Annotated in this window: 44 protein-coding genes and 1 pseudogene (1 of these 45 cut by a window edge); 10 read left to right on the plus strand and 35 right to left on the minus strand. The window is 36.5% G+C overall.

Annotation, left to right across the window (positions count from 1 at the left end; translation table 11 throughout):
- Positions 1-275: 275 nt before the first annotated feature.
- From C794_RS15250 to C794_RS15330, 17 genes are all read right to left on the minus strand, one after another.
- Complete coding sequence (locus tag C794_RS15250) at positions 276-1,400, minus strand: zinc-dependent alcohol dehydrogenase family protein (protein WP_017798024.1); 1,125 nt, start codon at positions 1,398-1,400, stop codon at positions 276-278.
- 40 nt (positions 1,401-1,440) lie between these two features.
- A complete protein-coding gene (locus C794_RS15255) occupies positions 1,441-2,886 on the minus strand; it encodes an aldehyde dehydrogenase family protein (protein ID WP_017798025.1) in 1,446 nt (481 codons plus the stop codon).
- 99 nt (positions 2,887-2,985) lie between these two features.
- Positions 2,986-3,819 (minus strand): AhlS family quorum-quenching N-acyl homoserine lactonase, encoded by an 834-nt coding sequence (ahlS, locus tag C794_RS15260; RefSeq protein ID WP_017798026.1) that lies wholly within the window; start codon positions 3,817-3,819, stop codon positions 2,986-2,988.
- Between the two features lie 593 nt (positions 3,820-4,412).
- Positions 4,413-5,069, minus strand: a complete 657-nt coding sequence (locus C794_RS15265) for a GntR family transcriptional regulator (RefSeq protein WP_017798027.1) — start codon at positions 5,067-5,069, stop codon at positions 4,413-4,415.
- A 256-nt stretch (positions 5,070-5,325) separates the two neighbouring features.
- A complete protein-coding gene (locus C794_RS15270; protein ID WP_017798028.1) occupies positions 5,326-6,762 on the minus strand; it encodes an SLC13 family permease in 1,437 nt (478 codons plus the stop codon).
- 60 nt (positions 6,763-6,822) lie between these two features.
- Positions 6,823-8,835, minus strand: a complete 2,013-nt coding sequence (locus C794_RS15275; RefSeq protein WP_017798029.1) for a TRAP transporter permease — start codon at positions 8,833-8,835, stop codon at positions 6,823-6,825.
- 122 nt (positions 8,836-8,957) lie between these two features.
- Positions 8,958-9,992, minus strand: a complete 1,035-nt coding sequence (locus C794_RS15280) for a TAXI family TRAP transporter solute-binding subunit (protein WP_017798030.1) — start codon at positions 9,990-9,992, stop codon at positions 8,958-8,960.
- An 18-nt stretch (positions 9,993-10,010) separates the two neighbouring features.
- Positions 10,011-11,012 (minus strand): DctP family TRAP transporter solute-binding subunit, encoded by a 1,002-nt coding sequence (locus C794_RS15285; RefSeq protein ID WP_230199302.1) that lies wholly within the window; start codon positions 11,010-11,012, stop codon positions 10,011-10,013.
- A gap of 230 nt (positions 11,013-11,242) precedes the next feature.
- A complete protein-coding gene (locus tag C794_RS15290; RefSeq protein ID WP_017798032.1) occupies positions 11,243-11,908 on the minus strand; it encodes a response regulator in 666 nt (221 codons plus the stop codon).
- On the minus strand, positions 11,901-13,496 hold the full coding sequence (locus C794_RS15295) for an ATP-binding protein (RefSeq protein ID WP_017798033.1): 1,596 nt from the start codon (positions 13,494-13,496) through the stop codon (positions 11,901-11,903). Before C794_RS15295 ends, C794_RS15290 begins: the two co-directional genes overlap by 8 nt.
- A gap of 74 nt (positions 13,497-13,570) precedes the next feature.
- Positions 13,571-14,140 (minus strand): Fe-S-containing hydro-lyase, encoded by a 570-nt coding sequence (locus C794_RS15300; protein WP_017798034.1) that lies wholly within the window; start codon positions 14,138-14,140, stop codon positions 13,571-13,573.
- Between the two features lie 238 nt (positions 14,141-14,378).
- Positions 14,379-15,221 (minus strand): fumarate hydratase, encoded by an 843-nt coding sequence (locus C794_RS15305; protein ID WP_026133822.1) that lies wholly within the window; start codon positions 15,219-15,221, stop codon positions 14,379-14,381.
- Positions 15,222-15,244: 23 nt separating this feature from the next.
- Entirely contained in the window at positions 15,245-15,763 is a 519-nt protein-coding gene (locus C794_RS15310) for a MaoC family dehydratase (RefSeq protein WP_017798036.1), read from the minus strand.
- A gap of 18 nt (positions 15,764-15,781) precedes the next feature.
- Positions 15,782-16,933, minus strand: a complete 1,152-nt coding sequence (locus C794_RS15315; RefSeq protein ID WP_017798037.1) for a CaiB/BaiF CoA transferase family protein — start codon at positions 16,931-16,933, stop codon at positions 15,782-15,784.
- Positions 16,934-16,949: 16 nt separating this feature from the next.
- Positions 16,950-17,816 (minus strand): HpcH/HpaI aldolase/citrate lyase family protein, encoded by an 867-nt coding sequence (locus C794_RS15320; protein WP_017798038.1) that lies wholly within the window; start codon positions 17,814-17,816, stop codon positions 16,950-16,952.
- A 258-nt stretch (positions 17,817-18,074) separates the two neighbouring features.
- Positions 18,075-19,436, minus strand: coding sequence for an MmgE/PrpD family protein (locus C794_RS15325; protein WP_017798039.1), 1,362 nt, complete (start codon positions 19,434-19,436; stop codon positions 18,075-18,077).
- A gap of 15 nt (positions 19,437-19,451) precedes the next feature.
- The gene (locus tag C794_RS15330; protein WP_017798040.1) at positions 19,452-20,612 is read right to left on the minus strand and encodes an acyl-CoA dehydrogenase family protein; all 1,161 of its coding nucleotides are present in this window, start codon (positions 20,610-20,612) and stop codon (positions 19,452-19,454) included.
- Positions 20,613-21,526: 914 nt separating this feature from the next.
- Between C794_RS15330 and C794_RS21070 the strand changes: the two are divergent.
- From C794_RS21070 to C794_RS15350, 4 genes and pseudogenes are all read left to right on the plus strand, one after another.
- Positions 21,527-21,658, plus strand: a pseudogene (locus C794_RS21070) (M24 family metallopeptidase); the annotation flags it as partial.
- A 201-nt stretch (positions 21,659-21,859) separates the two neighbouring features.
- Complete coding sequence (locus C794_RS15340; protein ID WP_017798042.1) at positions 21,860-22,996, plus strand: CdaR family transcriptional regulator; 1,137 nt, start codon at positions 21,860-21,862, stop codon at positions 22,994-22,996.
- Between the two features lie 73 nt (positions 22,997-23,069).
- Entirely contained in the window at positions 23,070-24,470 is a 1,401-nt protein-coding gene (gene glcD / locus C794_RS15345; protein WP_017798043.1) for a glycolate oxidase subunit GlcD, read from the plus strand.
- A gap of 3 nt (positions 24,471-24,473) precedes the next feature.
- Positions 24,474-25,805: a (Fe-S)-binding protein gene (locus C794_RS15350; protein ID WP_017798044.1), complete on the plus strand. Its 1,332-nt coding sequence runs from the start codon at positions 24,474-24,476 to the stop codon at positions 25,803-25,805.
- Between the two features lie 535 nt (positions 25,806-26,340).
- Here the strand turns inward: C794_RS15350 and C794_RS15355 are convergent.
- A complete protein-coding gene (locus C794_RS15355) occupies positions 26,341-27,192 on the minus strand; it encodes a glycerophosphodiester phosphodiesterase (protein ID WP_017798045.1) in 852 nt (283 codons plus the stop codon).
- 265 nt (positions 27,193-27,457) lie between these two features.
- On the opposite strand from C794_RS15355, the gene C794_RS15360 reads away from it, so the two are divergent.
- From C794_RS15360 to C794_RS15380, 5 genes are all read left to right on the plus strand, one after another.
- Positions 27,458-28,342 (plus strand): AraC family transcriptional regulator, encoded by an 885-nt coding sequence (locus C794_RS15360; protein WP_017798046.1) that lies wholly within the window; start codon positions 27,458-27,460, stop codon positions 28,340-28,342.
- 191 nt (positions 28,343-28,533) lie between these two features.
- The gene (gene melA / locus C794_RS15365) at positions 28,534-29,832 is read left to right on the plus strand and encodes an alpha-glucosidase/alpha-galactosidase (protein ID WP_017798047.1); all 1,299 of its coding nucleotides are present in this window, start codon (positions 28,534-28,536) and stop codon (positions 29,830-29,832) included.
- A 293-nt stretch (positions 29,833-30,125) separates the two neighbouring features.
- Complete coding sequence (locus tag C794_RS15370; RefSeq protein WP_017798048.1) at positions 30,126-31,412, plus strand: ABC transporter substrate-binding protein; 1,287 nt, start codon at positions 30,126-30,128, stop codon at positions 31,410-31,412.
- A gap of 48 nt (positions 31,413-31,460) precedes the next feature.
- Positions 31,461-32,357: a carbohydrate ABC transporter permease gene (locus C794_RS15375; protein ID WP_017798049.1), complete on the plus strand. Its 897-nt coding sequence runs from the start codon at positions 31,461-31,463 to the stop codon at positions 32,355-32,357.
- Entirely contained in the window at positions 32,357-33,187 is an 831-nt protein-coding gene (locus C794_RS15380; RefSeq protein WP_017798050.1) for a carbohydrate ABC transporter permease, read from the plus strand. The genes C794_RS15375 and C794_RS15380 overlap by 1 nt, the downstream gene beginning before the upstream one ends.
- Before the next feature lie 108 nt (positions 33,188-33,295).
- Here the strand turns inward: C794_RS15380 and C794_RS15385 are convergent, their stop codons facing one another.
- From C794_RS15385 to lacZ, 5 genes are all read right to left on the minus strand, one after another.
- Positions 33,296-34,909: a BCCT family transporter gene (locus tag C794_RS15385; RefSeq protein ID WP_039819669.1), complete on the minus strand. Its 1,614-nt coding sequence runs from the start codon at positions 34,907-34,909 to the stop codon at positions 33,296-33,298.
- Positions 34,910-35,672: 763 nt separating this feature from the next.
- A complete protein-coding gene (locus tag C794_RS15395; protein ID WP_017798053.1) occupies positions 35,673-36,497 on the minus strand; it encodes a carbohydrate ABC transporter permease in 825 nt (274 codons plus the stop codon).
- Positions 36,490-37,413 carry a carbohydrate ABC transporter permease gene (locus tag C794_RS15400; protein ID WP_017798054.1) on the minus strand — a complete coding sequence of 308 codons (924 nt, stop codon included), beginning with the start codon at positions 37,411-37,413 and terminating at the stop codon, positions 36,490-36,492. The genes C794_RS15395 and C794_RS15400 overlap by 8 nt, the downstream gene beginning before the upstream one ends.
- Positions 37,414-37,460: 47 nt before the next feature.
- Positions 37,461-38,741 (minus strand): ABC transporter substrate-binding protein, encoded by a 1,281-nt coding sequence (locus tag C794_RS15405; protein WP_017798055.1) that lies wholly within the window; start codon positions 38,739-38,741, stop codon positions 37,461-37,463.
- Between the two features lie 358 nt (positions 38,742-39,099).
- Complete coding sequence (gene lacZ / locus C794_RS15410) at positions 39,100-42,270, minus strand: beta-galactosidase, LacZ type (protein WP_017798056.1); 3,171 nt, start codon at positions 42,268-42,270, stop codon at positions 39,100-39,102.
- A 368-nt stretch (positions 42,271-42,638) separates the two neighbouring features.
- On the opposite strand from lacZ, the gene C794_RS15415 reads away from it, so the two are divergent.
- Positions 42,639-43,673, plus strand: a complete 1,035-nt coding sequence (locus C794_RS15415) for a hypothetical protein (protein WP_017798057.1) — start codon at positions 42,639-42,641, stop codon at positions 43,671-43,673.
- A 130-nt stretch (positions 43,674-43,803) separates the two neighbouring features.
- On the opposite strand, the gene C794_RS15420 is transcribed toward C794_RS15415, so the two are convergent.
- From C794_RS15420 to C794_RS15475, 12 genes are all read right to left on the minus strand, one after another.
- A complete protein-coding gene (locus tag C794_RS15420) occupies positions 43,804-45,120 on the minus strand; it encodes a hypothetical protein (RefSeq protein WP_017798058.1) in 1,317 nt (438 codons plus the stop codon).
- Between the two features lie 290 nt (positions 45,121-45,410).
- Entirely contained in the window at positions 45,411-46,775 is a 1,365-nt protein-coding gene (gene gudD / locus C794_RS15425) for a glucarate dehydratase (RefSeq protein WP_017798059.1), read from the minus strand.
- 105 nt (positions 46,776-46,880) lie between these two features.
- On the minus strand, positions 46,881-47,879 hold the full coding sequence (locus C794_RS15430) for a tripartite tricarboxylate transporter substrate binding protein (RefSeq protein WP_017798060.1): 999 nt from the start codon (positions 47,877-47,879) through the stop codon (positions 46,881-46,883).
- Between the two features lie 29 nt (positions 47,880-47,908).
- Entirely contained in the window at positions 47,909-49,426 is a 1,518-nt protein-coding gene (locus C794_RS15435) for a tripartite tricarboxylate transporter permease (RefSeq protein ID WP_017798061.1), read from the minus strand.
- 11 nt (positions 49,427-49,437) lie between these two features.
- Positions 49,438-49,935 (minus strand): tripartite tricarboxylate transporter TctB family protein, encoded by a 498-nt coding sequence (locus C794_RS15440; protein ID WP_017798062.1) that lies wholly within the window; start codon positions 49,933-49,935, stop codon positions 49,438-49,440.
- A 282-nt stretch (positions 49,936-50,217) separates the two neighbouring features.
- On the minus strand, positions 50,218-51,678 hold the full coding sequence (gene gucD, locus C794_RS15445; protein WP_017798063.1) for an alpha-ketoglutaric semialdehyde dehydrogenase GucD: 1,461 nt from the start codon (positions 51,676-51,678) through the stop codon (positions 50,218-50,220).
- Between the two features lie 28 nt (positions 51,679-51,706).
- Positions 51,707-52,633: a 5-dehydro-4-deoxyglucarate dehydratase gene (kdgD, locus tag C794_RS15450; RefSeq protein ID WP_017798064.1), complete on the minus strand. Its 927-nt coding sequence runs from the start codon at positions 52,631-52,633 to the stop codon at positions 51,707-51,709.
- Positions 52,634-52,645: 12 nt separating this feature from the next.
- On the minus strand, positions 52,646-53,350 hold the full coding sequence (locus tag C794_RS15455) for a FadR/GntR family transcriptional regulator (RefSeq protein WP_017798065.1): 705 nt from the start codon (positions 53,348-53,350) through the stop codon (positions 52,646-52,648).
- Positions 53,351-53,520: 170 nt separating this feature from the next.
- Complete coding sequence (locus C794_RS15460) at positions 53,521-54,696, minus strand: mandelate racemase/muconate lactonizing enzyme family protein (protein WP_026133825.1); 1,176 nt, start codon at positions 54,694-54,696, stop codon at positions 53,521-53,523.
- 27 nt (positions 54,697-54,723) lie between these two features.
- Positions 54,724-55,683 (minus strand): hydroxyacid dehydrogenase, encoded by a 960-nt coding sequence (locus C794_RS15465; protein ID WP_017798067.1) that lies wholly within the window; start codon positions 55,681-55,683, stop codon positions 54,724-54,726.
- Positions 55,684-55,689: 6 nt separating this feature from the next.
- The gene (locus C794_RS15470) at positions 55,690-56,604 is read right to left on the minus strand and encodes a dihydrodipicolinate synthase family protein (protein ID WP_017798068.1); all 915 of its coding nucleotides are present in this window, start codon (positions 56,602-56,604) and stop codon (positions 55,690-55,692) included.
- Between the two features lie 73 nt (positions 56,605-56,677).
- Positions 56,678-57,671, minus strand: partial view of an Ldh family oxidoreductase gene (locus tag C794_RS15475; protein WP_017798069.1) — the 3' portion only. Its footprint extends 77 nt past the window's final position; only the last 994 of its 1,071 coding nucleotides appear in the window; its start codon lies off the right edge, out of view; it ends in the stop codon at positions 56,678-56,680.

Here is a 57,671-nt window from a genome sequence, read left to right on the forward strand (position 1 = left end):
GGTTTATAGAACGCTTCTATTCACTACTTTTCTAGATTTCCATTGCTGTTTTGGTTTATAGAACGCTTCTATTCACTACTTTTTTGGATTTCCAAAGTTTTTGGGTTTTAGAGAACTGATGAAATTGTATCTCAAGGCTGCCCTGGTTTGGATTTATACCGTTCTACTAAAAAATGGATATGTTTTCTGGAACCCTTAACATGCACACCACACTAAAAAGAGCTCAGGCTTTTTAACCCGAGCTCCTTTACTTTGTCTATAACTCATATTATTATTTACATCTTAATTATAATCCTCGACGAATCTCCTTTAGCCAGTTTATCAAATCCTTCATTTATCTCATCTAATGATATAAAATCTGTCATCAATTTATCAACAGGCAGGCGATTTTGTTTAAATAAATTCATGTAACGAGGAATATCCCGATCTGGAACACAGCTTCCAACGTAAGAACCTTTTAACGTCTTCTCCTCAGCAGTTAATGTCACATATGGAAATGAAAATTGATGCTCTGGATGTGGCAAACCAGTAGTCACCGTAGTCCCACCACGTTTAGTTATGCCATAGGCGACTTCCATTGCTGGTACTGCTCCTGCCGTTTCAAATGCATAGTTTACGCCACCATTGGTTGATTCTTTTATTTGTTCTATTACGTTTTTATCTTTGGAATCAAACACATCGGTAGCTCCTAGTTCCTTCGCTTGTTTTAATTTAGCTTCATTAATATCGACTGCTATAATTCGGGAGGCTCCTGCTGCTACTGCTCCAAGCAACGCACTTAGTCCGATACCACCTAACCCAACAATTGCAACGGTACTACCAAGCTTTACATTAGCAGTATTAACAACGGCACCGACGCCAGTAATAACGGCACAACCAAATAATGCAAGTTTTTCAAAAGGAATATCCTTTTCAACTTTTATAATTGAATTCCTAGAAACCACTGCATATTCTGAAAAGGCTGATACACCAACATGATGATTAACAGCTTCACTATCAGCATGTAGTCTAATGCCTCCATTAATTAATGTTCCAGCTGTATTTGATTCAGCTCCTGGTTCACATAATGCAGGGCGTCCTTCCTTACACGGAAGACAATATCCACAACTTGGGACAAAGACACATACAATATGATCACCTGGTTCTAAATCTGTAATCCCTTCACCAACTTCTACAACAACACCTGCAGCCTCATGCCCAAGAGCCATAGGAAGTGGTCGTGGTCTACTTCCATTAATAACGGATAAATCTGAGTGACACAGACTTGCAGCTTTAATTTGAATAAGTACTTCTCCATGCTCTGGGGCATCTAATTCTAGCGTTTCAATCTTAATTGGTTTACTCTCTCTATATGGCAAATTAGCTCCTGAAGTTCGTAAAACTGCTGTTTTCACTTTCATTCGTACTCACTCCTCCATAATCTGGCTTTATTTGTTTTTGTTAATAAAGTTTGATTCCAATAAATTTTGTATCCATCATTTCTTCCATAGCATATTTAACCCCTTCTTTTCCAATACCGCTATTTTTCACACCACCATATGGAATATGATCATAGCGGCGTACAGACACTTCATTAATCCAAACACCACCAGTTTCGATTGCGTCTGCTACACGTATTGCTTGGTTAATATCCGAAGTAAAAACACCTGCATGCAGTCCAAAATCAGTAGCATTTGCATGTTCAATTACTTCCTTCTCTGTGGAAAATGACATAATGCTAACAATCGGTGCAAATACTTCTGCACAAACAACTTTCATTTCAGGTAGCACATTAGCTATTACAGTTGGTTCTAATAACGCTCCTTTACGTTTCCCACCGGTCACTAATGTTGCTCCTTGATCAATTGCTTCTTCAATCCATGATTGAGCACGTATTGCTGCTTCCTCGGTAATCATCGGCCCCATCTCTGTTGATTCTTCAAGCGGGTCTCCAATTTTTAAGGCCTCTACTTCTGTAGTAAACTTCTCTAAAAACGAATCATATATGCTTTCCTGAACATAGATACGTTGGGCAGAAACACATGCTTGGCCTGCATATGTATACCCTCCCATAATAATTGAACGAACAGCAATATCCATATCTCCAGCTTCGAAAATAATATTAGGAGCGTTTGATCCTAATTCAAGCGTTACCTTCTTCCGTTTAGCGATTTCGTTTATCTTCCATCCTACTGCACCACTTCCAGTAAAAGTAACTTTTTTTACGTATGGATGTGTTATAAGTGGTTCTACAAGGTCTTTCCCAGGCCCCATAACTATATTGAAAACACCATTTGGAAGTCCTGCTTCTTCAAATAATTGATATAGTAGTACAGAAGATAGTGGTGTTTTTTCTGCAGGTTTGAGAACAATGGTATTTCCTACTGCTATCGCTGGAGCAACTTTATGAAGTACAAGATTTAATGGAAAATTAAATGGTGTAATTGCCGCTACAACACCCACAGGAATTCGCTTCGTTATACCAATTTGATCCTCTCCACCTACTGCGCTATCCATAGGAATTTGTTCACCATAAATTGACTTTGCTCCTTCCGATGCAAACCTTAAAACTTGAACAGCGCGTTCTACTTCACCTCTACTTTCACGTATTGGTTTACCTGCCTCTAACGTTAACATTCTAGCAAATTTTTCAGACTGCTCTTCTAATAGTCCAGCAGTTTTCCGCAATATATTCGCTCTCTCATGGGCAGGCATCCTTCTCATCGTATTCTTAAAAGTATAGTGAGCAGTATCTACTGCATCATGAACATCTTCTTTTGTTGCACATGATATTTTTCCAATTACTTCATTATTATATGGATTAATTACATCTAAATTTTTTCTTTCACCTTTTCGCTCTTCTCCATTAATTACCGAACCAAAGTAATGACCGTTTACATCAATCATGTAGACCAAACCTCCGTTTAGTGAACTTACTTTATTATAGAAGAGTCTCATGACTATTCTAATGAAGATGTCATGAGACTAATCTGTTATCTTGAACTATTACTCATAAAACCCTTCAGTTGATTTGATAAACTTTCTGAATTGTTCCGAATCATGTCCAAACCAAACCTGAGAATCGGTGCGCTCTGCATACTTTTTAATCTTTTCCACTGCATTTAAATAGCCAATAGAATCATATATAATTCCAGGCATCTTTACCGGTGGACCATAGCTTTCTGATGTATATATAGCATCAGAAGCTAGTATAATCCCTCCCTCACCTGGCAATTCTATGTGTAATCCAAGTAACCCCCAAGCATGGCCAGGACCGAAGTTAAGAATCTTCACTCCTTGAGCAAGTTCTAATTCATCTTCATGCGGCATCACTGTTTTCCATTTCAAATCATTTGTTATCCATGCATTAACATCTGCCCAAATATAGGCCCCCATATCTTTTGTCATCGCATACTGCTTCATAGTATTAGAGAGCTCTGTATCATGAACAATAATAGTAGCGTTTGTAAATAATTCTAAACATCCAGCATGATCTAGATGTAAGTGAGAAGCAACAACATACTTAATATCTTCTGGTCTCGTATTTAGTTGTTCTAACCGATTAATCAAATAACAAGATTCATCTTGGAACGAAGGGAACATCTTTTGAGTTCCTTCTGGCCAACGACCGCCTTCACCCATTCCTTCTGGATTGCAACCAGTATCAAAAAGGATTTTCCCTTCAGGATGATCAATTAATACAGCATATACAGGAAATTCAACAAATTCTGCAGGCGGGTTAGGATTATCTATATTCGCTGGATTATGCATGGCAATCATATAGTTTTTATCCATCTTCATTGTTCCTGTGTCCAATACATACAACTTTGGTTTAATCATTTGTTTACCTCCATATTTATAATTTTATTTAGCTCATCTAAATCTAATCAATGCTAAAAAATGAAATACGTTATACATCTCTCATAACAATCGACCCCCTTGTTACTTCTCTTGCTGAGCTAATGATAGCTTTATTTCATCCAATGTAAACTCTGCACACACCCTTCATTAACATGGTGCTTCATTATTAATCAACCTTCCTTGTTTACATTTTATAAACGAAATATTCAAATTATTTAAATGATACTTTTTACTTTGTATTTATAACTTACGATTGATCCATATTCATTTAAATAAAGCGCTTACATTTTATTAATATAATTTCTGGATACTGTATAACTGGATACAATTTATTGTAATGTATATTCATTATTTTGTAAATATTTTTATTATTAAATTGAATTGAATAGACAAAATTTAAAAAGCCCTCAATCAATACAAAAAGAATACGACAAAATGAAAATAATTTAAAACACACACAGTTACAGTTGATATCCTTCCCCATAAGTAGTCAGGTTTTTACTTTTTAATCTTTCTACCTATATGGGAGCATGTCACAAAACTATGTGCGTTTTTATTTACAATAAATTTATTTACTTTTTTTCTAATGTCTGAAGTAATTCCACACCAGTTCGCTGGATATGCTGAGCAAGTAATTCTGAGGCTTTGTCAGCATCTCTTTCGACAATTGCTTCTAATATAACTCCATGTTCCTTATTCGATTTTTGAACTTGACCAGGAATGATTTGTGGAGTATCAAGAGCAAATCCATTTAAAACCGCTTCTATGAAACTTAATAAACGAGAGCTTTTACAACGACTAACTAGTATATCATGGAAATTTGCATTATATTCTACATACTTCTGATCTGACTCAGTTTGCAGCATTGTTTGATGAAGCGCCGATAACTCATCTATATCTGTCTGTTTAAATTGCTCCATACTTTTCTTCAATGCCATTGGTTCTAGAACCGAGCGAAGTTCATATATTTCTTGAATATCTTCCTTTTTTATTTCACGAACGACCGCTCCTTTATGTGGCTGCATTACGATAAGTCCCTCTAATTCTAGTGTTCGCAATGCCTCTCTTATTGGCATACGACTTACACCGATTTGATTAGCTAGCTCTGTTTGAACCAATCTTTCTCCAGGTTTAAAATCACCTTTCAATATAGCTTCTCTTAAAACGCTACAAACACGATTATGTAACATTTCTCTATCGCCAATTCTTAAATTCATCTCATCAGCCATAATATTTTCCCCATTCTAATAAATCTGGATATTTTATACAATAATTATAGCGAACGTACTGTTTAATTAAAAGGATTCACGATAAAAATATTACAATACATTATAAAACAAATTGTTAAATATATAATATTCGTTTCCCTCTAGGATTGAAGTAGACACCAAATATATTATGATTCTTAAAACAAGACATTGGAGTATTTTTCTTAATCAATCTGCTTAGTGAAATTCCAAACAAAACCTTATATTCCCTAACAAATTATGGCCAAAACCCCAACCACCTCCACCAAGTAAATGCAACAAACAAGGTTATAATGGTACTCGCAATAGTGGATAACAACCCAGGTAAATAGAAGTCGCGTTGATTTATCATTCCCGTTCCATGAACTACTACATTTGGCATAGTCTCTACGATTAATAGATATCCGAATAATATCGTTATTGCAGAAGTAAAACTTACTACCACTGGGTCAATACCAGCCTGTAGTGACAAACTAATTAGAACAGGAAGTAATGTCACTACTGCAGTAGAAACATTTGTAACCCCCAGATGGTAAATTTGCGATATTAAAATAACCATAAGTATTGCAAGCCATGGGTTAGCGAATATATTTATTAGATTTTCAGAGGTAATAAGTTCTTCTAGAAGTTCAATGGCACCTGACTCGATTAATGCAAATCCTAATGATAAAGTCGCACCAATTAATAAGACCAAATCGAAGTTAACACTAACGATTTTTTTCCATTTTACAAAACCAATTCTCGGCAACGCCATTAGTACGACAGCCATTAGAGCCGGAACAGTGGGATGGTACCCATGTATTGGTTGTGTCATCCATAATAAAACAGTAATCGATAGAATGATCATACATTTTAATTCTGAGTTACTTAACCCTCCCAAGTCTTCCTTTTTCTGTTTCATTTGTTTATGGAGAATGTGAAAAGAAAAATCTTCAGGAGGGAAACATTTCCATACAATATATGGGATTACCACAATTAATAATATCCAAACAGGAAAAGCATACACAAACCAATCTAGGTAAGATAAAGATTTTCCTACATATAATTGTAAAATCTCTATCGTTAATATGTTACCAATAGCTGCTGTTAAAATAGCTGTCCCGCTAATATTTCCCGCATATGCTGTTCCTACCAACATAAGTTTGCTAAAATTACTTCCTTTTTTTGCCCCTACTGATTGAAGTACAGATAGAACAACAGGTACTATCAACGAAGATCGCACAGCAGTTGCCGGAATAAAAAATGCCTGTAATTGCATAAGTAAAAACACCCCTATAAATATACCTTTTGCCGATGAACCCCATTTAGCAAAAAGCATATAGGTGATTCTATTCATTAATGGAGTCTCATTTACTCCTTTAGCAATCATCATTCCTGCTACTATCAGAAATACAGCTGGAGAACCAAAACCGCTTAATACCACATCAATAGGAACAGCATGCAAAAACAATAATAATATCATCATAAAAACAGAGGTCATGCCCAGAGGCAGCGATTCAAAAGCCCAAAGTAAAATACCATATATCATAATACTGATTGTGGCTTTTGCAGACCAAGGAATATCTTCAGGCAACCAGATTAATAATCCAACGAAAATAGCTGTAGAAATTAAAAACGTAATCATTTTTCCGGACAGCTTCATACGCTTGAATGAATGAATAAAATTAAATAACATAAGCAACCTTCTTTATCTAGTTTGTTTAACCTTCTCGAATAAGCTATAAAGTAAAACTTGCTAAAGCGGAGATTCTGTACTAGCGCTTTCTATCATAGATTGATTGGGCGGTTCAGATTTATTTAAAAACTTTTGAATTACTAATACTGCACCTACCATGACAACCCCAATAATATCTGTTTGAATACCAGAGAGCATAAACATAATTGCAGCTAGCAGAAAGATAATCCGGCTATACCAGCTAGCCATTTTCCCGAAAATCCATCCTTGTACGGACGCCGATAGCAAGTAAACTCCAATCAGTGCTGTGATTACTGCTAAAACAATTTCCGCTACTGTTCCACTTTCTAGTAATAATTCCGGACTGAAGAAAAACATAAACGGCACGATAAATGCCGCAAGACCAATTTTGAAGGCCTGCACACTAGTTTTCATTGGATTTGTTCCGGATATACCAGCTGCTGCAAAGGCAGCTAGTGCTACTGGTGGCGTAATTGCTGAAATAACCGCATAGTAAAAAACAAACATGTGCGCAATTATAGGATCAATTCCTATATTAACCAATCCAGGTGCAATAACAGAGGCTGCAACCGCATAAGCAGCAGTCGTTGGCATACCCATCCCAAGAATAATAGAAATTAACATTGCAAAAATTAGTGCAATGATTAAATTGTTATCCGCAATGGTAAGCAGCATTGAACTAAAACGCTGACCAATACCTGTTAATGCAATTACCCCAACAATAATCCCTGCTGTAGCAACAATGGCAATAAGCTGAATAGCATTTTTCATCCCCAATTCCAATGCCTCTAATACCTTATTTAAGCCCATTCGTGTCTCTTTATTAAACAAACTTAGTATAAAACAAGCAATGATCCCTGCTGTACCCGCAAAAATTACGGAAAACCCACTAACAAGCAAATAGATCAGCAAAACAACCGGTGCAAATAAGTAAAATTTCTTTAGCAATTTCTTCAAGTTTGGTAGACGGTCACGAGATAAACCAACCATACCACTCTTAATAGCTTGAAAATCAACCATAAAATAAACAGAAACAAAATATAAAACAGCCGGGATCGTTGCAGCTATAATAATTTCAGAGTAAGGGATACCAGTAATTTCCGCCATCAGGAATGCTCCCGCTCCCATAATTGGCGGTAGTAACTGTCCACCTGATGATGCTGTTGCTTCAGTTGCTGCAGCAAACATTGGTCGGTAACCTGTTTTTTTCATCAATGGAATCGTCAATGAACCGGTTGCAACAACATTACCTGCAGAGGTTCCGTTGATCATTCCCATTAGACCAGAGGAAACAACTGCAACTTTTGCCGGACCACCTCTTAAACCGCCGGCTATCCTGAAGGCAACATCAATAAAATATTGACCAACTCCGGACATTTGCAAGAATGCACCAAATATAATAAATAGGATAATATATTTGGAAGATACATCTGTAGTAACACCAAAAACACCGTCCAACCCATATACATAAGTGACAAATCGCTCTAGAGAATAACCATTATGATTTAAGATACCTGGTAAATACGGCCCCGCAAATGAATAAAGGATAAAAATAAACGCCAATATTGGCAAAATCCAACCACTTGACCGACGAGTTATTTCCAGAACCAACAATAAACCAAGAAAGGAAACAATAAAATCCATCGTCGTTGGTGCTACACCAAACCGAAAAACTAACTGTTCCAGATTTATATAAATATATAAAGCTATAAAAATAGCGATTGCAATAAGTACCCAATCTATAATGGTCACTCTATTTGATTTGGTCTTCCACCCTTTATAAAGCATTAAAGCAAGCACTGTACCAAATGCCAAATGGGTACTTCTAAATACCCACGGGTCAATTGGATTAAAGTTAAGAATATATAAGTGAAAAAGTGCTCCTATGACAGCTATAGCCATAAATATATAGCGGAAAGCACCCTTCAAATCTCTTATCTGAGGAGAAGATTCTAATTCATCCTCTGTAATTCTCGTATCTATTTTTTTATTTTCAATTTCATCCGTATGTTCCGTTTGCTCTCTTGCAACATTGTTTTTTTGTTGAGACATATGATTCCCCTCCCTGTTTACATGCTGAAAAATAACTACGATCCCCTGTCATTTCAACAGAGAATCAATAGTTTAAATAGAATTTTATTGTGTGAAATTTTAATTGGGTTGTCCAATCTCAATCAATTATTTTGTTCCCATTCAGGAGGATAGACTGCATCAGGAAGGTCAATTCCTATTTCCTCATAATAACGAATTGCTCCAGGATGCAACGGATACTCTTTATTTTCTAATATGGCAGCAGGATCCTCTGATTCCTGAGCGGATGCATGTGTTGAAATCATTTGATCAATATTTTCGTGATATGCTTTAACAAGATCGTATACAAACTCCTCATTTGCTTCTTTTTGCACAACACCAAAGTTAAACTGGGCTATAGTTTCCACGTCTCCATCAAGAGATTCATACGTGTCTTGAGGGATTACAAATTCAGTAAAATATGGTAATGCTTCCATTACTTTTTCACGTTCTTCACCATCTATACCGTAAATATTAATATCAGCCTGCGTTTCTACCTCTGTGACGGCAGCTATTGGTAACCCCGCAGAAAAACCAATATGATCTAACTGCCCATCTAACATTTGAGAAGCCATATCGCTTGCACCTGCTGCAACCTGGTCACCCGTTTCAATGCCAAGCGCTTCATAAATTAAGGGATTATACGTACCTGGTGTTCCGCCTGCAGGACCAATACCGACACGCTCTCCTTCATGTTCCATTATGCTGGTAACTCCTGAACTTGCTGTAGACCACCACTGAAATGGTGTGTTATACATTGGAAATATAACACGAATATCACTAAATTCTTTGCTTGCCCATTCCCCTTCACCATAGTATCCTTCATACAACGGTCCCATTGTCACCATACCAAGCTGAATATCATCAACATCCAAAAGTTGTATGTTATGCACAGGACCACCTGTTACCTCCACATTTGAAGTAATATCAAGATTTTGCTCCAATAATGTCGCAAGTCCTCCACCCCAAATATAATATGTACCGCCTTGAGAGGCTGTACCAATTGTTACTGTAGATGGATAATCTCTTTCTTCTACCTCTCCACTATCCTCACCTTCTGCTTCCTCACTGCTACATGCTGCAAGTAACATAATTATCAATATAAATGTGATTAAATAAAACTTTTTAATCCCTTTCATTTAAACCCTCCTAGTATTTTAATAATTCAGAAATCTTGGTAAATAATGAATATATTGCGACCCATACTTTTCAGTAAAACGCTCATACAGCGGATCTAATGTTTCTTCCCAGGTATTTTTTTCCTCATCACTTAACTCGTGAATATTAATGCATTGACATTCTTGAAGATATTCGTACTCCTGTACATTCAATTCTCGCGCTTTCTTAATTTCCCATTCCGTTACTTCCTCCATCACATCTATAATAATTACCTGAACTTCATCAGGAAGACTTTTCCAAAAATCATCATTAATTAATACCAAATATCCTAAGTAACCATGATTGCTAACTGTCAAGTGATCTTGTACTTTGTGGATATTTTTACTGACAATATTGGAATAAGTATTTTCCTGTGCATTTAAAACTCCCTGTTCCAATAAAGGGAATACCTGATCAAACGTCTCTACCTGAGCATGAGCCCCGAGTAATGAAAATTGTTCTTTTAGAATATCACTGCTCATAATTCTAAACTCCAATCCTTCAAAATCCTCCGGGTAGTGTAATGCGTTTCGATTGTTAGTTACTTGTTTAAAACCACTTTCCCAAAAGGCAAGAGGATAGAAGCCTTTTTGCACCAACTTATCTTCCAGTATTTTTCCAGCTGAACTATTTAAGTAATCATGAATCTCTTCCTCATTTTCAAAAGCGAATGGTATATCAATTACTTTCCATTCTGGGACCAATGCCGTTATCTTTGAAGTAGACGGAGCAAGCATTTGCACATCACCAGCTAACAAAGCCTCTATCTCTTCTCCATCTTTATAAAGAAAACTATTTGGAAAGACCTGTACTTCGACATACCCATCCGTTCTTTCTTCTACCAGCTCCGCAAACTTTCTAGAAGCAAGTCCTTTTGGAGTCTCTTCTCCAACAACATGAGAAAAACGGATAACAATTCGTTCTTCTTCACTCAGTTGTTCATGATCTTCCGGATAGGATTGCACTTGACATGCATTTAATAAGAATAAAAAAATTATCACTAAACTAGTTTTATACCACTGAAAAAGGACTTTTACTTTCGATAATGACACCACCTCTATTCAAAAGATAATAGACTTAAATAACCCTGATTGGCGAAAGCGATGACAGCGCAAGAATATAGGATAAAACCTTTCACAATCTATGTTACCCCAGATTATAAAGCGCTTTCATTATTATGACAATAAAATATTCATATTGATCTTTTTGGTCTTTGTGGTCTTAACATAGGTCAAACAGAATAGTTATGACTTGGCCTTCCTACCTTGCCATATTCTATCTGGACTGTTATTCTTTCTTGCTTTTCCAAATGTTCCAGATATCTACGTACAGTTACCCTTGCCATACCCATTTTTTCAGCTAACTCTTCGGCAGTAACTGGACGTTGTTGATCTAATAGAGCCATATAAATTTGCTTTAACGTAATTTCACTTAGCCCTTTTGGAGGTGAATCTGTTTTCATGTTGTTTTTTTGTTTATTCCAATCATCAATATCTTCTTGACTTAACGATTGGGACCACTGTAACTTCATCCACATCTTTTTATAATTTTCCAGAGCTTGCTGAAAACGATTGAAACGGAAAGGTTTCACTAAATAGTCAACAGCACCGAGTCGAAATACTTGCTGTATCGTTTTGGCATCTCGTGCAGCTGTAATTAGAATAACATCTGAAGGCAATTCTTTTTGGCGTATTTCTTGTAATACATCTAAACCGGAAATATCGGGTAAAAACATATCAAGCAAAATAAGGTCAGGGGGAGATTCCATGGCTTTATCCAACACTGTTTTTCCGCTTTCAGAACAAAATTGCAAATGAAAGCCCTCCATTTTCTCAAGGAAACTTTTGTTTACCTCCTGTACCATTGGATCATCCTCTACAATCATTACATTAACCATCATCACCCACTCCTATTTTTTGGCCTACAATTATTTCCATAATTGTCCCATTAGTTCCCTTTGAAGTAATGCTTATTTCACCCTGATTCGCCTCAACAATACTTTTTATAAGAGCAAGTCCAAATCCTCTTCCTTCCTTGGCCTTGGAACTATAACCTTCTTGAAAGACCAGTTCACTTTCCCCTGTGGGTATCCCTTTACCACTGTCCTCTACCATGATATATAAAGAATTGTTACCGCCTTGAATCAGACAGCTGACTTCTTTGAGAACAGCATCTTCACAAGATTCGATTGCATTATCAAGCAAATTTCCAATCAATGTAATCAAATCTCCAGAACTAAAACCTTCCACCACTCTGTTTAAATAGCTATCCTCATGAATCCATAAATGCACACCCATTTCTTTAGCACGTGCCCGTTTTCCTAATATAAGCCCCGATATTGGGTAGTGATCAATGCGATCCCTTAAAAACTGAATCATATTCTCTTCATCAGATGTTTCCTCAATAAGCAGTTCCAGAGCCTCATCAGTTCTATCAAGCTGGATAAGCCCAGCAATACTATGAAGCTTATTCATATACTCATGATTTTGTGCACGGAGCGCGCTTACTAAACTTTTAACACCGGTTAACTCTTCTCCAAGCTGATGAATTTCAGAGCGATTTTTCAAAATAATCAAAGATCCCATAAAATCTTTTTTTACAAAAATAGGATATATAGAGACCAAATACATCGTTTTATTAAAAGATACAGGTTTGTTAATAACCTTCTCACTTTCTAAAAGCTGCTCAGTTATCCATGATCGTGTAAACACTTCACTTATGTACATTTGACCGGAAAATGTATAGCCTGTATATTCTTCTGCAAGTTTATTCATGAAACTTATTTTCCCTTTATCATCTGTAACAATAATTCCTGTATCCAATGTCTGCATGATTGTTTGTCGCTCTTCAAACAGTCTTCCAATTTCATAAGGCTCCAATTGATAGGTTTGCTTCTTCACATTGGTTGCTAGGAACCAAGAACCACCTATCCCAATAAGTAATCCCCATACAAGTGAAACGAGCAAATCACTCTGATAATCTTTTACTAGAGACTGAAAGGTCGGTGACAGAATTCCAACAACTGCTACTCCAACTTGATGTGTTCCTGCTTCATCCATAATTGGAACAAAAGCACGTATGGCATATCCTAATTCTCCCAAAGCTTTGGATGTATATTCATGCTCAGAATATGCTGCTATCTCATCTCCTCCCTCAAAAACCTCACCTATTCTCGTTTCTGATGGATGTGAATAGCGAATGCGGTTCATATCTAATATGACAATATAGTCAACATTGGTAGATAGACGAATACGCTCTGCAATCGGTTGTATATACTCCTCTCCCCCTTCCTGTCCAACATTAATAATTATGTCATCCAGTTGTGTCAGTGTTCTGGCAATAGCGATAGCGCGCTCGCCTATCTCTTCCTCAAAAGAATCAGATATACTGATGAGCATCATCCAACCGCTTACCAATACAGAAGAACAAACTAAAATAGAAGAAAGAATCAATATTTTCGTACGTAATTTAATCCTTTTTTTCATGATTATCAAATTCCTGTATCAAGGATTGGCAACTCTTTATTTTAAATATTACAAAAAATTATTTTAATCCGCTACTATGTTTTGCTACTACTCTTTTTAAATGCTTCCTGGGATTCTTTATACCAATCCCTACCTTCTGAGTCATTGATAACCATGCACGGGAAATCTATCAATTCCAGCTTTCGAATAGCTTCAGTACCTAAATCCTCATATGCAATGACTTCAACTGATTTTATCCGTCTGGCTAATAGAGCTCCTGAACCGCCAATTGCTGCAAAATAAACAGCACAATTATTTACGATGGAATCAATGACTGTTTGACTGCGATACCCTTTTCCAATCATACCTTTTAACCCCTTCTCCAGCAATAGAGGTGTGTACTTATCCATACGACTGCTTGTTGTAGGTCCTGCTGATCCTATGATCTCTCCGGGCTTTGCCGGAGTGGGGCCTACATAATAGATAACCTGATTTTGTAACTCAATAGGGAGGTTTTCATTTCGTTTCAATTGTTCTTCCATTCGTTTATGTGCAGCATCTCTAGCTGTATAAATTGATCCACTGAGTAACACTCTATCTCCAGGACGAAGCGATTTTATCGTATCTATATCTTGAAATGGTACATCTATTTTTATTTGAGACATATTCACCCTCCAAAAAAGGACAATTTGTTTTAAAGTGAAACTTCATTCCGCGGGGGTTTCGTTTCTCTTCACCCACAGAATGTTAGTATCGCAAGGGCATGACCTAATTGCTCTAGAACAGAGTTATACATATACGGGCAGTTCATCTCCCACTTATCCACCTTAGCTAAGCCACATAGTCTTGAAGCAGAGGTATTACTTTCCGTTACGTGCGGGATAAAATCTAGTACGTAATTTACTATAATATAGCATGTTTATGCCTGCTCGCATGACAGTTTAAATTAACAGCTACCGGAAGTGCTGCAATATGGCAAGGTGCTATTTCGATTTTGACATCCAACGTTGTTGTGCTTCCACCCAATCCCTGAGGTCCAATTCCTAGTGCATTAATAGATTGAATTAATTGTTCTTCTAATTCAGCAAGTTCAGGGTCTAGGTGACGTTCTCCTACTGGTTTAAACAATGCCTTTTTAGCTAGATAGGCACAGGATTCAAAGTTACCACCGATACCCACACCTACTACTAATGGAGGGCATGCATTCGGCCCAGCCTCTTTAACTGTATCCAATATGAATTGTTTTACACCTTCAATTCCATCACTGGGGGTCAGCATCATAAGTTTGCTCATATTTTCTGCACCCCCACCTTTTGCGGACATTTGAATTTCCAGTTGATTACCTTGAACTAATTCGATATGGATTACAGAAGGAGTATTATCGCCGGTATTCTTCCTATTTATAGGATTATCTACAATTGAATACCTTAAATAACCTTCTTCATATCCTTTTCTTACCCCTTCATTAATTGCGTCATAAAGACTTCCTCCAGTTATATGACAATCCTGCCCAAGCTTCACGATAAATACAGAAACGCCAGTATCCTGACACATGGGAACACGGTTTTCGGTCGCAATATTAGCATTTTCAATTAACTGATTTAGCACGTCTTTCCCAATCTCTGACGATTCAGTCTGAACTGCCTGCTGAAATGCGGACACTACATCTTGGCCTAAATCATAATTAGCTTCCTTACAAAGCACTGCAACTTTATTGACTATTTCTTCATAATGAAATTCTCTCACCTTTTCACCCCTTGCCATTAACTCTATTCCTGCGATTCCAATACTTTATTTAATAGTATATTTTCTTTTTTTGGAGCATGCTCTTTTTTATAAATCATAAATGTGCGTTTAAAAGTAATGACAATTTCTCCACGTTGATTGTAACCACTAGTTTTCACATTAACAATTCCTACATTTGGTCGTGAATTCGATTCTCTTTTATCTAATACTTCAGAGTAAGAATAAATCGTATCTCCTTCAAAAACAGGTTTAGGAAGTCGAATTTCATCCCATCCTAAGTTCGCCATGGCATTTTGAGAAAGGTCAGTTACCGACTGACCTGTTACAAGAGCAACCGTAAATGTGGAGTCGATCAAAGGTTTACCAAATTCCGTTTGCTCGGAATAATAGTCATCAAAATGAATCGGATTTGTATTTTGTGTTAATAAAGTCATATAAATATTATCTGTTTTCGTTACCGTTCTTCCCAGTGGATGCGGGTATATATCACCTTCTTCAAAGTCCTCATAAAATCTTCCATTCCAGCCATCTTTTACAGTCATAAAACTTCCTCCTTATGGTTACTTAACCTGTGAGTGCATTCCTATTTCCTTTAAAATCGATTCAGTATGTTCCCCTAAGGCGGGAATAGGATTCATTACAGATTGAACATTTTTCATGGTGACTGGCGGTTTAAGTGCAGCAATTTCTCCAACAGGTGTTTGAACTTGTTGCCAGCGATTTCGTGCAGTTAGTTGCGGGTGTTCAAAAAAGTCTTTCATGCTATTTAAGCGTGCATTGGCAATTTTAGCTTCTTCCACCTTTTCAATTACTTCTTCAGATGTTTTTGATTTAAAGTTTCTTTCGATGATGCTCTTTAATTCATCCCGATTTTCAGCTCGTTTGTAGTTACTTTCAAATTTCGGGTTATCTGTTAGCTGTGGCTGTTCTAAAATACGAAGGCAAAAGCTCTCCCATTCCCTCTCATTTTGTAAACCAATAAACACGGTCTTTCCATCTCCACAGGTGAACGGCCCATAGGGATAAATAGTAGCATGACTGGCGCCTGCACGCCTTGGTTCTTCACCGCCGTATGCTGAATAATATTTAGGATAACCCATCCATTCACCAAGAGCTTCTAACATAGATATTTCCATTACAGTACCTTTTCCAGTTTTTGAACGGTTTAATAGCGCTGTCAAAATACCTGTATATGCATACATTCCTGCAGCAATATCAGCTATCGAAATACCTGCTTTCGAAGGGATTTCTTCGCTTCCCGTAATGGAAACAAGACCCGCTTCACACTGAACAAGTAAATCATAAGCTTTTTTAGTTTCATAAGGTCCGCCTTTTCCGTATCCTGATAAGCTACACACAATTAGTTCAGGATGTTTTTCCGTTAATTCATCTGGAATAAAACCCATTCTTTCTATTGCTCCTGGTGCTAGATTTTGCACAAAAACATCTGATTTTCCAATTAAACGACGAAGGGCTTCTTTTCCTTCTTCTGTTTTTAAATCCAACTCGATAGATTCTTTAGACCGATTACACCAAACAAAGTGACTGGAAAGACCATTAACAGTAGTATCATAGTTTCTTGCAAAATCTCCTACCTCAGGTCGTTCTATTTTTATTACTCTTGCACCCATATCTGCAAGCTGCCTAGTAGCAAAAGGAGCTGCAATTGCCTGTTCCAAAGTGACTACAGTTATACCTTCTAAAGGCAACATTTTATTCACCTTCTCTTTATATATTGTTTTTGTATCGTTCTCCAGTTTCAAGAATCATTTTTGCTCTTTCAGCGATTGGAGCATCTATCATTTTTCCATTTACTTGAACAGCTCCTGAACCATTTAATATAGCATCATTGTATGCGTCTATTATCCTCTCAGCTTCTGCTATTTGTTTAGCAGAAGGGGAAAAAACCTCATTCACTATTGGTATTTGTCCTGGATGAATGACAAGTTTACCTTGAAAACCAAGTTTCTTCCCTTCCTTAGCTGTTTTTTTCAATCCTTCATCGTTATGAATGTCTGTATAAACCGAATCAATAGGTGGATCTAATCCTACTGCCTTTGAATCTATCACCAACTTTGAACGTGCATAGAGTAACTGAATCTGTTCTTCATCAGGTGATATATTTGTATTAAGTATAAAATCTTCTGAGCCAAATGCCAGACATGAAACTCTTTGGCTTGCTGAACCAATAGTGTATGCGTTATGAAGACCAGAAGCTGTTTCAATTATCGGAATGATTGACACAGAACCACTCTTTAAATTATTTCTCTTTTCCATTTGTCCAAGAAAATAATCCGCAATTACAATTTTTTCCCTATCATCGGTCATTGGGAGTACAATTCCATCCAGATTTGCGTGTACTATTTCCTGTATATCTTCTAAAAAATAATCAGTATCCACGGCATTCACACGAACGAATGTAGTTATATGCTCCGTATTTTCTATGAATCTTTTTACTCTCTGTCTTGCACTTTTTTTATTTTCCTCTGCAACGGCATCTTCCAAATCAAAGATGAAAGCATCTGCTGAAAGTGCCCTTACTTTTTCCAGACGCCTATCCTTGTCTCCTGGAATAAACATACAAGTTCTCAGCATGGTTGACTCTCCTTTACTTACTGAAAAAAGTTCTTTTAAAGTGAAGCCGTTAATCGATAAGTTATTCCCGTAAACTGTTCTGATCAATAGACTTGTATATTACTTGTTTTCCAATGATTATCTAAAATATGTTCTGAGATTATTTATAGTGTATCTTGAGCAAAACCACGTGAAATTGTTTCAATGAACCCTATTACAATAGTTAAACAACCAGTAATGTAATTTACATTTATTTAATGAAAAAAGTTGCACTAAACCTCAATCTAGAATTCCTCGTACCTTTGTAAATTCAAATAAATCATCTATTGTATCTAAATTCTCCAAATTGAGTAGCTTATCGGATAATATATTTTGTGATTCGATAGACAAATCTCTTGTTAAAGTTCTAAATTTATTCAAAAGATCTTCAGAAGTAACAGCATTTTCAGGATCTCCTTTAGGAAAATCAGTTTCTTTTCTTATCCAGTCTTCTGATGTCAATTTAATTTCTACAATAGCTCCCCATTTATCTGGATAATTACTATTTATTTCTGGATCAACTTCTACATTTACCCGCTTCATTAATTTACGTATATTTTCATTCCATAAGCTTTCTTCATTAAATGCATCGACCCCACCATTACCAGTTAACAAACCTAAAGCAGTGCAGAACTGCAAACTAAATTTAGATGCATATTGAGTGTCCGGGTTTTTATTATCAGTAATGTCGATTGCTACCTGATATGTTTTTACATTGATTTGTTCAATATCATGAAGTCGGATGTTTTTTTCTTCTGCAAGTTCAATCATTAAATCCATAGCATGATGTGTATGCCGGCATGATGCATGAACTTTAAATGAATTTTCCATGATTTTGAACTGCTCGCCTAAATCTATAGTTACTTTTGAAACATCATATTCTGTACTCATTGCTTCAAAAAAACCTCGTTTACCTTCTAATATTTTCTTTGCAGCAGTAAAGCCTTTCTCTGCTAACAAAGCACTAATTACTCCATTCATAGCTGCTTTACCAGGATGCAATTGCTTAGACATTGCACCATCTTCTATAAACTCCCAAAGTCCTGCCGCTTGAGTTCCGGCACTGCCTAACGCATGAATAATTTGTTCATGGGTAAGGTGAAGCAATTTTGCAACTGCGGCAGTTGCTCCAAACGTTCCGCAAGTGGCCGTATTATGCCAATAATAATAATGAGAGGGAGTTACAGCCTCACCTATTCGATAGCAAACTTCATACCCTATTACAACTGCCGTAATCAAGTCTTTACCAGATAGTCGCTTCCATTCTGAAATAGCCAAAGCTGCAGGAATCACTACTGTAGCTGCATGGATAATAGAACCTTTATGAATATCATCCTGTTCTACAATATGACTTGCTGCTCCATTTAAGAGTGCAGCTTGTGTAACTGAGGTCTTTCCGCCTGTAACTAAAGCTGCTTGTGGTTCCCCTCCCAGTTCCTTGACTAAATCATCAACTTTTTGAATCGCTTCCTGGTTGGAACCAGCTATAGCTGAGGAAAAGTAATCCAATATACATAATTTAGTGAATTCCACCACATCGGTAGGTAAGTCTTCATAATTTGTATCTAAAATATAATTAGCAAGTTTCTCACTTAAACTCATCTTATCTCCCCTTTATTAAAAGGATCTTGGTAGACCAAGCACATGCTGACCAACATATGATATAACAAGGTTATTAGTCACTGGAGCAACAATAAATAATCTGGCTTCCCTAAATTTACGTTCAATATTGTACTCTGTAGCAAAACCATAACCTCCAAAAGTTGTCATAGCAGCATTAGCAGCTTTCCAAGTCGCCTCTGTTGAAAGATATTTAGCCATATTTGCTTCCGGTCCACAATTTTCACCGGCATCAAACAGATTAGCTGCCTTATCACGCATTAAAGCCGCTGCTTCAATATCCATATATGCCTGAGAAATTGGAAATTGCACACCTTGATTTTTACCAATAGGACGATTGAAAACTTCTCTTTCATTCGCATATTGAACAGCCTTATCAATAAAGTATTTACCATCACCAATACTCTCAGCAGCTATTAAAATACGCTCAGCATTCATTCCACTTAAAACTTGTTTAAATCCTTTTCCTTCCTCTCCAATCAAATTTTCTTCGGGAATCTCTGTATTTTCAAAAAATACTTCTGTTGTCGCATGGTTTATCATCGTATCAATGGGGCGAATCGTAATATTATTTTTTTGGTCTTGCATGTCAAGAATAAATAAACTTAATCCATCCGTTTTCTTCTTCACCTGATCTTTCGGGGTAGTTCTTGCTAACAATAGCATTAAATCCGAATGTTCGGTGCGAGAAATCCAAATTTTTTGACCATTAACGATATATTTATCTCCTCGCTTTTCTGCTGTTGTTTCAATACTTGTTGTATCACTTCCTGCAGTGGGCTCTGTTATACCGAATGCCTGGAGACGTAATTCTCCACTGGCGATCTTTGGCAAGTAACGCTGTTTCTGATATTCATTCCCATGTCGCAATATTGCTCCCATCGTATACATTTGAGCATGGCCTGCGCCAGCGTTACCTCCTGATCGATTAATTTCCTCTAAAATAACTCCAGCCTCATACATTCCTAATCCAGCCCCGCCGTATTTCTCAGGAATTAAGACCGAAAGCCATCCTTCTTTAGTAAGTGTTTGAATGAATTTTTCAGGATACTCTTTCTTTTCATCTGTCTGTCTCCAGTATGATTCGGGGAACTTTTCACAAAGTGAACGGACACTCTGACGAATTAAATCCACTTCTTCTACTGTACTAACTGTCATTTTAACTCCTCCTTATACATTATAATGAATGCGTTTACAATTATAAGATAATTTATATTAATCTAATATCTAGTTTAACAGTATACTGTATCCAATATCCAAAGTCTAGAGATTTTTTACTTATTTTTTATTTAAGAACCTTAATTCGCTTTTAAATGGTGCTGTAAATAGTGGAGGAATTTTAAGCCTAATTCAAATAGAAAGCCAGTTTTACTGAGAAGCATAAAATCAATCAGTGGAGTTCATGAAGTAATGCATTGAACATGAGGACTTGTCTAATAAGATGCGGGAAGTACATATATTTCGAAATTATTGACTGAGTATGAGTGACGAGATTGAGAAATGTTATTTAAGCCAGCTTGGGTTTTAGACCGTGTCTATTCACTACTTTTCTAGATTTCCATTGCTGTTTTGGTTTATAGACCGGGTCTATGCACTACTTTTTTCTTTTCTCATGCTTTTTTGGACTTTAGATACAACGGGGTTTTACAATTTTGGGGAGGACTACCAATAAAAACACATCGTAAAGGAATCGGCCTGATTGAAGCACTAATCAAAAAAGCAGAATTATTAGGTATCGAATTCAAATACAATACAAGAGCTATATCAACTATTGACAACAGATGAAAAAGTAAGTGGTATCAAAGTGATTGAAGGTGAAGTTGAAAATCAAATCATTGTTAAAGGATTGATTCTCGTTTAGTTCAAATTCTACTCCTTGTTTTATCATCCACTGAATAGTTTCGTACGACTTATTAACGAGTTGTCGAGCTAAATTGGGGGCGCTCTTTCCTTTCGTTACTTTCATAATGTCATTATAATAATCTTCCGTATCATATTCAGGCATATTTATATGTTTTATTTCTTTGGTAGATACTTGAGATAAAATCGGCTGTAACGCATGTTTATCCTTAATTGAACCAGGAATATATATTCCTGGTGTTGGAGGATTCCGACACTCTGATACGGTAGTCCTTACTAATGCCGGAACAGAAATAATCACAGAATATCCTAGAGAAATAGAGAATTTAATTTTTAATAGATGAATTAAATTAAATAACAGCAATAGCCTTAGGTGGCTACTGCTGTTTTTCATTTTAGTTTCTTTAATATTTTCTACTTTGGGTGTATATAAATATGATAATCAAAGTTTGTCTCATTGATATTGCATCTGACATAATTACGTTATAATTAACTATAATTAATGCTGCTTTAATATAATTTTATGTTGTAAAGGAGCCAATTCAATGAACATCTACCACATAGCAGACAAAATTATTAACGTCATCAGAGATATGATAGATGAACAAATTATTATATGTGATACAAAAGGAATTATCATTGCTAGTACGAATCAAGAACGTGTAGGAGATTATCACGAAGGATCCGTATTGGTTATCAAAAATAAGGAACCACTTATGATTACCGATTCATTAACGATCAATTTAAAAGGAGTTAAAACTGGCATTAACCTCCCCCTCTTTTTTAATAAATCCGTTATTGGTGTTATCGGTATCACTGGAGAAATCGAAAAGATAAAGCCGTTTGGGGAAATTGTTCGAAAGATGACCGAGCTGTTGATTCATGAGAATAATTACTATGAACAAATTGAGTTTGAACATAGATCTGTAGAAAATGTTATATTTGATTTACTTCGAAGTAAAAAAGTAGACCGTCCTTTATTGGATAGAGCAGAAACACTAGGTATGACACTAGATGGTACGAAACAGGTAATTATTTTAGTAATAAACAAAATTAATTCCACTCTCCAAAACCAGGTGTGGCAGTACCTAAATAATCTTATACCAGAGAAAGATATACTTGTTCGTTGGGGGAACAATCGCTTGTTCTGGATGCATACACTTTCATCAAAAAAAATAAAGCCTGACTTTTTGAAAACATTGCAAAAAGCTTGTGAAAATAACTTTCCCATTGAATTACATATCGGGGTAGGAGATACGGCAATTGCTGGTGACCTATATCGTTCCTACGAAGAGGCACTCATTGCGATTAATTATTTTCCTGTCAATACCCGGATATCTTTTCATACAGATTTACAGTTGGAACTTTGTTTGCAAGATATTTCTGATGATACAAAAAAGGAATATATTCATAGAACAATCGGTACGTTAATCGACCATAAACAATTACTACATACATTGCATGTATTCATAGAGAATGAATCATCCTTGCAAAAAACAGCAGAAGCATTATTCATTCACATCAATACACTGCATTATCGATTGTCTAAAATTCACCAGTTTACCGGACTTGATCCTAAACGCTTTAAAGATTTAACGAATCTATATCTAGCAATTACATTTTTAGATGAACATACAATTAATTCAAATAATACATCATCATTTCCGTATAAAAACACATAGAATTTTCTATGTGTTTTTATTTATACTGTATAAATTGTAAAAATAATTAAAGGCCTACAGGAGGTTACTAATTATGTTAGATAAGTCAATTATTGAACAGTTTAAAGAAATTGTTGGAGAAAAAAATGTAGAAACATCCAACATGTCGCTTCATTCTTACAGCTATGATGCCACTCCTGGTTTTCGAAAAACACCAGATGTCGTTGTGGCACCAAATAACACAGAAGAAATAGCTGAAATCGTAAAAATTTGTAATGACCATAAAATCCCACTGACTCCTCGAGGATCAGGAACGAATTTAAGTGCTGGAACTACACCCCTCAAAGGTGGGGTTGTATTACTTTTTAAACATATGAATAACATCCTAGAGGTTGATGAGCAGAACCTGACTATTACTGTACAGCCAGGAGTAGTTACGAAAAAATTAATAGATAAAGTAGAAGCAAAGGGATTACTTTATCCCCCAGATCCTAGTTCAATAAACATCTCTACAATTGGTGGAAATATCAATGAAAATTCTGGTGGTTTGCGTGGGCTTAAATACGGCGTAACGAGAGATTATGTTCTTGGATTGAAAATTGTTCTTCCCAATGGCGACATTATTGAAACGGGTGGAAAGCTTGCCAAAGATGTAGCCGGATATGATTTAACTCGCTTATTTGTTGGATCAGAAGGTACTCTTGGAATTATCACAGAAGCTATTCTGAAATTGGTACCGATGCCAGAATATAAGAAAACAATGCTCGCAACTTATGCAGATATCGATGACGCAGCAAGAACGGTATCTGCAATTATCGAAAACCGAATCATCCCTGCTACTCTCGAATTTCTAGATCAGCCAACCGTTGAAGTCGTTGAAGAATACAATCAAATTGGCCTACCTACCGATGCAAAAGCGATTTTATTAATTGAACAAGATGGTCCAGAATCAGTCGTAAATAAGGATATAGAAAAAATTGCAGAAATATGTAAGGAGTTAAAAGCGGTAACTGTAAGCGTTGCTAAAAATGAGCAAGAAGCAACTGCACTGACGACCGCACGTAGATCAGCACTGTCTACGATCGCTCGTTTACGACCAACTACCTTTTTAGAAGATGCCACCGTTCCAAGATCACAAGTAGCACCAATGGTAAAAGAGATTAATAGAATCGCAGAAAAATATAATGTAAAAATATGTACATTTGGTCATGCCGGAGATGGAAATCTTCACCCAACCGTTCCAACAGATGTGAGAAATAAAGAAGAATATCATCGTGTTGAGCAAGCTTTTGCTGAGATATTTGAAAAAGCGGTTGAGCTCGGTGGAACAATAACTGGAGAACATGGTGTTGGTGCAATGAAAGCACCATTTCTAAAACTTAAATTAGGCGAAGAAGGAATTCGAGCATTAAAGAGCGTCAAGCAAAGCTTTGATCCAAATAATATCATGAACCCTGGAAAAATGTTTTTTGAAGAAGAGGAGAAAGGAGAATAGAACGTGGATACTTTAGTAAAAGAGCGGATTCAAGTAGACTTTCAGAATCGTATGGACAGAGATGAATTGGAAAATTGTATGCGCTGTGGATTCTGTCTCCCTGTTTGCCCGACATATATCCAATCAGGGTATGACGAAACACAATCTCCTAGAGGACGGATCGCATTAATGAAAGGCATTGTTGATGGAGAAATCGAACCAGATGAAGATATTGAACAGACATTGAATGAATGTCTTGGCTGCAGAGCGTGTGAACCAGCTTGCCCTGCGGGAGTTAATTATGGTCAGCTTTTAGAGGAAGCAAGAGATATTTTCAATCAAAATAAGCAACATTCTCTCCCAGAAAAAGTAATTAGAAAAACTGTCTTTGAAGGATTATTTCCCCATCAAAACAGAATGGAAAACATGACCTCTCTTCTCACCTTTTATCAGCGTTCTGGCCTGCAAAAGATAGCTAGAAATATTGGATTTATGAAGCTATTTCCAGAAACTCTGGCTACTATGGAAAAGGTACTGCCATCTACTCCAACACGAAAAGAAATGCGGTCTCAAGCTTCCTACTATGTACATAAAAGTCAGCCAAAAGCGAGAGTAGCATTTTTCAAAGGCTGTTTAATGGATACAATGTTTCGAGAAGTGAATAAAGCAACGATTGAACTATTACAAAAAGTCGGATGTGACATCGCCGTTCCAGACACACAAAATTGTTGTGGTGCATTACACGGACACTCTGGAGAAAAAGAAAAAGCGAAAGAACTAGCTAAGAAAAACATTGCTGCATTTGAAGAAGTCGGTGCTGATTATATTATTACAAATGCTGGTGGATGCGGAGCTTTCCTCCATGATTATGGTCATCTGCTACACGATGATCCCGAATGGTCAGAGAGAGCAGCAAACTTTGCTTCAAAAATTAAAGATATTACCGCAATTCTTATCGACCTTGATTTTCATCTGACGCCTCTGCAAATGCCAGAACAGGTCGTTACTTACCAAGACTCGTGCCATCTACGAAATGTACAAAAGACATTCGATGAGCCTAGACTTCTATTACAATCGATTGATGGTCTTCATTATGAAGAAATGAACGATGCAGCAAGATGTTGCGGTTCAGCCGGAATATATAACATCGTTCATTCCGAACTTTCTATGAAACATTTGGATTACAAAATGGAACAAGTAAAAGATACCGCAGCAACAACTATCGTGACTACCAATCCGGGATGCCTCTTGCAAATGAAATTAGGTATCGAACGAGAAGGATTGTCTGATAAAATGCGTGCTGTGCACATTGTTGAGTTGTTGATTGAGGCCGTGGATCGAAGAACAAGTGTATAAGTTTACACATTTGAAACCCAAACTGTTTAATTAATTCTACCAGTTTGGGATTTCGTTCTTTTTACAACTTTTTTATATTTGTTACGCTATTTTGGTTCTTAGAACTGCTTTATTCACTACTTTCTTCGATTTCTCATGCTATTTTGGTTTATAGAACCGCTCTATTCACTACTTTCTTCGATTTCTCACGCTGTTTTGGTTTATAGAACTGCTCTATTCACTACTTTCTTTGATTTCTCATGCTATTTTGGTTTATAGAACCGCTCTATCACTACTTTCTTCGATTTCTCACGCTATTTTGGTTTATAGAACTGCTTTATTCACTACTTTCTTCGATTTCTCATGCTATTTTGGTTTATAAAACCGCTCTATTCACTACTTCTTTGGATTTTTTAAGCTTTTTTCGTTTATAGGACCGTTCTATCCACCATTTTCGCGATTTCTCAAGTTGTGTTTGGGTATTAGACCATCCACTAAATTTAAAAGGAGCTAGTAAGATACTAGCCCCCTGAATTATTATAACTTCACTACTCCTCTACCACTTCCCCGGGTGCCTATGTACATATTCAGGGAAATCAGTAATTATCCCATCTACTCTTAGATCAAGTAAGCGATCTGCCTGTTCTTGTGTTCTTACTGTATAAGCCCACATTTTCATGTCTTTATCATGAACACGATCAACTAAGTCTTCTGTAACAATATTCATATTCGGATTAAAGTAGTCGGCATATGTAGCAAATTCTTCTAGTTCTTCATCCGTTACACCTGCCCATGTTAGGCCTGCCAACACACCGTGTGGAATTCGAGGTAATAGCTCCTTTGATAATCGTACGGATTCATGGTTAAATGACTGAATGATAATTTTACCGTTTCTTGGTTTATGCATATTACGATCTCTCAAAGCTTCAGCAACTTTTTCTTCCATTCCTGGATACAGTTCAGGAGACTTTAATTCTATTAAAATACCAATTTTCCCACGGTATTTATCAAGAATTTCTTCAAATGTCGGAATAGGCTCCCCCGCGAACTCTTCACCAAACCAGCTTCCAGCATCTAATTGTTGAATCTCTTCTAGAGTATAATTACTAACATTCCCACTTCCATCTGTCGTCCTGTTCACTGTTGTATCATGAATTGCAATCAATTCACCGTCTGCTGTCATTTGTACATCGATTTCGATAAAATCCGACTTCATTTGTAATGCCTTATCAAATGCTGCGATGGTGTTTTCTGGAGCATGACCGGATGCGCCTCGATGAGCTACGTTAACCACTTTTTTGTGATGCGGATTTGCTTTTGTTTCTGCATTGGATGCAAAGGCGGGTGAAGTGAACACCGACATAAAAATAATTGCTACTAATACCATAAAAATGAGTTTACTAGACATTGAATCTCTCCCTTTTCCTTTATTTGGTTTTCATTATAATCAATGACTATTAAGGGAAAGTGAATTGTATGATAAGTATTTGTAAGGATTTTCCAAAGAAAAAGAACTGATTACTAATCGCATTGATCTACAATTTCGATTTTTTACAGGTTGACATCCCTGGTAATTAAAATGATACTGCTATTGAAGCATTCTTCTTTTCAATTCTCAGTTTTTACATAAATCATAACAAGAAATAATAACGTTTTTATAAGGAGGTATTCATTTGCAAAAGTACTCCAAACACAATTCATATGGATTTCGATTTAAAGGAGATTATCAAAGAAATGTAGCAGGCTTACAAGCGATTGGATATGAGCTACGGAGTGATCCGAGTTATTATTGGGAAGGCCTGAATAGAGGCGAAAAGAACGTTATTGTCTTTCAGTACACGTTAAATGGAAGAGGAGCTATACGTATTGGTGAAACAACACATCAATTAGAAAAAGGGACAGCGTTCTTTATAGATATTCCAAGCGATCATTGTTATTACTTGCCTGATAACTCCGCAGAATGGGAATTTATATTTTTTACCATATACGGTAACGAAGCGCATAGTTTGTTTACTGAGATTACCAGAAAACATGGACACATCTTTCAATTACCGATTCATGCTGGTCCAATTAGACATATTCTAAAAACAATAGAAAAAATTGAAACAACAGGAATTAATCATGGCTATGAAGCCTCCTCATGTGCATATTCATTTATCATGGAGTGCCTAGAATATGTAGAATATGAACAAAGAAATGCAACAGTTGCCCCTCCCCCTATTTTAAAAGCAGTCGAATATATGAAAGAAAATTTTCAAAAAGACATTACGCTGGATGATATTGTTCGTGAATCTGGATTGTCAAAATATCATTTCACCCGTCGATTTGTAAAATCAATGAATGATACACCGATTCACTATCTCAATAATATGAGGGTGAAACAAGCTCTCCAACTACTGTTAATAGAAGAAAAAACAATTGAAGAAATATCAAAAGAAGTCGGATACTCTTCAAGCAATTATTTTAGTAAGGTATTTAAGCACATGGTTGGTGAGACTCCCAGTGAATATCGAAAAAACACATGCGTTATGCCCGTCAACCATTTATTTATCGACTAAACAAAAGAAGCAATATTTTACTCATGACAAAAAAATTTACGATTGAAAGCGTATCTAATCAGTATTATGATGTATTCAATAAATAGCAATTTTCTCCCACATTATGCAGGCGATAATACTCCTACTTCAACGCGAATAAAGGTTTCCAAACGGGTTAAGTGAGGAGAAAATTTTTTTAGGAGGTATAAGTAATGTCAAAAATAACATTTCTAGGTGCAGGTAGTACCGTATTTGCTAAAAATGTCTTAGGTGATTGTATGACAGTAGAAGCTTTACAAGATTTCGAGTTTGCTTTGTTCGATATTAATCAGGAGCGACTGCAAGATTCTGAGATGATGTTAAAGAACATGAAATCTAATATGAATTATACCGTCAAAATTAAATCATATCAAGATCGTAAAGAGGCACTTCGCGGGGCAAAATATGTTATCAATGCTATCCAAGTAGGTGGCTATGATCCTTGTACGATTACCGATTTTGAAATCCCGAAAAAATACGATCTACGCCAAACCATCGCTGATACGGTTGGTATTGGTGGTATCTTCCGGAATTTGCGAACGATTCCAGTGATGCAGGAATTTGCTAAAGACATAAAAAAAGTGTGTCCAGATGCATGGTTCCTTAATTATACGAACCCTATGGCTTCCCTAACAAATGTCATGTTAAAAGAAGGAATCAAAACGATTGGACTTTGTCATAGCGTTCAAGTTTGTGCAAATGATTTACTTACATCATTAGATATGCCGACAGACAATGTTCAGTGGAAAATTGCTGGTATCAACCATATGGCTTGGCTTTTAGAAATTACCCGTAATGGAGAAGACCTTTATCCTGAAATAAAAAAACGAGCAAAACAAAAACAAAAAGAAAAGCACGATGATATGGTCCGTTTTGAACTGATGGATAAATTCGGCTATTATATTACAGAATCTTCTGAACATAATGCGGAATATCATCCCTACTTTATGAAGAGCCGCTATCCTGAATTAATTGAGCGTTTTAATATTCCATTAGATGAGTATCCACGCCGTTGCGTTAATCAAATTGAGGGCTGGAAACAAATGCGTGAAGACATTGTAAATAATACGGAATTAAACCATCAACGGTCGCATGAATACGGCTCCTATATTATTGAAGCAATGGAAACAAATATTCCGTTTAAAATTGGCGGTAATGTATTAAATAAAGGAAGATTAATAAATAATTTGCCTGAAAATGCAGTTGTTGAAGTCCCTTGTCTCGTTGATGCAAGTGGTATTTCTCCAACCTATGTTGGTGATTTACCGGAACAATTAGCTGCTTTAAACAGAACAAATATTAATACACAACTATTAACAGTAGAAGCTGCCTTAACAAGGAAAAAGGAGACAATTTATCAAGCAGCCCTGCTCGATCCACACACATCTGCAGAATTATCCATCGATGATATTATTTCCCTATGTGATGATTTAATAGAAGCACACGGAGATTGGTTACCTGAATACCTATAAAAAAAGATAGAGGTGGGAGAACCAAAAGAATAGGTTTACGATAGCCGCTTCAGAAATATACTGTGCTTATCCAACGGCGGCTGCTACGGAATCCAGGTTCTCACCTGTGCCTAACTCCCACAGGAGTCTCCATACATTTCTTACGCTAACTAACATTATCAATCGACTCTTTAGTCTAACATTTAATTATTTGTCTAAAAAACACTCGTTTTATAGTGCAGCTAATTACAAGCAGATTATTGAAAGCGGTTTATTATGTTCACAATCAACTTCAAATGAAAAGGAGTATCCTTATGCGATTATGTTTCAGATCATTTTTATTAGTAATGTTAGCAGTGATGATCCTTGCAGGCTGTATGGATGAAGAAACAGAAGTCAGCTCAAAGGATAATGAGGGTTCAGGTAATCAAGTAACGTTAACTGTCTATTCTACAGTATCCAATGAAGCAGAGCAGAATGCAGTTAAGAAAGTAGTAAACGATTTTGAGAAAGAAAATCCCCATATTCGGATCAATTTGAACCTTCCCGGTCAAGACTATGAAAGCCAACTGCGGATTCGAATGGCTGCCAATGACCTTCCAGATTTATTTGACACACATGGCTGGGCGAAGAACCGATATGGGGAATATACGATGGACTTAAGAGATATGGATTGGGTGGAGCATCTTGATCCAACATTGGAACAAATTTTTATTGATGAAAAAGGAAAAGTTTATGCTTATCCACTTAATCAGGCTATGGACGGATTAACCTATAATAAACAAATTCTAGAAGACTATAACATTGAGGTACCGGAAACGTTTGAAGAATTTATGCAATCTTTAGAAACTATCAAAGAAAAAAGTGATGGTGAAATTGCACCATTCTGGTTCGATGGTTCCACTACGACATCTTTCGGCCAGTACTATGATCAATTTGCTACTCCTCTACTCATTACTCATCCAGATCATGATTATAGAGATGAGCTATTGAACGGTACTTTTGATTGGGAACCTTATACATTTTTATCGGAAAAACTGTTGGAAATGCATGAGAAAGATTTACTTAATATCGATGTATTAACGGCTAGAACGTATGAACAAAATCAACTGATTGCTCAAGGGAAAATTGCTTTTGTAATGCGTACCGTACCGATAAATGTTATTAAAGAATTGAACCCTGATATCGAACTAGGTGTTATGCCTGTACCAACTATTCATCAAGGAGACAGTCCGAGCTGGATCGGTGGAGAACGACATACACTTGCTATTTGGAAAGATACACCACATCCCGAAGAAGCAAAAGCATTTCTTGATTTTCTTTCTAGACCAGAAAATGTAAAAGCTGTTGCAGAAGGAACTTCTCTATCTGCTGGACTTACGAACGCGAAAGCAGACATCTATTATCAGCCTTATTTTGATAAATATAAAGATATAGTAGTTGAACCATACTTCGATCGTATTTACTTACCAAACGGTATGTGGAAACCAATGGGAATGAGTGGCCAAGAGCTATTATCTGGTGCACTTTCCCCAAAAGGCGTAACCCAAAAAATGAAAAGTGAATATTTACGATTATTTGAACAAGCAGGATTCGATTAAACCCTTAAGATGATCAACGCATTAAATTTCTATAGGAGTTGAATGAAAATGGCAGTAAGCGTAAAGAAACCCTCACGAATCGCGCGAAACTCATCCCTTTGGTGGATGTACTTACCAGCCCTCCTGTTTGTTTGTTTTTTTATCGTGTATCCGTTTTTAAATGGTATTCGTATTTCATTCACAAACTGGAATGGCTTCTCTCAAACATTTGACTATGTTGGTCTTAGACAATATACACGGTTGCTTACCGATCCTGATACATGGACAATTGTACGTAACACTTTGATTTACGGGATAGGTAGTACCTTATTTCAAAATATCATTGGACTAGGGTATGCCTTATTACTAAATCAAAGCATTAAATTCAAAAGTATTACGAGAACAATCATCTACTTACCTGTCATTATTAGCCCATTAATTATGGGATATATTTGGTACTTCTTTTTCTCCTATCAAGGCGGAGCATTAAATGATGTTCTCTTGGCATTAGGATTAGATAGAGTAAATATTTTAGGAAATGTAGATATCAATATTTGGATTATTGTTTTCGTAAACACATTTCAATTCGTAGGAGTAGCAATGATTATCTACTTAGCAGGTTTACAAAGCATTTCCAGAGATTTTTACGAAGCAGCAAATATCGATGGGGCTTCCGCTTTCCAGAAATTCAAAAATATTACACTTCCACTATTGATGCCATCAATTACGATTAATATCGTAATCAATATCATTGGTGGTCTAAAACTATTTGATGTCATTATTTCTCTAACTGGTGGAGGACCCGGTAACTCCTCACAATCGATGTCTACATTTATGTATGATTTATATTTTACAAGAGAAGATGCAGGATATGCAGCAACACAAGGTGTACTTATGATGGTGATTATTTTAATACTTAGCTTGTTAGCACTTATCTACTTTAAACGTAAGGAGGTTGAAGCATAATGGATTATATTTCAAGTAAACGAAAAATTACATTATCTACTTTTGCTTTAATATTTGCAGTGCTTCATTTTCTTCCTTTCTATATATTAATTACGACAGCACTAAAAACAAAGAGCGATTTCAGTTCAAAATGGGTTTTTCCGACAGAATTTAGCTGGTCTAATTTTACAGAAGCTTGGCAAGTAGCGAATTTAGGCAATGCCTTATTAAACACTGGTATTATAACGTTCTTTGCAGCAATTTTATTAATTGTTATTGGATCACTTGCCGCTTACCCACTGGCAAGAAGACAAACAAAACTTAATCGATTTATGTTTATGTTCTTTATTGCCATTATGGTTGTCCCGCCACTTGCTGCATTAGTTCCTTTATATCAACTGGTAGTGAATATCGGCTTAATGAATACACATGAAGTAGCCATCTTTAATAACGTAGCTTCGTATTTACCCCTAACCATCTTTTTATATGCAGGATTTATTCGCTCTACGATTCCGAAATCTCTAGAAGAAGCAGCTAGGATTGATGGAGCTGGAACATTTCGAATCTTTTTTCAGATAGTTTTTCCTTTACTTAAACCAGTAACAGCTTCAATTCTGATTATCGCTTGTGTGTATATTTGGAACGACTATCAATTTGCTATATTCTTCCTTCAAGATGAATCTGTTCAGACAATGACGGTTGCATTATCTAGATTCTTTGGGGAAAATGCCAATAATATAAATTTAGTTGCCGCCGCGGCGATTATTGCTACACTACCGATGGCTATTCTCTTCCTCCTCCTGCAAAAACACTTTGTCAAAGGACTTGCAGCTGGATCTGTTAAAGGATAGCCTATATATCCCATATATAGAAATTCTCTTAACCAATTAAAGAATTGACAAGATCAAAAAAAAGCTGTCCAAAATCGGAGAATGCTCCTACCTGGACAGCTTTTTGTATTAAAAATCTTTATCTTCTTCAGCGTCAGGAAGTGTTTCCATAAATCCTTCACGCATTTTTTTGAGTTCTTTTTGTTGTTTTTCTCTAAATTTAGGATCGAGTTGACGCTGTCTTTTTTCTATCGTTATAATGCCATGTTCGCTCCTCAATGCCCTGATAAGCGAAATACTCATGAGAACCATTAAAATTCCAAATGGGAATGCAGAAATCAGCATAGCCATTTGAAGTGCATTGAGTCCTCCAGACCACAATAGAACAGCGGCAATTGCAGCAAGGATAACACCCCAAATAGCCTTAATTCCCATACCTGGGTTTAATTCTCCTCCTGTTGTCAGCATACTTAACACAAATGTACCGGAATCGGCAGACGTAATGAAGAACGAAGCAATCAAGAGTACTGCGACACCGATAACTACCGCTGCCATAGGTTGTTGCTCCAGAAATGCAAATAATGCTACTTCGTTTCCTAGTTCATTCATTAACTGATGAATCACGCCTCCTTGAGCCGCATCCATTTCTAAACCTGCGATACCAAAAACAGAGAACCATAAAGCGCTAAATAATACTGGTACAGCTGTTACTCCAATAACAAATTCACGAATTGTTCTACCTCTTGAAACCCTTGCGATAAAGGTTCCAACAAATGGTGACCAGCCAATCCACCATGCCCAGTAAAAGAGTGTCCATGCATTAAGAAAATCTCTTTCACCGGTAAATGCATTCATATTTAGAGTCATTGATGGTAGATTTTGAACATAATTACCAATAGTTGTTGTAAAGGATTCAATCATTTGTACAGAAGAGCCGAGGACAAACACAAATGCCATTAATGCGATAGCAAGAACCACATTCGCCCAGCTCAGGTATCGTATACCTTTATTGATACCTGTAGTTGCAGAAAGAATGAATAATACAGTCACAATTAAAATAACAATTAAATTTGTAGCCAGATTATTTTCAATTCCATCAAAACTAAAGCTCAAACCAGCTGTAATTTGTGTCGCACCTAGTCCGAGAGACGTTGCAATACCAAATACAGTAGCAAAAACAGCTAGTGTGTCAATGGCAATTCCTAGTGGACCTTTAACACGATCCCCAAACAGTGGTGCAAAAGTGGAACTAATTAAAGCAGGTGCGCGGTGGCGGAATTTAAAGTAAGCCAATGCCAATGCTAGCACAGCATATGTAGCCCATGGATGAAGTCCCCAATGGAATAAGGTGTACTGCATTGATTCTTCTGCAGCTGCAATTGTTTCAGGTTCCGCAGAAGGAGGTGAATAATAATGTGTTACTGGTTCTGTCACTCCGTAGAATACCAGTCCAACACCCATACCGGCGGTGAATAAAAACGCAAACCATGTAAAATAGCTATAATCTGGTTTTTCGTCAGGTTTACCAAGTTTAATTTTTCCATATGGCCCAAAAATAAGAAATAGGGCAACCAAAACAAATCCTGTAGTAACTAATAAGTAAAACCAGCCAAACGTATTCGAAATATAGGTATCAACTATGCCTAAAACATACTCAACATTTGCAGGAAAAAAAGCTCCCCATATAATAAATACAGATACTAATGCCATAGAAACCCAAAAAACAGGTGTAATTGATTTGATAATATGACCTCCTTATCTTTCTTTGTCAAAACTCTTGTAGTATAACATAAACAGAAAACATGTAAAATACTTCTGTTTGATTAGCCACTCAATTGTATGGCTTCAGTGTTTGTTATCAAAGAGTATTCGCCAAGTAGTTATTTTATAATACCTTCAACCTCCACCTTTATTCACGCTTCTTTTTCCTTACTTACTTCCATTTCCCTATTTTCTTAACAATAAACACATCTGCACTTGTTGAAAGCTGAAATATTCTGTCTATACTTATGATTGATTTATGGTACGCTCAGTTTGTCCCAGTTGAGAAAATATAACCATTAAATTTTTTAAAATTCACTTCACTTGGGTGTTCGTTTTGACAATATATAGGAAATTTGTATTATGGAGGTTAATCCTATTGTTAAACACATATGTGATATTAGTAGGAAGACTTCTAAAATCAAAAAAGCATTATCAAAAACATCCTGAAAAAGAATATTTTGATAATGCTATAAATCAAGATGAATTTTACATATTACATGTTGTTAACTAATTTTTATTTTTGATTCGATTCGTCCATTCACGTAATAATATAAGGAGAAATTTCTAAAGCTAATTTCTTCGTTATACGTTTATCAACGAATTTATAATTATCTACCATGAATTTTGCTCACATATCTATGATATATAATTTTACCATAAATGAAAGTGTTTTAAATCATTAAATCCAATTAAGAACATATTTAATCATATTGTAAACGTAAGAGTAAGACAATAGTCTATTCTATTTGACCGATCCAAGCATGCCAGCAACAAAGTATCTTTGCAACAAGAAGAAAATTAGTGCTGTTGGGATTGTAGTAATAACAATTACTAACATAATTACCCCATAATCAGGTGTATAGCTGGAACCTAAATTTGAAATTAATAACGGAACGGTCTGATTTTCTGGAGATTGTAAAACTACCAATGGCCACAGGTAATTATTCCAACTATTCATGAATGTAATAATTGCTGCTGCTGCATATGTTGTCTTCATCGATGGAAGATAGACCCGAAAGAAAAGTCCCAATTCTGATAATCCATCAATCCTGCCTGCTTCTAAAAGCGCACGCGAGAACATCTTTGTGTTTTGTCGGAAGAAGAAAATTAAAAACGCAGTTGTAATAGTTGGTAATGCCGCTGCAGCCAATGTATCAATACCTATAAGAGGTGCTACTTGAGAAATACCTCCAAAAAAACGAAATAGTGGAATCATGATCGCTGCAAAAGGAATCATCATCGACAGTAGCAATATACTAAATACAATATCCTTTTTCTTACTACGAAAGATTTCAAAACCATATCCAGCCAACGATGCAATGAGAAGTGCAAACACAGTGGTCCCAATCGCGATTATCGCTGAGTTCCACATGGCTTGACCAATGGCAACGGAATCCAACATATTTTTAATATTCTCTATAAAATGTGCACCAGGAATTAAACTTCCCCTTGTCACATCAATAGACTTGTTAGTCGCACTAACAATCATGTAGTAAAACGGAAATATCGAAATGATTGAAGCAACGGTTAAAAATGCATACATAAACCCTTGTTTGAATTTAGTCATTCTTATCACCTGCAATTCTGAACTGAATAATCGAGAAGAATACTACCATCGCAACAATCGTAAATGATACTGCAGCTGCATAACCAAAATCAGGAGTGTATTCAAACGATAAATTATAAATATATTGAGAAATGGTCGTCGTAGCATTTCCTGGTCCACCTTCTGTTATATTCATAGGCTCATCGAATAACTGAAGCGTACCAATCGTGGAAACAATAGAAGTGAATAATATAATCGGCTTTAGCATGGGAACTGTAATTCTAAAAAATTGTTGAAAGGCGGATGCACCATCTATTCTTGCTGCTTCATAAATGGATTCATCCACATTTTGAAGTGCGGAAAGATAAAATATCATGTTATAACCTACCCATCTCCACGTAATCGCCAAGATAATGACTACTTTTGCCCAAAAAGGATCTTGTAGCCATAAAATAGGTTCAGAAATAATACCGAAATCCATCAACATGGTATTTACTGTGCCATTATTACTAAATAAATATTTAAAGATTATCGAATAAGCAACGAGTGATGTAATTGCTGGTAAGAAGATAGCTGTTCGAAATAGTCCTTTAAATTTCAAATTTTTATTATTTAACATGACTGAAATAATTAACGCAAATATAATCATTAGAGGTACTTGAATAATAAAAAAGATAACGGTATTAAATAAAGCTGTGAGAAAATTTGGATCTGTAACTAATCGAATATAGTTATCAAAACCTACATATTCTAAATTCACCCCAGGACCTGACTGAAATGATAGGAGGAAAGCTTGAATCATAGGATAAAAATAAAAGAGGCAAATCATAATTACTGCTAATATTATAAATAACCAACCTTTTTTCTTACGCGTCTTCGGTGGTAACTTCCATCTCTTTTTTCTATTAAACTTTGTATTTGTATTGGTTGACTCCATGAATTTCCACCCCTCTCTTAAAAAACGTAAGCTCTACAACATGATTACTATCTAAGCTGTCTTTCTGCTTGTTGTTGAGCTTCTTCCAATATCGCATCGAGGTCTCCGCCTCTAAGATACTGTTGCAACGAAATAGCGAGCATATCCGAAATAGCATACGTATGCATACCATAATTCACACCTGGAATCTCTTCTGCCCACTCCGAAAAATCTTCATAAATAGTTTGCCCTCCAAAGAACTCTACTTCTTCTCCATATATCCCTGCTTCGTTAGCTGGAATATATGTTCCAATTGCACCTATCTCATTAACCAGTTCACTATATAAATCAATACTTGAACCAAACGTATTGATGAGAAAATCAGCAGCCTGTTCTTTCCCAGGTATATTCAGTACGTAAAAAGATGAACCACCTGAATTAGTTGCATTCACAGATCCTTCTATACCAGGAAGTCTTGGAAATGGAACCACTGCCCAATTACCTAAGTGTGATTCTTCTGCAGTTATCGATGGCGTAAACCAATTCCCATTAGCTTGTGATATAACCAAATCATTGTTGACTGCTTCTAATAATTGACTCCACCCGGAATGGAGATTCAATAAACCTTCATCGACAAATGTCTTATATAACTCCAGAGATGTTTTTAACGATTCATTACCGGCAATATTTGGTGTTACTCCATCTTCTTCTGTTAGCCATTCCCCTGAAGATTGAATCATCATCCGAATAATTCCGAGATCATTATGGTCGTTCGTTATCAGATTTTTTCCAGTTGTCTCTTTTACATCTTTACCGATTTCGATGTACTCTTCCCATGTGATATTCTGTAGATCTTCAACAGTGTATCCGGCTTCTTCTAAGTAATCTCTTCGTACATATAATCCAGCCGATCCCGTATCAAATGGGATAGCGTAATTTTTCCCATCTTTACTTGTAGCTTGAATCTTATATGAAAGGAAATCATTCGATTCAAACTTCCCAGTCAAATCATAGAAAGCATCCGGGTATGCTTCAAGAAATGTCTGCGCCCGATAATCCTCTATTAAAACGATATTCGGAAGACCTTTTTGAGCCCCAGAACTTAAACTCGTATTTAACTTTTGAACAATATCTTCCTGAGCATTTTCAATGATATTTAACTCAAAATCAGCGTCCTTTTCCTTATGAATTTCTTCAGCTATTCCAAGAGCCTTCACATTGTAATAAGGATCCCAAGCCCATACAGTTAACGCTTCTGGTGTTTTGGATTGCGCATCTGATCCATTTCCTGAACACCCAGCTATAAAAATCGAAGTGACAACTACGATGACTAATAGAATCTTTCTCATTTTCTCCCTCCTTCTATACTTTTCATGACACAACTACCAATATTAATGCGCTTTCATAAATAAAAAAGAATATTTAAACTCTAATAAATTCGTATTCATAAACCACCGCAGCGTATTAAATAATTGTAGAGGTTAGAACATAACGATGTTTTCAAAAGATAGAGCATACTTAGAATATACATAAGAAATATACAGAGACTCCTTGGATTTAAGGCATAGATGAGAGGGAATGCAGAGTCCAGAGACTCATCAGCCGCCTTTGGATTAAGCGCAGTATATTTCTGAAGCGGGTTGTCAGACCCTTGGTTTAGGTTTTATCTTTTGATAAAATACTTTTGTCCCAACCTCTACTTGCTATCTAAAGCGATGTTACATCAATACACTTATATAAATTTAGTGGAGAAAATTGGTTTTTTGAATAGCCTTTTAAACTCAATGAAAAATGAAAATCATCGTTTTTCAATTGGTACTTATCCAATACACCTGGACCACAACTAGCTGAACCTAGCCCTTGTTGTTGATGGTCTAGGTTTAATACAATGAAATCTTCTTCTACTAAATCGGTAGTATGGCGAGCTTCTTGAATATTTTCAGTTGTATAATGATGCGCGCTAAAATTAAAGGCATCCCCTGCAATAAAAAAGCCGACCCCATTATTATCTGTTAACGATGCCCAAGTCACTTCAGATCGATTTCCATTTTCTTGTGGCACCACATAAGGCGTATACAATTCTTCCACTGTTTTGGACCAAATTCCAAAACGATTCGCTAATTTACTATCGACATAAGATTCACCAGGGCCGCGACCGTACCAATCGACAAGGTTATATCGTTTATCCAGATTCAGTTGTAGACCAATACGCGGTAAAGTCTCTGAAGCTTCCCCTACCTTTATTCCTGAGACATCAATATTCACCGTACCATCATTAAATACGTTATACGTAATCTTGGTATCAAATCCCCAACTAAATGCTGGAGGAGAAACTTTGCTACTGACGGTGATAGTAACAAAATCTTTTGCTTTGGATACTTCGTAATCAATTGAATTAAGCCTATGCTGCATCATATGAAGTCCATGATTTTTCCAATTTTTCTCTTCAATTGTCGATCCGAATTCATCTGAACCTAATTGATCATTATCTGTCGTTGCCCGCCAGAAGTTTAGTTTTGGTCCTTTTTCTAACATTTCATGGCCAGCCACTTGCCAGGAATCTAAGACTCCCGTACTTTTATTAAAAGTAATTTGAAAATGGTCACCCATCACAGTAATCGCACGACTTGATTCATCTGCTTCCACACGTAATACGCCATTACCTGTTAATTTACCTACTTCTTGCACGTCTTTTTCCTGAACAGGAAGTAAAAACTGTTGCCAAGCAACCTCATGACCAGCTTTTGCCCATTTCGTATCTTCCTTCTGGTTGAACTGGATGTTCAGCCAATAATCCGTTCTATCTTTAATGAGAGCAGGTAATGTATACGGAATCTCTACCTCTTTCATATCTCCAGCTTCAATCACTGGAAGTTCAATCGACCCAGAATCAATAATCGTATTATCTGCAACTAGTGACCAAGTAGCTGATAGATGATTTAAATTAAGGAAGTTGTAGCGATTCGTAATATGGACAATCCCATCTTTCAGATTACCCGGCTCTACTAGTACAGGTTCAATCACTTTCTTATACTCTATTAATGCAGGAGAAGGAGTTCCATCTGGCATTACCATTCCATCGATTACAAAGTTAGAGTCGTGCGGTATTTCACCAAAATCTCCACCATAGGCAAAATATTCTTCGCCATCATCATTTGTTTGACGAATTCCATGGTCTAACCATTCCCAAACAAAACCTCCCTGCAAACGATCATACTTATAAAATAAATCGAAATACTCTTTGAAACCTCCCGGCCCATTCCCCATTGCATGCGCAAATTCACATAATATATGAGGTTGTTCTAAGTCTCTCCGCTCACCTAACTTTTGCATAATTTCCACAGAAGTATACATCGTGGAAAACATGTCTGCTGCTACATGCAATTCATTTGGTTTATTATTTGTTTTATCCAATATGTGACGCGATTCCCCCTCATAATGAACGAGTCTGGTCGGGTCTTTTTCCTTCGTCCATTTATACATGGCTTCTTGGTTACGCCCAAAGCCAGATTCATTTCCTAAAGACCAAATAATGACAGAAGGATGATTCTTATCCCTCTCCACCATCCGCTTCATCCGATCTACATAAGCTTCTTGCCAACTTGGGTTGTCACTTATCGGATGTTCGTACCCCGAAAACCCAAAACCATGACACTCAATATCTGTTTCATCAATCACATATAATCCATATTCATTACATAAATCATAGAACTTCGGATCATCTGGATAATGCGACGTTCGCACTGCGTTAATATTATTCTGCTTCATTAATTGAATGTCTTTTTCCATCCACTCTATCGGAACAGCCCTTCCTAAATCAGGATGATGTTCATGACGATTAACTCCTTTAAATAGTACTGGCACTCCATTTACCTGAATCAGACCATCTTTTAATTCCACTGATCTAAATCCGACTTTCACAGGAATTGTTTCTATGACGCTACCATTTTCATCTTTCAACGTAATCAGTAAATGATAGAGATAGGGTATCTCTGCAGACCATTTTTTAGGAGAAGTAACATTCATTTTCAAAGAAACGTTACTCACTTCTTTTCCATTAACATTCACATCAATAGCCGTTGTTTTTATAACTTGATAAGTATTATCTAACAACTCTAATTCAATATTATAGGCACCTGTGTTCTTAGATGATGAATGAATAATCGCATCCACATCAAGTTCTGCATCGTCGTAATTCTTATCTAAGATTGTCTTCACAAAAAAGTCATGTACATGTACGTTTGGTTTTGTAGTTAAATACACATCTCTGAAAATACCACTCAACCACCACATATCCTGATCCTCAATATAACTTCCTACGGACCACTGATATACACGTACGGAAATCGTATTTTTCCCTTCATGCACGTAGGCACCTATATCAAATTCAGACGGCAATCTACTCCCAGTGCTATAGCCGACAAATTCACCATTTATCCATACATGAAAAGCACTATCTACTCCTTCAAAACGTAAAATTATCTGATCATCTAACATCTCTTTTGAAATATGAAAGTCTCTTCGATAAGACCCGGTTGGATTTTCTGAAGGAATATGTGGTGGATCAACTGGAAAAGGATACTGCACGTTCGTATAATGTGGCTTTCCATAACCATTCATTTGCCAGTTGGAAGGAACGTATAAATCATCCCATTCGTCAACGTTATAATCGTTTGTATAAAAATTTTGAGGAGCTAATTCTGGACTTTCTGCATAATGAAATTTCCAATTTCCGTTTAATAGTAAAAATCCATTGGAATGACCACGCTCATAACTTAGAGCATCCACTTTGTTACTATATGACATAAAATAGGAATGTTCTTTAAGGCGACTCTTTTCTAATACCGACAAAGACTTGTAATCTCTCTTTTGTGACATATAAATAAACCTCCCGAGTTGAATCAATTTGTAAAACCTTATCAAATGCTTACAAAATAACCTTTTCATACCTCCTATGTTAAGTTTAATTGTATATTCTCGTAATCTTATATTACCTTAATGTATCATTAATCTTTATTAATTAACTTAATTAAGATAATGTTATAGTTATCTTAACGAATATAGAATCATTTATCAATACTAAATTTTTAGAATAGAATAATATTTAACCATTACATTCACCCAAAACGAAGAATAGGCATAAGTTATATAAAATGAGACTTCCATCAGTGTGGTGATACAGACGGTTGTTCTCTAGATAAAAATAACCAAGTACCTATAACTTATTACAAAAAGGAAGTGTCTCGATGAAAAAGTATTACTATGTAACGGCAAACACTGCAAAGGGATTTTTAAACTTACTTCCCTCCAATATAAAGCGCCTCCATCAAGTCATTGGATTAAAACATCCTTCTCAAAAGATAAAAACAAAAATTCTAAAAAACTTAATCTCAAAATATGAATCTACTAATGAAGTGGAAGTATTAAAAAGTGCATTAGGTGATAGTTACTTGGATGGTGTTGTTATTCGTAAAAAAGGCATTGCTTTTTTAAATGATTGCATTCTACCAGATGATAGAAACGGGATAGTCGAACTAGATTTAAGTCCATTTACACAACACAATCCGATAAAAAATAAGGAGCAAGTAGAAAAATTCAACCATCATACTGAAAAAGCATATAAAAATCTAGAAACAGGTTTACGAGTTCATGATGACCTGGAAGAGATCTATATTAAAGAAATGAATTTTGAACGAGCGGATGAAATAACCGAGGGATTTATTCAAGAAAGATTAAAAGGGCAACTAAATAAAAATCGAAATGCACATGAATATCATCGCCTTTTTGGTACCACGACTGTGGATGGCCCTGTCAATGTCATCCCCCATATTACGGAAAAACTTTCTCGCGTTTTTTATGTAAAAGGGCGGGCTGGCACAGGCAAGTCTACATTTATGAAAAAAGTAGCAAGTGCTTGTATAGAATATGGTTATGATACGGAAATTTATCATTGTAGTTTCGATCCTAATAGTATTGATATGGTATTAGTTCCCGATTTACAATTTGGTCTCTTTGATAGCACGGACCCTCATGAATTTTTCCCAACCAGGGAAGGGGAGGAAAACATTGATTTATACGAAGAAGCAGTCACTCCTGGAACAGATGAAAAATATGCTGATGAAATTAACAAAGTAAATGACCACTACAAATCCTTTATGAAAAAAGGTGTTGTAGAGCTGAGAAAGGCTGGAGCATATTTGGAAGAATTGGAACAACAGTATTCATGCACCGAAAAAGAGCAAAAAGAAATCCTCAAATTTATCGGACATCAGATCCAGTAATTTGAATTTAAAGATAGGAATATTTAATTCAACATCAATGTTATCGCTACAACTGACTATAAAGTTTATGATATTATGCCATAAAAGGAGCAGGGTGCGTATAACATCCTGCTCCTTTATTTATATCCTCTTAAGGTATAACATAAAACTTAAGTTGTCGCTCGCCCCTTGTTTCATCTGATTGAAATAATACGACGCTTTCTCCGTCAACAACTGGACCAAAAGCCTCTCCTGCTCCTATAGCATAATTTTCTAACATTTCACCTGTTTTTCCGTCTATAACCGTAAAGGTGGTTTCAGGTCCTGGTGTTGTCCCCCATATCGATGTTCGTATATAGACCTTTCCATTATTGTAAACCACTTGGAAATCGTCCGTAACCGTTTCATCTAATTCTTGAACTAACCCTTCTCCTATCAATACAGTCCAGAGTGCGTTTGCATTATCCTTGTCATACGCTAAAACACCGTACTTCGTTTTAACATAAATATTGTCATTATCCATGCCAAGCTCCAATTCCCCATATTCACTAGAGGAATTTACTTCAGGTGTTGTAAACAACTTTTCTCCTTCATCCGTTTCTTGATTAAATCGATAAACATTATAAATTGGATTCTCAAGCTCAAACAACGCTTCTTCATCTGTTTCTAATACATAAAAAGATTCACCATCAACAACAATATCTTCAAAATACCCCTCAACTTCATAACGCTTCTCACCATTTGACAGATCATATACCGCAAGGCCTTCATCACCAAGCAGAACGATTGAATTATCAGTTGCTTGTATATTAATCACATTAAAATTCACGTCAGGCTCAATTTCCCACAGATTTTCATCATTATTTATATCATAGGCAAAAAAGTTAGCATTCTCAGCTATGTAAAGTATACGGTCTTTCTCGACAATATGAGATGTTTCATCTACTGTCATAAACACTTGTTTTTCCCCAGTTTCTGTATTTACTTCTACAATCTGGCTTTCTTCTGGATTTTCTTCCTCGTTGTTTATGGAATAGAAATATTTGTCATATAAATAAGTCCATGCTCCAATTTCATTTGACTGATTAGGATTGCCAATTCCATCTAAATCATAAGCACTCATCGATCCATTCAAATAATCATAAAAGTAGTTTTGCCAGTTTCCTCCTAAAATAAATATACCGTCATTTGCGAAAGTCAGAAAACTATTCGGTGTTTCAGGAAGGTTCCCCTCTTCTACAGGAATTATTTTATTACCAGATTCTTCAAAATTGGATGTTTCCCAATCCAATAAGTTTTCTTGTATTACCTCGTTCTTATCAGAGTCTTCCTCACCGGCCGTTTCTTCAGTAGATTTATCTTTAGAATTTGCCCCTATGTGCTCGGAGGACTCTTCATCGCCACATGCAGCGAGTCCAACTACTAATAAAAATAAAACTCCTACAAAAAATAATTTCATCTTCTTCAAAAATTCCATCTCCCTTTCATAAACTATAGCACTACTGTATACGTAAAAACTATGAAAAGGTTTCACTGCAGAATCACACTTTCTCCATCAGTTATCCTCCTAATTATTTCATTCGTTCGCAAAAACAATATCAGTTTTTATCCTGTCCTTTACTAGGGACTCTTTCTTTCATATATTCGTATAAATGAAGTGTTAGGCAAAACTACTTTATCCCATCATAAAATAAAAATTATAGCCAGGATATTCCTAAACCACAATAAAAAACTAAGAAGAAATTCACTTCTTAGTTTTTAACGAATTAATGCTGGTTTTTTACTGTCAAACTTCCACCCCGAAATAAGATACTGCATAGCTTCGGCGTCATCCCTTGCACCTAAGCTATTTTCAACATATAACTTATGGGCTTTATCCACTTTCTCCATATCAAGTTCAATTCCTAATCCCGGTTTTATAGGAACTTTTACTTTACCTCCCTTAATCTGGAATGGGTCTTTGGTTAAACCTTGGCCATCTTGCCATATCCAGTGTGTATCAATAGCCGTGATATTACCTGGCGCTGCTGCAGCTACATGTGTAAACATGGCAAGCGAGATATCAAAATGATTATTCGAATGTGAACCCCAAGTTAATCCCCATTCATAGCATAATTGTGCGACACGAACAGATCCTTGCATCGTCCAGAAATGTGGATCAGCTAAAGGAATATCTACGGCATGTAATTGAATAGCATGCCCCATTTGTCGCCAATCGGTCGCAATCATATTGGTTGCAGTCGCCAGTCCAGTTGCTTTACGAAACTCTGCCATCACTTCTCTAGCAGAATAGCTACCCTCTGCACCGCATGGATCCTCGGCATATGCCAAAATATCATGCTTATCTTTGCAGAGGCGAATTGCATCTTTTAGCAGCCACCCTCCATTTGGATCAAGTGTGATTCTGGAATCAGGAAACCTTTCTTTTAATGCAATAATTGCTTCCATTTCTTCTTCGCCCCGAAGCACACCTCCTTTAAGTTTAAAATCCTTAAAACCATACTTTTCATGTGCAGCTTCTGCTAATCGCACGATCGCCTCTGGAGTCAATGCCTCTTCATGACGTAATCGGAACCATTCATCCCGAGCATTTTCATCACTATCATATGGTAAATCTGTTTTATTACGGTCACCGACATAGAATAGATAACCTAACATTTCTACTTCATCTCTTTGTCTTCCTTCACCCAATAATGCAGCAACAGGAACTTCGAGGAACTTACCAACTAAATCAAGCAGTGAACTTTCCAATGCAGTAATAGCATGAATTGTGGTTCGTAAATCAAATGTTTGGTTACCTCGCCCACCTTGATCTCGATTACCGAACTTTATTCTTATTTCATTTAATATGTCTTTATATTCTCCTATCTTTCTTTGTAGAATTAGACTTTTCGTGTCCTCAAGAGTTTGTCTTATCGGCTCTCCACCTGGCACTTCACCCACGCCAATATTTCCAGTACTATCTTTGAGAATCACGATATTTCTTGTAAAAAAAGCATTATGGGCACCACTTAAATTAAGGAGCATACTATCTTTTCCAGCAACAGGTATAACACTCATCTTTTGAATGATTGGGGTATGTACTCCAATATTTGTATCTTCATTTATCGTTTGCTGCCCCATCCTTCTACCTCCTCCATTTATTTATCGATTTTACATATCTTTGTAAATACATATTCCAACGTAACAAGAGGACTGCCATGCGAACATGACGGTCCGCACTAATTATTATTCATTACTATTTTCATGTAGAGCTTTATACTCTTCTGTCAATGATTCAAAATGACATTGTAAATCCTCTGGGGACATATAATCAGCATTTACAAGATGTGGGTCTAGTTCAGCTTTAAAATCAGGATTATTTGCTACATTTTCTAAAGCACTAGAAAATTTTTCTACAACCTCTTCAGGTGTGTCTTTAGGAAATGCCCAAAAGAAGAATTTATCAAATGAAACATCAACGCCTTCTTCTTTAAATGTTGGAACATCTGGTGCATTTTCTAATCGTTCTTCTGCCATGATACCTAATGCTTTAAAGTCCCCTGATTTAATGTATTCCTGTACTAACCCTAGTTGTGTTGGAACTATATCAATTTGTTTCCCTAGTAACGCTTTTACCTTTTCCGCTGCTCCACCAACATCTACAATATTAAACTGTGTACCAGTCGCCTCTTGGAACGCAAGTAATTGCAGATGTGTAAACGCACCTGTTTCTGTTGCGATAGAGATTTCACCAGGGTTCTCCTTAGCTGCTTCTATAAGTGACTCTAGATCTGTGTATTCTGATTCAGCATGTACAATGAAGGCATTACCTAAATCTTGAATAGAAGCCCCTGCCAATTCATAATCCTCATAACTAAAATCAGCTAATTCTAGTAAGCTATTAATTATCAGAGAGTTATGAAAAGCTAAAACCGTATATCCGTCTGAATTCTCATCCAATACTTGTTTTGTTCCTACCGTACCACCTGCTCCATTAACATTAGAGACAACCACGTCGGTTCCTAATTCTTCACTTAAATATTCAGCTGTAATGCGTGTGTTTCTATCTGTATCTCCACCTGCTCCGGCTGGTACTACCACTTGAATTGGCTTATTTGGGTAGTCTTTAGAACTACTGTCTGCTCCAGCTTCACCAGTTTCGTTATTTGAATTACAAGCTGCCATCACCAAAATAACAAGTAGCAAAAATCCCACCATTACCAATTTTCTGATATTATTTTTCATAAAAATCCTCCTTCTTATTCTTTTTATAATTAACTTACTAGACTGTTTGAATCTTCCTCTTTTTTCGATTTGTACATTTTATAGACACTAAAGATAACAGACAATGCTGAAATTATTAGGAATGTTGCAGCTATCGGTGAAGTTAAGAATGGTATAAAGTCACCTCCGGTTAACTGTAATCCCCTTCTAAGATTGACTTCTAATATAGGACCTAAAATAAAACCTAAGATAAGAGGAGTAAGTGGAAATTTTGCTTTTATCATCATGTAGCCGATAATCCCAAAGAATAGGAGCGCATAAGCATCGAATAGGCGATTATTTACACCAAAAGCTCCAACTACACAAAGTGCAATGATAACAGGATATAGATAATGCCTAGGTATACTCAATAATCGAACAAACCCTCTCATACCTGCGTATAAGAAAATCAACATAAAAATATTCGCTATAATTAATGCAGCAAATATCCCATATACAATCGGGCCATTTTGTTCAAATAGTAGTGGTCCAGGTTGCAAACCATGTATAACGAGCCCACCAAGTAACATAGCAGTAACTGTATCACCCGGGATTCCAAGTGAAATTAAGGGGACAAGCGCACCACCAACTGCAGCATTATTTGCAGTTTCTGAAGCAACCACACCATCATCTATACCTTTCCCGTATTCTTCTGGGTTTTTGGATTGTCTTTTTGCGGTAACATAGGCGATGATATTTGCAGTTCCTCCACCGATACCAGGCAAAATACCGATCCCTACACCAATAAATGCAGATCGTATGAAATTCCAAGCTTGTTTTATAAAAGTGATTGGAGAAAATCCTAAGCCTTTAATCTTGTAATTTTGAATCTTATCTTGATTTATTTTGCTCTTCTTTCGTTCTTCAATTACTTTTAACATTTCTGAAATGGCAAAAAGCCCGATTAATACTGGAAGTAAATTAAAACCTGCATCCAGCGCCTCTAATCCAAAAGTATATCTTGGAAAAGAATCAATTGGCGCAGCTCCTACAAAAGCAAATGTAAGACCTAATAAAGCACTTATTAGCCCCTTTACTAGTGATCCCTCTGACAAACTAGAAATTAGAGTTAAAGCGAAAATTGTTATCGCAAAGTATTCAAATGGCCCAAAGTTAAGTGCAAATTTTGCTAGTGGTGGTGATACTAAAACAAGAATAATAATACTTAATAAACCACCTAGAAAAGAAAACATGATAGATAGCCCAAATGCTCTACCAGCTAACCCTTTTTGAGCCATCGGATAACCATCAAAAGTTGTGGAAATGGAAGAAGGTGTTCCTGGAAGTTTCAGCAAAATGGCAGGGATCATTCCCCCAGAAACCCCTCCTATGTATAATCCCATTAATAACGCCATGCCATTACTAGGGCCCATCCCAAATGAAATTGGTAAACAAATAGCAACTGCCATAGTTGCTGTTAATCCAGGAATAGAACCAAAGATAAGCCCTAAAATGACTCCACCCATGATAATTAATATCGATTCAAACGAAAACATAAGTGAAAAACCTTCTACGATCGTTTCAAACATACAAACACCTCCTATCCTAAAATTCCTGCTGGCAGCATAAGAAAGAATACATTCTTAAATACCCAATAAACAGATACAGACACGATAATTGATACAATAGCAAACTTTATAGGGCTTCTCTTTTCAGGCATTGAGATTAAATAAATCTGAATAAATAGATACCCTGCAGTTGAAAGCAGAAATCCTAAAACCGGAATAAGGACCAGATAAACCGCTATTAGTACTAGTGAGATGAGAACTAGTGTATAATCAAGTTTCTCCTTCACTTCCTTTTGTTTACCTGTCACTTCTTCTTTTAATTTCTTCTCTTTTCTCCATTTAGTTAAAGCGCTTACAAACAAAATGCCACTAAGAATAAACAATGCAATAGCAACAACTTGAGGTAAAAAATCTGATCCAATTTTCGACGCCGATATTTGCTTAAAAGACAATGTAGAAGTATATAGTACTATGGATAGTACGATTAAGAATAAAGCAGAGTACAGGTCCACTAGCTTATTTTCATGCAATTTTATCTCATCCCTTCAATAATTCTAAAGATAACAGAGCTTAGACAAATAGATTTGCAAAAGAGAATTACAAGTGAATGGTTTTTTAAAACCGCTTTAGAAATATACTTCGATGATAAGGACGAATGGTAAGCCTCCGGACATCCTCATTCATTAGGGGCTCACCAAGACATCCTCCCACCGATCTACTTACATTTCTAATACTTTATCCAGTTATCGGTTAACATTCCTCATCCTGAGTCAACCACTTGTTATGTTGTTATGTCAGAGCCCCCTAAAAAATTATTTAATAAACACTGTCTTAATCGAAGTGAAAAACTCTATAGCTGCTTTACCTTGTTCTCTTGAGTGAGAACTAGAGCTTTTCATTCCGCCAAACGGTGCCTGTAATTCCACTCCTGCTGTTTCTGCATTCACTCTGACTAAGCCTACCTCAATGTCATCGATGAAAGTTAACATCTTTCTAATATTTTCCGTGAAAACTGCAGCACTTAATCCGTATTCTGTATCATTTGCTAATTTCATAGCTTCTTCAAAAGTTTCTACTTTAATGAGAGCAAGTACTGGCCCAAAGATTTCTTCTTGGGCTATCGTCATATCATTTGTAACGTCTTCAAACACTGTTGGTTCAACAAAGTTACCATCCTTATGTTCGGCATCTGTTAGACGATTCCCACCAGTTAACAAGGTAGCCCCTTCTTCTTTTCCTTTTTTGATATAGTGGAGTACCGTTTCCAGTTGCGATTCGCTTACACTCGGCCCCATCCAATTTCCATCTTCTAACCCATTACCAACCGTTAAAGCTTGAATTTGCGTTAGTAATTTTTCTTTAAAGGCATCATATACCGAACTTTGAACGATTACACGACTTGTTGCCGTGCATTTTTGACCAGTGGAGCTTAAACCACCACTGATAGTAGCCTGAACAGCTAAATCTAGATCTGCATCGTCCGCTACAATAACAGGGTTCTTCCCACCCATTTCAAGCTGATATTTTGCTCCTCTAGCTAGAGCAGTCTGTCCAATATGTTTTCCTGTTTGGTCTGATCCGGTAAAGGTAACGCCGTTTACGTCAGGATGCTCTGCAATTCTATTTCCAACAATGGAGCCTGAACCAGTCACCATATTGATAACTCCATTAGGAAGCTCTGCTTCAGCAAAACATTCCATTACTTTAGCTGCAGTAGCTGCTGCCTCTGTTGCCGGCTTAATTACAACTGTATTTCCATAAATTAGGGCCGGAGCTATTTTCCAAATTGGAATAGCTACTGGGAAGTTCCACGGTGTAATTACTCCAACTACACCTAAAGGAGTTCGTGTAGTATACATAATCCCGTTACTATCTGTAGAAGGAATGACATCCCCGACTTCTCTTAATCCTTCTCCGGCATAGTAACGAAGAATAGCTACGCCTCTAGCCGTTTCACCTTTAGCTTCCGGCAAAGTTTTACCCATTTCTCTTGTTAATGTCTCTGCCACCTCATCCAGACGATTTTCTAAAATATTTGCAACCTTATAAAGATAGTTTCCTCTTTCATTTCCAGATAATTTCCTCCAACTTTCTTTTGCTGCTTTTGCAGATGTAATAGCCTCATTTACATCATCGATTGTCGACCGTTGAATGATTCCTACAACATCATTTCTATCTGCAGGATTAAGGACTTCCTTCGTTTCTCCGCTCTTAGATGACTTCCATCTCCCATTTATAAAATTCAAGTATGACTGTTCATCCGTTTTTAACATATCTATCTTCCTTTCTATATTGGATTTATTAAAGGCTTTTTGTTAGATTAGAAGGGTATTTAATTAATGCTTTCTTTAGGATTTCCTCCAGTTGTGCATAATGCTCTTTCTTTACAGGTGTTACAGGTGGTCGCACATTATTACTGTTTATAGGTAAACCAACAATTTCCATGCCTGCCTTTATCAAGGAAATGGCATATCCTTTCCCTTGTCTTCGAATTCGATTAATAGGGAGAATGACTTCTTGGTAAATTTCATTAACCGTTGTTTCATCCCCCTCCAGTAATGCATCGTAAAATTTTCTTGAAATATGAGGGATATAGTTGGAAATAGCTGATGAATAGGAATCAAATCCTAATGGAATATAAGCAGGCATAGTCACTTCTGCCATTGGCATTCCGTTTAACCAACCAATTTTGTTACCAATACTTTGTGTGAATTCAATAATATGTTCCATACTTCCATGTCCATCTTTAAAACCTACTATTTGTGGTATTTCAACTAATTTTTCTACAGTGTCCAAATTCATAACGACATTATCTCGTTGATAGACAATAGCATTTAAATCCGTAGATGTAGCAATGGAATGTACATACTGATAAATACCTTCTTGCTCCCCATTAATAAGGTAAGCTGGCATAATTAAATACCCATCCACACCATGTTTTTCAGAGATTTTAGCTTTGTATACTGCATCACTAAGATTGCCTCCGACACCTGTGTATACAGGTACCTGTCCTTTTACCGTCGATGTAGCAACTTCAATGATAGACTCATATTCCCCATTCTCAAGTGAATGGTATTCGCCAGCACCACATGCTACAAAAATTGCCTCCAACCCTGAGTCAAGTAAATACTTTATATTCTCCGATAATGCTAATTCATCTATATTCCCTTGGTTATCAAACGGCGTCACAGGAAATCCTAATATTCCAGTTGGAGCTTTTCTCTTCATAAAAATCCTCCTCTAGTTTTCTTCATTATTTATTTTTCCTAACTTCACACGCTTTCGCACATGATCAAGATGGATATACATGGCACGGTGTGCTTCGAATGGGTCTCTATCTTTAAGTGCTTCAAAGATTGCTTGATGCTGTTGAATGGTAATATCTATGTTTCGATGTTCCTTGGAAATGGTGTAATACATTTTGTAGAAAAAATCCATTAATGGTTCAATAATTCCAGAAGTTACATTGTTCATCACAGAGGAAGTAATTATATTGTGAAATTCTTTATCCATCTCATCATAATTTCCAATATTATTACTCATGTTATAGATGGTGGTCTCAAGTCTTTGTAACTCTTCCTCTGTTATTTTTTCCGCTGCCAGTGTTACAAATCCAAGTTCCTGCGTCATTCTAGTCTCAATAATCGTTTCAATATCATCGGATGATAACGCTAACATAAGGCGGAATGGTCGAGTACCAATTTTATCTGAAATATATGTGCCCTCTCTCGATTTTCTTTTGAGTATACCTAATGTCTCCAGAGCACTTAACGCCTCTCTAAGAACTGCCCTACTCACATAAAGCATTTCCATCAATTCATATTCTGAGGGTAACTTATCACCTGGTTTAATTTTTCCATCAATCAAAAGTTTGATAATTTCATCCATCACCAGACTTGAAAGCGTATTCTTTTTAATTGACTTTAATTTAATATCTCTACTCACTAACTCGTCTCCTATCCTAAATTCTTACGGATAGTATATAATATTGTGTATTTTCAGTCAAATATATTCTTCATTTGTCGGACAAATAAAAAATAAAATATCACATGGAACAAACTGCTACTAATCTACATAACAATTATTCCATCGATTGACTTTCTTCTCTATACTGTTTAAGATGTTGTATCAGCTGTACGGTCTTGAAGTTGATGCACTGACACATTATCCCAACTCAAATCTGGCACTTGATATTTTGCTAACAATGATTCATCAAGTTCGATGCCAAGTCCTTTTACAGTTCGGTCTGGAGCATAAAGATACCCATCTTTATACGTAACTCTATTTTGAACTACATCTCCTACATAAAGCTCGGGACCAGTAGGATCAGACGTATGATTTATATTTGTTAAAGAGCATCCTAGATGAGCCATGGCTGCCGTTCCAACTGATAATTCTTGGGTGGTTCCTAAAACTATATCTTTACTTGCTACTTCTGCTGCATACGCTGCTTTTTTAGCAGATGTGAGTCCACCAATAAATACAGGGGAAATATTAAAGATATCAATGGCATCTTTTTTTATCATTTCTTGTTGCTGTTTAAAACTCCAGACATGTTCACTGATTGGATAGTCTGTTTTTAGTCTCAGTTGATACAAACCATCAAAGTCATTCCTTGGTGCTGGACTCTCTATCATTTCTAATCCCAGATCATATTTGGTTAGACGTTTGATTGCGCGATGAGCATCTTTCCAATTTAGTAGATGACTAAAATCATAGGATTTGATACGTACCCTAGAGCCAAATTCTTCTTTCACCCTAGATAAAAATTCCTCATCAGCATCAAGGTTTTTCCCTACATATAAACGAAAAACATCAAAACCTTGATTCAATTTTTGACGAACCACATCAAGATTACTTTCTACTTCCTCTAAGAACCGATGTCTAAAAATCGGATAGCAGACTTTTATTTTTTCTTTGACTCTACCTCCGAGAAAATCCGATACAGAAATATCTAAGTACTTAGCGCATAAATCATGTAATGCATTATCTATCCCGTTTCTTATAAAACTTCCTTTCTCATAGTAATACATCGTTTCCGGGAAGTGATCGGTTAATTCCTTATTAATTTTCATCAGATCAAATGGATTCTTACCTAAAAGAATGGACAAGAGTCCTTGTTTTAAGTCATGAAGATCCACCGAATAAAGGGGTAAGTGGGAGAAATCCGACATTTCACCAATCCCTGTTAACCCTTCGTCTGTATGAATTCTTACAATTACATGTTTATTCACAAACCCTGTATGACGCGGGATTCCGACAGCATGTAATTCCAGATCCGTAATTTTCATCATTTATCATCCTCTCCTATTAAAAAATTATGTTGTCACTGGATGAATTAAGTGTTCTGGGACTTCCCCATTTTTTACTGAAATGATTTCATTTGCAGCATCTATTGCCATTTTTTTAAATGCTTCATGAGTCTGCGCTCCTAAGTGCGGTGTAACAATCACATTCTCCAATTTGAATAAAGGATTCTCTGCTCTTGGTGGCTCCTCTTCAAAAACATCCACGCAAGCTCCCCTGATTTCTCCGTTCATTAAAGCCTCCACTAGCGCTTTTTCATCTACGACACCACCACGAGCCGCATTGATTAATATCGCATCTTTTTTCATCATTTGGAATGAGCCTTTATGGAGAAGATGGTGCGTAGTGCTAACATACGGTACATGTAAAGTAACTACATCGGATATTCGCAATAAATCTTCTAACGATTCTGTTAATTTTGCATATAACTCTACATCTTCCGCTGTCACATAAGGATCAAAGACTACAATATTCATTCCTAATCCTAACCTACATTTTTCAGCAATAAGCCTTCCGATATTTCCGAAACCAATAATCCCGAGCGTTTTCCCATTTAACTCATAACCAAATAGCCGATTGCGAATATCAAAATTACCATGACGTACTGCATCATCAATTGGCAATAAATGTCGCGTGCTTGCTAGCATAAAGGTTAACACAAGTTCTGCCACTGCATTTATATTTGCTGACGGAGTATTGGTTACTTTTATACCGTACTTTGTAGCAGCCTTCACATCAATATTATCCACACCTATCCCGTGCCTTGCAATAATTTTTAAACGGTTAGCATTTTCTAACACCCTGTGGGAATATATTTCCGTTCTAGCAATAATAGCATCAACATCTCTTACATAATTCACAAGTGTAGCTTCATCATAGCTAGGTGGTACAACCATACTAGCACCATTTTCCTCTAGTAACCTAATTCCTTCTTGTGCAATCTTTTGCGGGACTAATACTCGAAATTCCATTCGTTGTCACCTCACCTCTTGCATATTCCAGCTTTTTAATAGCTCCTCTAACTCTAGTCTATCATTTTGTGATAAAGGATTTACCGGTTCCCTTGTTACACCAGCTCTTAGACCTAATTGTTCCATCGCCTCTTTAATTACCACTACGTTATTGCCATTGTTATGTTTCGCTCTTAGGTCTTCAAATGGAACAACTTCTTCCCATATGTCCCATATTTTTTCTTGGTTCCCTTCTTCTAATGCTTGCAGTAACGCAAATGACTTTTGTGGAAAAACGTTGACCAATCCTGAAGTAAAACCTACTGCCCCAGAATGATAGAAAAATGGTGCCCATTTCTCCGCTGTCCCACAAATAAATGCAACATTAGAAGATTTCGGTACACCACGAATAACCTGGGTTACACGTTGAATATCGTTAATTGCGTATTTGATTCCAACCAATTTCTTTAATGGAGCTAACTCTTTAATCACATCATCACTTAAATGAGCATCTTTAAAGTAAATAATGGATGGAGCATCTAATGCCTCAATAATATTCCTATAATATTCTACCGCCCCAGCATCTGTAATATATGGATGAACTGGTTGATGGATCATCACACAATCCGCTCCCGAATCAATTGCAGATTTACCCATTTCTATAGCAGTATCTACTGAATAACCAATACCAGCCACCACCGTTGCTCGACCGTCTACTAATTCTGTTACTCTAGTTGCTACCTGATTTGCTTCCTCTATGGTCAGTGCATAAAATTCACCAGTGTTTCCGTTTGGAACAATAACTTTTATTCCATTTTTAAGAAGAAAGTTGACATTGTCATCCAACCCTTCCCAGTCAATTTCTTTCGTACCTTCCACAAAAGGAACAATATTTATCCCCGAAATCGTTGAGAATCGTTTACTAAATTCTCCATAATCCATATTCGCTTCTCTCCTTTACCTTTTAAATATAATCGGCCGTTAAACTAGCCTAAGCTACTAAACGCATCTCTATCTATTTACTCTGTTTGTTTTGGGATAGATAGTGTTCTAGATCAATCCCATATTTTTCTCCAGTCTTTCTTAATTCGTTGATAATTTCTTGACTTATTGGAATACCATTTTCTTTATACTCTTTTTTACGCTGTGATTCCATATCTCCAGGCATATAAACTTGATCAAATCCTTCACTTGGTTCACTCGAAATAGTCTCTTCAATCTTTTCTGATACATGTTGATAAAAAAGTTCCGGATCCCCGAAATTTTCAATGTTAATCGCACCGAATAAATGCCCTAATTGTTGTGGATATGGGTCATCATATTGTCTCGGGATTCTCTTCCCAAATAATGAACCAGTTAGAACACCACTTAGAATATCAATAATAATTGCTAAGCCAGATCCCTTAGGCCCCATTGGAAGCACAAATCCTTCCCAAGCTTCATCTGCATCCGTTGTTTGTTTCCCATCTTTAGTGATCGCCCAACCTTCTGGGATGGAATCCTTATTTTTCTTGGCAACCATAATTTTCCCTCTGGCAACATTACTAGTTGACATATCCAAAATAATTGGTTTCTGCCCTTCTCCAGCTGGAATCGAAATTGAAATAGGATTTGGACCCAATGAAGGTTCTTTTGCTCCAAAAGGGACCATAATCGGAGATGCATTAGTCATTGAAATTCCGATAAATCCTCTTTCTGCAGCCATTCTCGTATAAAAGGAAGCGGTTCCAAAATGATTCGAATTTGAAACACCTACGAACGAAGTACCGTATTGTGCTGCTTTCTGAATGGCCATATCCATTGCTTTAACCCCAGCAACCTGTCCCCAACCATTGTTCGCATCAAGTAAAGCAGTTGCAAAAGAATCCTGAACTACACTAATATTTGTCTTTCTCTCGATAATCCCCGCTTCCATCCTTTTTAAATATCCCGCTACACGCTGTACACCATGTGAGGTAACCCCACGCAAATCTGCGTCAACCAATGTTTCTGCAATTACTTTCGCTTCT

It is taken from the genome of Oceanobacillus kimchii X50 (assembly GCF_000340475.1).
Classification (GTDB): Bacteria; Bacillota; Bacilli; order Bacillales; family Amphibacillaceae; genus Oceanobacillus; species Oceanobacillus kimchii.

What these genes read in the sequence shown, in the direction of transcription:
- C794_RS15250 (WP_017798024.1), bottom strand. Translation starts at nt 1,400, where the DNA reads ATGAAAGTGAAAACAGCAGTTTTACGAACTTCAGGAGCTAATTTGCCA.
- C794_RS15255 (WP_017798025.1), bottom strand. Translation starts at nt 2,886, where the DNA reads ATGATTGATGTAAACGGTCATTACTTTGGTTCGGTAATTAATGGAGAA.
- ahlS (WP_017798026.1), bottom strand. Translation starts at nt 3,819, where the DNA reads ATGATTAAACCAAAGTTGTATGTATTGGACACAGGAACAATGAAGATG.
- C794_RS15265 (WP_017798027.1), bottom strand. Translation starts at nt 5,069, where the DNA reads ATGGCTGATGAGATGAATTTAAGAATTGGCGATAGAGAAATGTTACAT.
- C794_RS15270 (WP_017798028.1), bottom strand. Translation starts at nt 6,762, where the DNA reads ATGTTATTTAATTTTATTCATTCATTCAAGCGTATGAAGCTGTCCGGA.
- C794_RS15275 (WP_017798029.1), bottom strand. Translation starts at nt 8,835, where the DNA reads ATGTCTCAACAAAAAAACAATGTTGCAAGAGAGCAAACGGAACATACG.
- C794_RS15280 (WP_017798030.1), bottom strand. Translation starts at nt 9,992, where the DNA reads ATGAAAGGGATTAAAAAGTTTTATTTAATCACATTTATATTGATAATT.
- C794_RS15290 (WP_017798032.1), bottom strand. Translation starts at nt 11,908, where the DNA reads ATGGTTAATGTAATGATTGTAGAGGATGATCCAATGGTACAGGAGGTA.
- C794_RS15295 (WP_017798033.1), bottom strand. Translation starts at nt 13,496, where the DNA reads ATGAAAAAAAGGATTAAATTACGTACGAAAATATTGATTCTTTCTTCT.
- C794_RS15300 (WP_017798034.1), bottom strand. Translation starts at nt 14,140, where the DNA reads ATGTCTCAAATAAAAATAGATGTACCATTTCAAGATATAGATACGATA.
- C794_RS15310 (WP_017798036.1), bottom strand. Translation starts at nt 15,763, where the DNA reads ATGACTGTAAAAGATGGCTGGAATGGAAGATTTTATGAGGACTTTGAA.
- C794_RS15315 (WP_017798037.1), bottom strand. Translation starts at nt 16,933, where the DNA reads ATGTTGCCTTTAGAAGGTATAACTGTAGTCACTTTGGAACAGGCAATT.
- C794_RS15320 (WP_017798038.1), bottom strand. Translation starts at nt 17,816, where the DNA reads ATGCTGAGAACTTGTATGTTTATTCCAGGAGACAAGGATAGGCGTCTG.
- C794_RS15325 (WP_017798039.1), bottom strand. Translation starts at nt 19,436, where the DNA reads ATGAGTTTAAGTGAGAAACTTGCTAATTATATTTTAGATACAAATTAT.
- C794_RS15330 (WP_017798040.1), bottom strand. Translation starts at nt 20,612, where the DNA reads ATGACAGTTAGTACAGTAGAAGAAGTGGATTTAATTCGTCAGAGTGTC.
- C794_RS15340 (WP_017798042.1), top strand. Translation starts at nt 21,860, where the DNA reads ATGAACATCTACCACATAGCAGACAAAATTATTAACGTCATCAGAGAT.
- glcD (WP_017798043.1), top strand. Translation starts at nt 23,070, where the DNA reads ATGTTAGATAAGTCAATTATTGAACAGTTTAAAGAAATTGTTGGAGAA.
- C794_RS15355 (WP_017798045.1), bottom strand. Translation starts at nt 27,192, where the DNA reads ATGTCTAGTAAACTCATTTTTATGGTATTAGTAGCAATTATTTTTATG.
- melA (WP_017798047.1), top strand. Translation starts at nt 28,534, where the DNA reads ATGTCAAAAATAACATTTCTAGGTGCAGGTAGTACCGTATTTGCTAAA.
- C794_RS15370 (WP_017798048.1), top strand. Translation starts at nt 30,126, where the DNA reads ATGCGATTATGTTTCAGATCATTTTTATTAGTAATGTTAGCAGTGATG.
- C794_RS15375 (WP_017798049.1), top strand. Translation starts at nt 31,461, where the DNA reads ATGGCAGTAAGCGTAAAGAAACCCTCACGAATCGCGCGAAACTCATCC.
- C794_RS15380 (WP_017798050.1), top strand. Translation starts at nt 32,357, where the DNA reads ATGGATTATATTTCAAGTAAACGAAAAATTACATTATCTACTTTTGCT.
- C794_RS15395 (WP_017798053.1), bottom strand. Translation starts at nt 36,497, where the DNA reads ATGACTAAATTCAAACAAGGGTTTATGTATGCATTTTTAACCGTTGCT.
- C794_RS15400 (WP_017798054.1), bottom strand. Translation starts at nt 37,413, where the DNA reads ATGGAGTCAACCAATACAAATACAAAGTTTAATAGAAAAAAGAGATGG.
- C794_RS15405 (WP_017798055.1), bottom strand. Translation starts at nt 38,741, where the DNA reads ATGAGAAAGATTCTATTAGTCATCGTAGTTGTCACTTCGATTTTTATA.
- lacZ (WP_017798056.1), bottom strand. Translation starts at nt 42,270, where the DNA reads ATGTCACAAAAGAGAGATTACAAGTCTTTGTCGGTATTAGAAAAGAGT.
- C794_RS15415 (WP_017798057.1), top strand. Translation starts at nt 42,639, where the DNA reads ATGAAAAAGTATTACTATGTAACGGCAAACACTGCAAAGGGATTTTTA.
- gudD (WP_017798059.1), bottom strand. Translation starts at nt 46,775, where the DNA reads ATGGGGCAGCAAACGATAAATGAAGATACAAATATTGGAGTACATACC.
- C794_RS15430 (WP_017798060.1), bottom strand. Translation starts at nt 47,879, where the DNA reads ATGAAAAATAATATCAGAAAATTGGTAATGGTGGGATTTTTGCTACTT.
- C794_RS15435 (WP_017798061.1), bottom strand. Translation starts at nt 49,426, where the DNA reads ATGTTTGAAACGATCGTAGAAGGTTTTTCACTTATGTTTTCGTTTGAA.
- gucD (WP_017798063.1), bottom strand. Translation starts at nt 51,678, where the DNA reads ATGTTAAAAACGGATGAACAGTCATACTTGAATTTTATAAATGGGAGA.
- kdgD (WP_017798064.1), bottom strand. Translation starts at nt 52,633, where the DNA reads ATGAAGAGAAAAGCTCCAACTGGAATATTAGGATTTCCTGTGACGCCG.
- C794_RS15460 (WP_026133825.1), bottom strand. Translation starts at nt 54,696, where the DNA reads ATGAAAATTACGGATCTGGAATTACATGCTGTCGGAATCCCGCGTCAT.
- C794_RS15465 (WP_017798067.1), bottom strand. Translation starts at nt 55,683, where the DNA reads ATGGAATTTCGAGTATTAGTCCCGCAAAAGATTGCACAAGAAGGAATT.
- C794_RS15470 (WP_017798068.1), bottom strand. Translation starts at nt 56,604, where the DNA reads ATGGATTATGGAGAATTTAGTAAACGATTCTCAACGATTTCGGGGATA.